Raw genomic sequence first — 54,718 nt, forward strand, 5'->3', positions numbered from 1 at the left:
GGTGGCGTCGGGCAGCGGCGTGGCCATCCGGGGAGCGGGGCGTGCGGTGAGAAAAAGAAAAAAGAACGGGCGCGCGGTCAGGCGACGACCACGGCCGCGCCGTCGCCGCGCTCGGCGATCACGCCGATCTCGTGCACCGACTCACCGGCAGCGCGCAGCGTGGCGGCGCAGGCGGCGGCTTCGGCCGCGTCGATCACCACGACCATGCCGATGCCGTTGTTGAAGGTGCGGTTCATCTCGATGTCGTCGATGCCGGCCACCTTCTGCAGCCAGGCGAACAGCTCGGTCTGCGGCCAGCTGCCCTTCGTGAGGTGGGCGGCGGTGCCTTCGGGCAGCACGCGCGGGATGTTCTCGAGCAGGCCGCCACCGGTGATGTGGGCCAGGGCCTTGATCGGGTGCTTGCCCAGCGCTTCGAGCACGGGCTTCACGTACAGGTGGGTGGGTTCCATCACGGCTTCGCGGAAGGGCTTGCCGTCGAGGGTGGCGGGCAAATCGGCGCCGGCGCGCTCGATCACCTTGCGCACCAGGCTGAAACCGTTGGAATGCACGCCGGCCGAGGCCAGGCCCAGCACCACGTCGCCGGGCTTGACGTTCTGGCCGGTGAGGATCTTCGACTTTTCGACCGCGCCGACCGCAAAACCGGCCAGGTCGTACTCGCCGGCCGGGTACATGCCGGGCATTTCGGCGGTTTCGCCGCCGATGAGGGCGCAGCCGGAGATTTCGCAGCCGCGGGCGATGCCGCCGACCACGGCCGCGGCCGTGTCCACGTCGAGCTTGCCGCAGGCGAAGTAATCCAGGAAGAAAAGGGGCTCGGCGCCCTGCACCAGCACGTCGTTGACGCTCATGGCCACGAGGTCGATGCCGACCGTGTCGTGCATGTTCCATTCGAAAGCCAGCTTGAGCTTGGTGCCCACGCCGTCGGTGCCGCTCACCAGCACCGGTTCCTTGTAGCGTTTGGGCACTTCGAACAGCGCGCCGAAGCCGCCGATGCCGGCCAGCACGCCTTCGCGCATGGTTTTCTTCGCCAGGGGCTTGATGCGGTCGACCAGGGCGTCGCCTGCGTCGATATCGACACCGGCGTCCTTGTAGCTGAGCGGGGTGGGCGTGGAGGAGGTCATGGGCGGGCGGTGTCGAGAAGAAGGAGCGAAAAGGTTCGCGAAGCGGCGAGGAAGGGCGGGCAGGGGAGGCGCCGGCGACCGAGGCGGCCGGGCCGATAGAATTCCTCACGATTTTAAGGGCCCTCCGGGCCCCCTCCATGAACCTTCCCGGGATGAAACAGCTCGCGCTCGATATCGGCATTGCGACGGGCCCCAGCTTCGACGCCTTTTTTGCCGGCCCCAACGAGGCGGCGCTGCGACACCTGCAAGTGTGGGTCGGCGGCGCCGATGGCAGCCCCGCGCTGCACTCGCCGGTGCCGACCTACCTCTGGGGCGACAGCGGCAGTGGCAAGACCCACCTGCTCGAATCCGTGCGTGTCGCACTGGCCGAGCAGGGCGCCAGCGTGGGCTGGCTGCACGCCGGCCTGCTGGAGCCGCCCGAGTTCGACGAGCGCTGGGGCGCCGTCTTGCTCGACGACGTCCACCTCTACACCGCGGTGCAGCAGCACGCGGCCTTCAACTGGTTCGTCAACGCCCAGACCCTGCAGCGCGGCGTGGTCGCCGCCGGCGCCTTGCCGCCGGCCGACCTGCCGCTGCGCGAAGACCTGCGCACCCGCCTCGGCTGGGGCCATGTGTTCCACCTGCAGGTGCTGAGCGAAAGCGAACGCCGCGCGGTGCTGCGCCAGGCGGCCGACGCGCGCGGCGTGATGCTGTCCGACGACGTGCTCGACTTCATGCTGCACCGCTTCAGCCGCGACCTGGGCAGCCTGATGGAGCTGCTGTCGCAGCTGGACGGCTACGCCCTGCAGACCCAACGCGCGATCACCATTCCGCTGATCCGCTCCATGCTCGAAAACGAATAGACAGATAAGAAGAAGCGCCTGCTCCTCCTCGAAAAACAACCAATGATCAAGAAATTCATCGACAAGCTGCTCGGCAAGTCCGCCGGCGGCACGCAGGGCAAGAGCCGCTTCGGCAAGCGCCAGGAGGTGCCGGCAGAGGTTCACAAGATCGATCCCGCCCTGGTCGACGAACGCGCGAAGAACGTGGTCACCACGCTGCAGCAGGCCGGCTACGAGGCCTACGTCGTGGGCGGCGCGGTGCGCGACCTGCTGCTGGGCCTGCGTCCGAAGGACTTCGACGTGGCCACCAACGCCACGCCCGAGCAGGTCAAGTCGCTGTTCCGCCGCGCCTTCATCATCGGCCGGCGCTTTCGCATCGTGCACGTGGTGTACGGCCGCGGCCGCGAACATGAAGTGATCGAGGTCTCGACCTTCCGCGCCTACATGGACAGCGCCGCCGCCGAGCAAGTGGCCGGCAACGAGCGCACCAGCAAGGGCGAACTCGCGAGCATGAAGCACGCCGTGGACGCCAGCGGCCGCGTGCTGCGCGACAACGTCTGGGGCCCGCAGGAAGAAGACGCGGCGCGCCGCGACTTCACCGTCAACGCCATGTACTACGACCCGGCCAACCAGGTCGTGGTCGACTATCACAACGGCATCAAGGACGCCCAGAAGCTCACGCTGCGCATGATCGGCGACCCGGTCACGCGCTACCGCGAAGACCCGGTGCGCATCATTCGCGCGATCCGCTTCTCGGCCAAGCTGGCCGCGCTCGGCTTCAAGATGGAAGCCAAGACCGCTGCGCCGCTGATCGAATCGAGCAAGCTCTTGGCCGATGTGCCGCAAAGCCGCATGTTCGACGAGATGCTCAAGCTGCTGCAGACCGGCCACGCCATCGCCACGGTCGAGCAGCTGCGCAAGCTGGGGCTCGCCACCGGCATCTATCCGCTGCTCGACGTGGTGGTGGAGCGCGCCGACCAGCCCTTCGTGAAGGCCGCCCTGCAGGACACCGACCGCCGCGTGGGCGAAGGCAAGCCCGTGGCGCCCAGCTTCCTGCTGGCCTGCGTGCTGTGGGCCGACGTGCGCGACGGCTGGGCTCAGCGCCAGGAAGGCCGCCACGGCCAGCGCCCGCAGCCGCCGTTCCCGGCGCTGCAGGACGCCATCGACGACGTGTTCAATTCGCGCATCGGCGACGTGTCGGGCCGCGGCAAGCTGGCCGCCGACATGCGCGAGATCTGGATGATGCAGCCGCGCTTCGACAAGCGCACCGGCTCCACGCCCTACAGCCTGGTCGAGCAGGCGCGCTTCCGCGCAGCCTTCGACTTCATGCGCCTGCGTGCCGACGTGGGCGAGGTCGGCGAAGCCATCGCCGAGTGGTGGCAGGAGTTCAGCACTGCCGACGACCTGCGCCGCCAGGACTTGCTCGAACAGGTCCGCGAAGAACAGAAGGTGCGCCAGCGCGTGCGCCTGCGCGACCCGGCCGCTGCGCCCAAGCCGCGCAGCGAGCAGCCGGCGCGCCAGAAGCAGGCCGCCGCCGGGTCGGAGGACGCAGACGGCCCCGACATCGAGGCCGATGCCGTGCCGCCGGACGGCGAAGCCGCCGCGCCGCGCAAGCGCAAGCGCCGGCGCAAGCCGCGCCCCGTGGGCGGCGGTAGCGGTGGTGGCGGCAGCGAGGGCGGCGGGAGCGCCGCAGGCGAATGAGCGCGCCCGACCGGCCGAAGGACGGCAAGAAGAGCGCCCCGGCTGCCAAGGCCGCCAAGGCCGTAAAGGGGGGCAAGCCCGCGCCGCGTGCCGGAGGCAAGCCGCCATCGGCCGGCAGCAAGAGTGGCCCGCCCGCGCGCCGCGCACCGACGAGTCGTCCACGCGGTCCGCGCGAGGACTACCCGACCGTGCAGGCCTTCGTCGCCATCGGCGCCAACCTGGGCGATGCCGAGGCGACCGTGAAGGAGGCCATGGCCGCCATCGGTGCGCTGCAGCGCACCCAGGTCACGGCCCGCTCGTCGCTCTACCGCAGTGCACCGGTCGATGCCGAAGGCCCCGACTTCATCAATGCCGTGGTGGCCGTGCGCACCGGGCTGGACGCGGAGCAGCTGCTCATCGCGCTGCAGCGCCTGGAGACGCTGGCCGGCCGCGAGCGGCCCTTTCCCAATGCGCCGCGCACGCTCGATCTCGATCTGCTGATGCACGGCAATTCGGTGATCGAGAGCCCCACGCTGACCCTGCCGCACCCGCGCATGCGCGAGCGCGCCTTCGTGCTCAAGCCGCTGGCCGAGATCGCCCCCGACAAGGTGCCGCGCGCCGCGCTGGCACGCGTGACCGGCCAAGTCATCCAGAAAATCCGCTGACTCTTGGGGCGGCCGGCATGCGGCTGTCCCTGTCCGATCTCGCCGGCGTTGCCGCGTGCGTGCGGTTGGTCGTGGCACTGCGGCTGTCGGCCTGAGCGAGCCTGTCGCGCCGGGGCCCGAAGGTCGGCCCGACCGGTCGTTCCGGTCGCGCCCGTTAAACTCGGGAAGTTTTCACGAAGGCGTCATGAAATTGTGATTGGCGCGTCCCAGGAGTTTTTTCCATGTTCGGCAAGCTGCTGCCCCGAGAGGGCAATTTTTTTGAAATGTTCAACCAGCATGCCGAGCGCATCGTGGAGGCGGCGCGTGCGTTCGAGCAGCTCGTCACCCACTATGCGGACGTGCACCTGCGCGAACAGTACAACCGCGACGTCGACAACGCCGAGCGCGCCGCGGACCGCGTGACGCACGACGTCAACCGCCTGATCCACAAGACCTTCATCACGCCCATCGACCGCGAGCAGATCCACAAGCTCATCAACACGATGGACGACGTGGCCGACCTGATCCAGGACTCGGCCGAGACCATGGCGCTGTACGACGTGCGCCACATGACCGACGAGATCGTGCGCCTCACGGCCCTGAGCGTGAAGTGCTGCGACCGCCTCAAGGACGCCGTCAAGTACCTCGGCAAGATCGCCGACCCGGCCGTGGCCGAGGCCACGCTCAAGACCTGCGAGGAAATCGACCGCCTCGAATCGGATGCCGACCGCGTGATGCGCAGCGCCATGAGCAAGCTGTTCCGCGAGGAGCCGGACGTGCGCGAGGTCATCAAGCTCAAGGCGATCTACGAGCTGCTCGAGACGATCACCGACAAGTGCGAGGACGTGGCCAACGTGATCGAGGGCATCGTCCTCGAGAATTCCTGAAAACGGGTAGCAGCCGATGACAACGGTGCAGGTCGCCCTCTGGGTGGTGGTGGTGCTGGTCGCGCTCGCGATCCTGTTCGACTTCATGAACGGCTTCCACGATGCCGCCAATTCGATCGCGACGGTGGTGTCCACCGGCGTGCTCAAGCCGGGGCAGGCCGTGGTGTTCGCGGCTTTCTTCAACCTGATCGCGATCTTCGTCTTCCACCTGAGCGTGGCGGCGACCGTGGGCAAGGGCATCGCCCAGCCCGGGGTGGTCGACGTGCACGTGGTGTTCGGGGCGCTCATCGGCGCCATCAGCTGGAACCTCGTCACCTGGTACTACGGCATCCCGAGCAGCTCGTCGCACGCGCTGATCGGCGGCATCGTGGGCGCCGTGATCGCCAAGACCGGCACCAGCGGCCTCGTGGCTTCCGGCATCTGGAAGACCGTGGCTTTCATCTTCGTGTCGCCGCTGCTGGGCTTCCTGCTGGGCTCGCTGATGATGATCGTGGTGGCCTGGGGCTTCCGGCGCGCCACGCCGTCGCGCGTGGACCGGTGGTTCCGGCGATTGCAGCTGGTCTCGGCCGGCGCCTACAGCCTGGGCCACGGCGGCAACGACGCGCAGAAGACCATCGGCATCATCTGGATGCTGCTGATCGCCACCGGCTACGCCTCGGCCAGCGACGCGGTGCCGCCGACCTGGGTCATCGTAAGCTGCTACGCGGCCATTGCGCTGGGCACCATGTTCGGCGGCTGGCGCATCGTGAAGACCATGGGCCAGAAGATCACCAAGCTCAAGCCCGTGGGCGGCTTCTGCGCCGAGACCGGCGGGGCGCTGACCCTGTTCCTGGCCACCGCGCTGGGCATTCCGGTGTCGACCACGCACACCATCACGGGCGCCATCGTCGGCGTCGGTGCCACGCAGCGCGCCAGCGCGGTGCGCTGGGGCGTGGCGGGGAACATCGTCTGGGCCTGGGTCCTGACCATTCCCGCCTCAGCCTTCGTCGCGGCGATGGCTTACTGGTTCAGTTGGCAGATTTTCTGAAGCACTGAAGCGTCGGCGCCTCGTTCGCAGAGGCGCCGCGCTTGGCCGAGCGACTATTGCGAGATTTTTCGGCCTTCTTCGATCTGGTGTTCGAAGTAGTGCTGGAAGCTGTACACGATGCTCGCCATCAGGATCGAGCTCCCGAAGAACAAAGACGCGACCACGGCGCCGATCGTGAGCCAGTTGGTCTGGCCCGGCGCGGCGTCGGGCGCTGCGCCGGCGTTGAAGCGGGCATTCCATTTTTCGGGCGTCATCAGGCCGTAGATGATCGCCATCAAGGCGCAGCCCGCGATCGTGAAACCTAGCAGCGGGATCAGCGCCCAGCTTACGCCGTCGTCCACGCCGTACATGCGCAAGCGCTCGATGCCGTAGATGCCCAGCGCCGTGGGAATGGGCAGCAGCCAGCCGAGCCAGTCGCCCATGCCGCGCAGGTAGAAGCGGTGCAGGCCCAGCGGGCCCCCGAGGAAGGAGAGCCAGGCGGCCACGGTCTTGCTTTTCATCTTTTTCATCATTCGGGTTTGGTGCGGCTGCCTTCGCCGAGTACTTTTTCCATCAGGACCACATCGCGCCAGGCGTCGAATTTCCAGCCGCAGTCTTTCAGCACGCCCACGTGCGTGAAGCCCTGGCTGCGGTGCACGCCGACCGAGCCGGTGTTGGCCGAATCGCCGATCACCGCGATCAGCTTACGCACGCCGACCGCCTCGGCCGCTTGTGAGAGCGCTGCCAGCAGCTGCGCGCCCACGCCCTTGCCGCGTGCGGCCTCGGACATGTAGATCGAGTCTTCGGCCGAAAACCGGTAGGCCGGGCGGGGCTTGAACCAGTTGCAGTAGGCAAAACCCAACACTTCGCCGTTTTCTTCGGCCACGAGGTAAGGCAGGTTCTTGCCCAGCACATCGGCGCGCCGGGCGGCCATGTCGGCCTCGGATGGGGGCTCGGTTTCGAAGGTGCCGGTGCCGTGCAGCACGTGGTGGGCATAGATGGCCGTGATGGCTGCGATGTCTTCGTCGCGGCTGGGGCGGAGGGTGAGGGTCATGCGGGTGAGGGCGGCGGCGCGGGGCCGGAATTCGGAGAAAAACCCGGGTCGGGCTATAATCGTGGGCTTTTCAGCGTGCGCTGGCCGGGTGGCCATGTCGCGTGTCTCGACGCTGGAAGAACATCGTGAGCGGGCCTCTTTCTATTTGAACTGGCTCGCTGACCACCCAAGGATAAATCATGGTCGTCATTCGACTCTCCCGCGGCGGCTCCAAAGGCCGTCCGTTCTTCAACATCGTCGTGTCGGACAAGCGCGTTCGCCGCGATGGCCGCTTCATCGAGCGCCTGGGCTTCTACAACCCGACCGCCAAGGAAAACGAAGAAAGCATCCGCATCGCCCAGGACCGCCTCGCGTACTGGAAGAGCGTCGGTGCCCAGGCTTCGCCCACGGTGCTGCGCCTGATCAAGCAAGCCGCTGCCGCGGCTCCCAAGGCGGCCGCCTAAGCCGCCCGCACGGCGATGCTGCCCACACTCGAAGCCGCCGAACTGCCGGCGGATGCGATCGAGGTCGGACGCATCGCCGATGCCTGGGGCATCAAGGGCTGGTTCAAGGTCCTGCCCCACAGCGCCCAGCCCGAGGCGCTTTTTTCTTCCAAGCGCTGGTTCCTGCAGGCTCCCGGAGCCTCCACGCCCGCCGCTTTCCGGCTCGCGGTCCGCGAAGCCAAAGAACATTCCGACTGCATCGTCGCCTCGTCCGAGGACGTGCCTGACCGCAATGCGGCCGAGGCGCTGCGCGGCGCGCGCGTGTTCGTGCCGCGCTCGAGCTTCCCGACCGCCGGCGACGACGAGTACTACTGGGTCGACCTGATCGGCCTGTCGGTCGTCAACCGCGAAGGCGTCGTGCTCGGCACGGTGCGCGAACTGCTCGCCACCGGTCCGCAGACCACGCTGGTGCTGACGGCCGAAGAAGACGGCAAGACCATCGAGCGCATGGTGCCGTTCGTCTCGGTCTTCGTCGACAAGGTCGACCTGCCCGGCCGCCTCATCACGGTCGACTGGCAACCCGAGTTCTGACCCGGGCCGCGCGCGCATGCGCTTCGACGTCCTCACGCTTTTTCCCGAACTGTTCGCGCCCTTCATGGCCAGCGGCGTGACGCGCCGCGCCTACGAATCGAAGCAGGTCGAGGTCGTGCTGTGGAATCCGCGCGATTTCGCCCAGGGCAACTACAAGCGCGTGGACGACCGCCCCTTCGGCGGCGGGCCCGGCATGGTGATGATGGCCGAGCCCCTGGCGGCTTGCCTCGATGCCGCGCTGGCGGCCCGCGGCGCACCGGCGCCGGTGGTGCTGTTCTCGCCCATCGGCGAGGCGCTGCGCCACGAGGCGGTCGAGCGCTGGTCGGCGAGCGAAGGTGCGGTGCTGGTCTGCGGACGCTACGAAGGCATCGACCAGCGCTTCATCGACGCGCGTGTCACGCACCAGGTCAGCCTCGGCGACTTCGTGCTGTCGGGTGGCGAGATCGCGGCCATGGCGCTGCTCGACGCCGTGGCGCGGCTGCAGCCCGGCGTGCTGGGTGACGAGGCCAGCCATGTGCAGGACAGCTTCAACCCGGCGCTCGACGGTCTGCTCGACTGCCCGCACTACACACGGCCAGAGCAGTGGAACGGGCAGGGCGTTCCGGCGTCGCTGCTCTCGGGCCACCATGCGCAGATCGAGCGCTGGCGGCGCGACCAGCGCCTGGCCATCACGGCCGCACGGCGCCCCGAACTGATCGATGCCGCCCGGGCGGCAGGCAAGCTGAACAAGGCCGATGAGGCCACGCTGAAAAAAAAGCTATAATCCGCGGTTCCCCGATCCTCTGTCCGGCCGCGCCCGGTTTCTTGGTGGTTCTTCCGCCAAAGCCCACGGCGCCTTTAGTGCAGCCCGAAACGATCGATATCCAGGAAATCATGAACCTCATCCAGACCCTCGAGCAGGAAGAAATTTCCCGTCTCGGCAAGACCATCCCCGATTTCATGCCCGGTGACACGGTCATCGTCAGCGTGAACGTCGTCGAAGGCAGCCGCAAGCGCGTGCAGGCCTACGAAGGCGTCGTGATCGCCAAGCGCAACCGTGGCCTCAACAGCGGCTTCACCGTGCGCAAGATCTCCAGCGGCGAAGGCGTGGAGCGTACGTTCCAGACCTACAGCCCGCTGATCGCCGGCATCGAAGTCAAGCGCCGCGGCGACGTGCGCCGTGCCAAGCTGTACTACCTGCGTGAGCGCAGCGGTCGTTCGGCACGTATCAAGGAAAAGCTGCCGGGCAAGTCGCAGAAGGCTGCGTCGGCCGCTTAATCAGCCGCCGTCCTTTCTGCTCAAAAAGCCGCCGCTCTGGCGGCTTTTTGCGTTGGCGCTGCGCTTCAAGACAGTTTTCCATTTTTACGCTCTACTCCTTTCATCCCGCCACAGGCCGCATCCTCTCTTGACCTCCTCCACTTCCGCCCCCACGCCCTCCGCCGTCGTCGAACCCGTCAATGCCGTGGTGCCGCCCGCGTTGCTGCAGATCGACCCGCGCCAGGCGCCCTTCGTGGACGGAAGCGACGGTCTGCCGGCGGTGGCCCCGGCGCAGCTGACAGCAGCGGCCTTGCGCGCGCGCTTCGCCTCGCCGCCCGTGTGGACGCCCGAGCTGCGCCGCGAGCCCCGCATGACCGACCGGGTGCCGGCCCAGGCCGCCGTGCTGGTGCCGATCGTGCAACGACCGCACGGCGCGACCGTGCTGCTCACCGAGCGCACCACGCACCTGTCGACCCATTCGGGGCAGGTGGCCTTTCCCGGCGGGCGCGTCGACCCTGAAGACGCCAACATCCAGGCCGCCGCGCTGCGCGAAGCCTGGGAAGAGGTGGGCCTGTCGGCGCAGTTCATCGAGGTGCTCGGCACCTTGCCGACCTACACGACTGTCACCTCGTTCGTCGTGACCCCGGTGGTCGCGCTGGTGCAGCCCGATTTCGTGCTGGACATCAATCCGTTCGAGGTGGCCGAGGCCTTCGAGGTGCCGCTGGCCTGGCTGATGGACCCGGCCAACCACCGCCGCCACGCGGTCAGCGCCACCGATGGGGTCCGTCGCGAGTGGTACTCGATGCCGTACGTCGACGGGCCGCACGAGCGCTTCGTCTGGGGCGCCACCGCGGGCATGCTGCGCAACCTCTACCGCTTCCTCGCCGCCTGAGCCTGATCGGGTGCCACCTGGGGCCAAAACCTTCAGGTGCTCTCGCTATCATCGAAGGATGAGCTTCTTTGCCATCCTGTGCGCGTTGCTGATCGAGCAGGTGCGGCCGCTGGGCCCGCACAACCCCGTGTACGGCGGCGTCCTGGCGTGGACGCGCTGGACCAGCCGCAACTTCGATGCGGGCAAGCCGCACCACGGATGGATCGCCTGGGGGCTCGCGGTGTTCGTGCCCACGCTGCTGTCGCTGGGCGTGCACTGGCTGCTGGTGCTCACACTGGGCCTGCCGTTCGCCGTGCTGTGGAGCGTCGCGGTGCTCTACATGACGCTGGGTTTTCGCCAGTTCAGCCACCACTTCACCGACATCCGCGATGCGCTCGACGAGGGCGACGAGCCGCTCGCGCGCTCGCTGCTGGCGCACTGGCAGGGCGTTGATGCCGCCGAGCTGCCGCGCAGTGAAATCGTGCGCCACGTGATCGAGCATTCGGTCATTGCGGCGCACCGCCATGTCTTCGGCGTGCTGGCCTGGTTCTCGGTGCTCGCCGCCCTGGGCCTGGGGCCGGCGGGCGCGGTGTTCTATCGCATGAGCGAGTTCGTCGCGCGCTACTGGGCCCACAAGAACGGCGCGCCCGTGCAGCCTTCGAGCGTGGCGGTGCAGGACGCCGCCGAGCGCGCCTGGCATGCCGTCGACTGGCTGCCCGCACGCATCACCGCGCTCGGCTTTGCCGTGGTCGGTAGCTTCGAGGAAGCGATCGACTGCTGGCGCAACGACGCACGGCGCTTCCCCAACGAGAACGACGGCGTGATCCTCGCGGCCACGTCCGGCGCCGTGAACGTGCGCCTGGGTGGCGGCTCGCTGAGCCCGATTCCGGTGGCCGATCCGCTGCCGCGCGCGCAGGCCGGCGAGTCGCCGAGCGTCGGGCGGCGCCTGGACAGCGGCAGCACGCCGGGTCGCGAGCCTGAGCCCGGCCACCTTCGCAGCGTGGTCGGCCTGGTCTGGCGATCGGTCGTGATGTGGATGGTGCTGCTGGCCTTGCTCACGCTCGCGCGTTTGCTCGGCTGACCCCATGACCACCCCGCCCGCACCGGCCTTCTGGAGCCCGCGCATCGGCGCGCTCGAGCCCTACGTGCCCGGCGAGCAGCCGCGCATCGCCAACCTCGTCAAGCTCAACACCAACGAGAACCCGTACCCGCCATCGCCGGACGCCATCGCGGCGATCCAGCGCGCGGCCGCCGACGGCCTCGAGCGCTACCCCGACCCCACGTCGATCGCGCTGCGCGAAGCCGTGGCGCGCCGCCACGACCTGCAGGTCGGGGAAGTGTTCGCGGGCAACGGCTCGGACGAGGTGCTCGCGCACGCGTTCTTCGCCTTCTTCCAGCAGGCGCAGCCGCTGCTGATGCCCGACGTGAGCTACAGCTTCTACAAGGTCTATGCCCAGCTCTACGGCATCGCCTGCGAGCAGTTGCCGGTCGATGAGGGCCTGTGCATCGACATCGATGCGTTCGCGGCGCGCGCACGGCAGGGCTGCGGCGGCATCGTCATCGCCAACCCGAACGCGCCGACCGGCATTGGCCAGCCGCTGGCGCGCATCGAGCAGCTGCTTGCGGCATGTCCCGATCGCGTCGTGCTGGTCGACGAGGCGTATGTCGATTTCGGCGGCGAGAGCGCGCTGTCGCTGGTCAGTCGGTATCCGAACCTGCTCGTGGTGCAGACGCTGTCCAAGTCGCGCTCGCTGGCCGGCCTGCGTGTCGGTTTCGCCTGCGGGCAGGCGCACCTCATCGACGCGCTGGTGCGGGTCAAGGACAGCTTCAATTCGTACCCGATCGACCGGCTGGCCTCGGCCGGTGCCGTGGCTTCGCTGGATGACGAGGCGTGGTTTCGCAAGACACGCGACCAGGTCGTCGACACGCGCGAAGGCCTGACTCTGCAGCTCGAGGACCTGGGCTTCGAGGTGCTGCCGTCGAAGGCTAACTTCGTGTTCGCGCGCCACCCGCAGCGCGATGCGGCCGAGCTGGCTGCACTGTTGCGCGAGCGCGCGGTGCTGGTGCGGCATTTCAAGCAGCCGCGCATCGCGCAGTACCTGCGCATCAGCATCGGCACGCGGGACCAGTGCAGCGCGCTCGTGCAGTGCCTGCAGGACATCCTGGCCTGACATCCCGAGGCAAGCCCATGTCGACCCTTCACGCCGATCCGCGCGCCGTTGCCTGCGCATCGTTCTGGCAAGCCTTGAGCGACAAGCTCGAGAGCCTGCATGCCTTGTCGGGCCACGCGCTGGTGGAGGCACTGAACGCGCTGCTGCAGCCCTTCTTTCCGAACCTGGCCGCCGAAGTGCTGGGCGACCCGCCGGCTTTCACGCTCGTGCTGACGGCGCACGGCGCCGAAGACGATTTCGAGGACCTCATGGCGCTGGTGCACAGCGCGCCCGCATTGCCGCAGGTCGAGGTGGAGGCCTTCCGGCAGCGCATGCGCGAAGGTTTCAGCATGCGCATGAACGACTTCGAACTGGCCAGCGCGGACGTTCTCGTGAAGCACGAGCCCTACAGGGGGCGGGTGGCGCTGGAGATCGGCTTTGCCAAGCCCATTCCGATGGACATGCAGGATCACGCGCGCCACATGAGCCTGATCATGCTCGACCACATCCTGGGCGAGTACGACTTCGCCGTGAAGGTCGGGCCGGTCGATCACGTCGAGGCCGATGCGCAAGCGGATTTCGATGGCGTGCCGCTCGATGACTTCGTGTCTCTGTTCGATGCGTGCTGGCGCGAGGATCTGGGCCACACCGGCGTGTTTCCCACAGGCGAGCACGGCTGGTCGGGCCTGACCGCTACGCGCACCGCCGAGGACGGCAGCGAGGTCGAGGCGGTCGTCATGCGAAACGATGCCGCGAATGCGCTGCTCGGTCGCGCCGACCTGGGGCATCGGCTCTCGGCCGCCGTTCCCGTCGAATCGGGCGAAGAACTGGACGAGGCCCGTGTCTACGAAGACCGGCTGACCGCGCTGCTGCAGACGCACGGCGAAGGCTGCTGCACGCACATCGTGCTGGAGGAGGGCGTTCGCACCGTGCACTTCCATGTGGCCGATGCGCAGGCGGCCATCGTGCATGCGCAATCGGTGCAGGAAGCGTTGGACTTGCCGGTGACGCTTGACCTGGCCTTCGACCCGACCTGGAAGTCGTACCGCACCTGGCTGGCCTGAGCGCGGCCGGGCCCTCGGTACGGCGTCAGTAGCGCGTCTGGCTCAGCTCGGCGAACAGCTCGCCGTAGATCTTGTAGCGTGAGGCGCTGATCGGTCCGGGTTGCGTCGCCGTTTCGACGTTCGAGATCACGCCGCAGCCGGGTTCGTGCAGGTGGGTGCAGTTGTAGAACTTGCAGTCGCCCGTGTGCTCGGCGATGTCGGGCATGAGGCCCGCGAGCTGCATCGGCTCGATGTGGTTCAGGCCGAATTCCTGGAAGCCCGGCGAGTCGATCAGGCCGGTGGTGCGGGCCTCGTCGATCCAGTACCAGGTGGTGCTGGTGGTCGTGTGCTTGCCCGAGTTGAGGGCCTGCGAAATCTCTTGTGTCAGCACGCTTGCGCCGGGCACCAGCAGGTTGGTGAGCGTGCTCTTGCCCGAGCCCGACGGACCGAGCACCAGCGTCGACTTGCCCGCCAGCAGCTTCATCAGCGAGGCGTAGTCGGTCTCGCCCGAGGCCTTGAGCGACAGCGGCAGCACGCCGTGGTGCATGCGGCGGTAGGGCGCCAGCTTGGCCCAGGCGCGCGCAAAGGGCTCGACGAGGTCGCTCTTGTTGAGCGCGATGATGGGCGTGATGCGTTGGGCCTCGGCCGCGATCAATGCGCGTGCCAACTGGTGTTCGGAGAACTCCGGCTCGGCCGCGATCAGGATCAGCACGTGGTCGAGGTTGGCCGCGAACGACTTGGTGCGGATCTCGTCCTGCCGGTAGAAGAGGTTGCGCCGCGGCAGCACCTCTTCGATGGTGCCTTCGTCTTCGGTGGCCTGCCAGCGCACGCGGTCGCCGACCACGGCCTGGCTCTTCTTGCCGCGCGGATGGCAGATCAGCCGCTCGCCCGTGGGCGTTTCGACGAGGCAGTGACGCCCGTGGCTGGCGACGACGAGGCCGTCGTGGTGCGCCTTCCCCGTGTTGTGCGCAGCGGGGGTGAAGGCGGCGCGGCCCGGCTTAGCCACAGGCGCGTGTCCTCATGCGGCGGGGCTCGCAACCAGCGCGTCGGCCTGCCGGGCGCAATCGAAGTCGGTGATCGACAGGCCGTTCACGTCGTGCGTGTTGAAGCGCACCACGCAGCGGTTGTAGTGCACCGACAGGTCGGGGTGGTGGTCCTGCGTGTGGGCCACCATGGCCAGCGCATTCACGAAGGCGATGGTCTCGAAGTAGTTCGCGAAGGTGAAGGTCTTCTCGATCGCGACATCGGCGCCGTCGCCGGTGAGCTTCCAGCCGTCGAGCTGGGCCAGGCCCGAGACGATCTCGGTGGCGCTCAGGGCCTTGCGGGCCGGAAGGTTCTTCCAGTCCTTGGGTTTGAACATGCTGCTCATGAGGGGCTTCGCTGAAATAGGGGGTCGAGGGTCACGCCGCGGCCATGCGCGCAAGGCGCTCGGAGGCGGGCGGGTGGGAGTAGTAGAACTTGACGAACACCGGGTCGGGCGTGAGCGTCGAAGCGTTGTCCTGGTAGAGCTTGAGCAGGGCGGCCGACAGGTCGGCGCCGCTGGTCTGCGCCACGGCGTAGGCGTCGGCCTCGAACTCGTGCTTGCGCGACAGGCGCGCCGGCAGCGGGGCGACGAAGAAGCTGAACACCGGCACGGCCAGCATGAACAGCAGCAGCGCCAGCGCGTTGTTGGGCGCGGCCGGCGACAGGTTGGGCTGCACGCCCAGGCCGGCGTAGAACCAGACCTGCGTCGACACCCAGCCCAGGAGCGCGAAGCCGGCCAGGCTCAGCGCGAACATCGCGATGAGGCGCTTCACGATGTGGCGGTGCTTGAAGTGGCCGAGTTCGTGCGCGAGCACGGCCTCGACTTCGCCGGCGTTGAGCTGGCGCAGCAGCGTGTCGTAGAACACCACGCGCTTGCTGGCGCCGAAGCCGGTGAAGTAGGCATTGGCGTGCGCGCTGCGCGTGCTGCCGTCCATCACGAACAGGCCCTTGGCCGCGAAGCCGCAGCGCTTCATGAGCGCCGTGACGCGCGCCTTGAGCGTGGGGTCGTCCAGCGGCTTGAACTTGTTGAACAGCGGCGCGATGAAGGTCGGGTAGATCAGCATCAGCAGCAGGTTGAAGCCCATCCACGCGCCCCAGGCCCAGAGCCACCAGAGCGTGCCGGCCGCACCCATGAGCCACAGGATGAGCGCCGCGATCGGCAGCCCGATCAGCGCGCCGAGCAGCGTCGACTTGACGGTGTCGGTGAGCCAGAGCTTCCAGGTCATCTTGTTGAAGCCGAAGCGCTCCTCGAGCCGGAAGGTCTGCCACAGCGTGAACGGCAGCTCCAGCAGCCCGCCGATGACGGCAAAGGCCGCCAGCAGCGCCAGTTGCTGCACCATGCCGCCGCCCAGCCACACCAGCAGCAGCTTGTTCAGCAGGTCGAGCCCGCCGAGCAGCGTCCAGCCCAGCAGCAGGGCGGCGCCCCAGGCCATTTCGACGAGCCCGAAGCGCGCCTTGGCGATGGTGTAGTCGGCGGCCTTCTGATGTGCGGCCAGCGTGATGGTCTGCGCGAAGGCGGCCGGCACGGCGCCGCGGTGGCGCGCCACGTGGCGCACCTGGCGGGTGGCCAGCCAGAACTTCACGAGCAGGCCCGCCACGAGCGCCGCCGCGAAGGCAAGGGTGAAGATGAGCGAATAAGACATCATGAAGCGGCGAGTTTAGTCCCCGGTATATCGGGGTGCAGGCCTTCGACGACAATCCTGCGATGCCCGAATCCCTTGACCCGACGCCCCCCGCAGCCGCCCCCACCCTGAAGAAAAGCGACCAGAACCTGGTCTGGCTGGACTGCGAAATGAGCGGCCTCGACCCCGAGAAAGAGCGCCTGCTCGAGATCGCCGTGGTCGTCACCGGCCCCGACCTCACACCCCGCATCGACGGCCCCGTGCTCGTCATCCACCAGAGCGACGCCGTGCTCGACGGCATGGACGCCTGGAACAAGGGCACCCATGGCCGCAGCGGCCTGATCGACAAGGTCAAGGCCTCCACGCTGGACGAAGCCGCGGCCGAGCAGCAGCTGCTCGAATTCATCGCCAAGTACATCCCCAGGAGCGGCTCGCCGATGTGCGGCAACACCATCGGGCAGGACCGGCGTTTCCTGGTCAAGTTCATGCCCAAGCTCGAGGCGTACTTCCACTACCGCAACCTCGACGTCAGCACCCTCAAGGAGCTGGCCAAGCGCTGGAAGCCGGCGGCCTACAGCGCCTTCAAGAAGCAGCAGGCGCACACCGCGCTGGCCGACGTGCACGAGTCCATCGAGGAGCTGGCGCACTACCGGGAAACCTTCCTGCGCTTGGTGGATTGACAACAATTAGGTAAAAACCCGAAGCCGTGCCATAATCGCAGGCTTCGCTGATTTGAACGCGTCTTTGGACACAGATCAGCGTCTCTCGCATCTCCCTATCTTGCACACCGCGCCCGATCGCATTCGCTGATCAAAAAGGGCCGCAGCCTCCGACGAAAGCCGGAAGTTGAATGTCGTTGGATGGTTGATGTTTTTAACCACCAACGGGGCGCCGCCTACGGCAGCGCTCGCGTTTGAGATTGATATTCATGACCGACGCTTTTGAAGCGCAGGGCGAACTCGCGCCTGTGCAATCCGCTACCCATAACGAATTCACCGCTGTCGCGGACACCGTGTCCGAGGCCCCGATCCTCGACGCACTGGACGCCGCAGCCCCCGAGGCCGCCGAAGCCGAAGCGCCCGCCGCGCCCAACGGTTTCATCAAGCTGGGCCTCGCCCCCGAACTGATCGCCGCCGTGGCCGACATGGGTTTCACCCAGCCGACCACCGTGCAGGAAAAGGTCGTGCCGATCGCCATGGGCGAAGCCGGTTCGGCCCGCTTCGTCGACCTGATGGTCTCGAGCCAGACCGGCTCGGGCAAGACCGCTGCCTTCCTGCTGCCCGTGCTGCACACGCTGATCAAGCGCCAGGCCGAAGCCGAAGCCGAAGCCAAGGCCGAGTTCCAGCGCCTGGCCGCTGAAGCTGCTGCCCGCGGCGAAGCCCCGCTCAAGAAGCCCAAGCGCAAGGACCCGACCAACGCCCGTCATTTCAAGGCCGCCACCCCCGGCGCCCTGATCCTGTGCCCGACGCGCGAACTCGCGCAGCAAGTCGCGCACGACGCCATCGAACTGGTTCGCCATTGCCGCGGTCTGCGCGTTGCCAACGTGGTGGGCGGCATGCCTTACCAGCTGCAGATCGCCAAGCTGCAGAACGCCGACCTCGTGGTTGCCACGCCGGGCCGCCTGCTCGACCTGCAGCGCTCGCAGCAGCTCAAGCTCGACCAGGTCAAGTTCCTGGTCGTCGACGAAGCCGACCGCATGCTCGACCTCGGCTTTGCCGACGACCTGGCTGAAGTCAACCAGCTCACCATCGAGCGTCAGCAGACCATGATGTTCAGCGCCACCTTCGCGCCGCGCATCCAGCAGCTGGCCCAGCGCGTCATGCGCGAGCCGCAGCGCATCACCATCGACAGCCCGCAAGAAAAGCACGCCAACATCAAGCAGTCGCTGTACTGGGCCGACAACAGCCAGCACAAGCGCAAGCTGCTCGACCACTGGCTGCGCGACACCAGCATCAACCAGGCGATCGTGTTCGCCAGCACGCAAGTCGAGTGCGACGGCCTGGCCAACGACCTGCAGCAAGAAGGCTTCAGCGCCGTCGCGCTGCACGGCGCCCTGAGCCAGGGCCTGCGCAACCGCCGCCTGATGGCACTGCGCCAGGGCCAGGTGCAGATCCTGGTGGCCACCGACGTTGCCGCCCGCGGCATCGACGTGCCGACCATCACCCACGTCTTCAACTTCGGCCTGCCGATGAAGGCCGAGGACTACACCCACCGCATCGGCCGCACCGGCCGTGCCGGCCGCGATGGCCTGGCCATCACGTTCGCCGAGTTCCGCGATCGCCGCAAGATCATGGACATCGAGCACTACAGCCGCCAGCAGTTCAAGGCGGAAGTGGTGGCCGGCCTCGAGCCGCAACAGCGCATGCCGCAATCGCGTCCCCCGATGGGCGAGTACCGCGGTGGCCGCGGCGACAACTTCTCGCGCGATCGCAAGTTCGGCAACGGCGGTGCGGGCGGCGGCGGTGGCTACCGCGGCAACAACAACGGCGGCGGCTATGCCGGCGCCAGCGGCTTCAACGACCGCAATTCGCGCGGTCCGGCCCAGGGCCAAGGCCCGCGCGGCTTCCAGGGCGGCCAGAACGCCGGCTTCGGCGGCGGCCGTGACGAAGGCGGCAATGGCGGCGGCTACGGTCGCAAGCCGGGCTGGGGCGACAGCGCCCCGCGCGGCGGCCACGGCCATGGCGGCGGTCGCGGCGACGGCGGTTTCGCACCCCGTGAAGGCTTTGCACCCCGCGAAGGTTTCGCACCGCGCGGCAACGGCGCCGGCCACGGTGGCCCGGGCAAGGTGTTCGTGCCCCGCGACGCGCAAAAGCGCGCGTTCAAGCCCAGCCGCTGATCGCCCCCGCAAGCGGCCCTGAAAAGGGCTGCTTCCCCCCAAAAAGCCCGCGCTTCTCACGAACGCGGGCTTTTTCGTTGTCGGGTTTCCGAGCAGTCCGGCGCCCATGAAGTTGGTTGACACCTGAATCGATGAAAAGTAATGTAATAGCGCATTGCTTCTCCCCGGTCCGTTCGCGGCTGCCGGTTCATCGACACCTGTTCTCGACTTTCGATCATGAAAATTGCGATTCTTGGGGGTGGCCACGGCGCCTATGCGGCCGCCGCGGACCTGTCTGAAACCGGCCATGAAGTGCGCCTGTGGCGCCGCGACGCCGCCGCGCTCGAGCCCGTCGTGCAGGCCGGCGCGATCACGCTGAAAGATGCCGCCGGTGCGCGCGAGGTGCCCATCGCGCTGGCCACCGCCGACATCGGCGCCGCGCTGAAGGGCGCCGAACTCATCGTCATTCCCACGCCCGCCATCGCCCAGCACGACATCGCGCTGGCCATGGCGCCGCACCTGGTCGACGGCCAGGTCGTGTTCCTGCCGCCGGGCACCTTCGGCAGCTACGTGATGGCGCAGGCGGTGAAGGCGGCTGGCAACCGCGCCGACGTGGCCTGGGCCGAGACCGGCACCTTGCCCTACCTTGCGCGCAAGCACGGCGAGCGCGAGGTCAACGTCACCATCCGCGCCATCCGCCTGCCCACCGGCGTCTACCCGGCGCGCAAGGAGGCGCAGGCGATCGAGGTGATCCGCCGCGCCTACCCGGCCGTGCACGGCTGCGGCGACGCGCTCTCGGGCGCGCTGATGAACGCCGGCCCCGTCATCCACCCGCCGCTGATGGTGATGAACGCCGCGCCGCTGCAGCACTTCGAGCGCTGGGACATCCACAACGAAGGCACGCAGCGCGCCGTGCGCGACGTGACCGACCGGCTCGACCGCGAACGCATGGCCGTGCGCGAGGCCTTCGGGCAAGGCGCGCCGCACTATCCGCTGGCCGACCACTACAACAACGACCAGTGGATGTACGGCGATGCGCACAAGCAACTCGTCAAGTCGGGCGACTGGCGCGAGAACATCGACCTGCACACGCACCGCTACATCACCGAAGACACCGAGCTTGGCCTGGCCTTCCTGGCCTCGGCCGCGCGCCATGCGGGCGTGGATGCGCCCATCGCGCACGGCCTGCTGGCCATCGTCGGCGGCTTCCTCGGGCGCGACCTGCGCCAGGGGCCGCGCACTTTCGAAAGCCTGGGCCTGGCCAGCCTGAGTGCGACCCAGCTCAAGCAGAGGCTGCACGATGGCGAATGAGCCCGCGCCGCCGCGCTTTGCCGCCGTGGGCGCCGGCCGCATGGGGCGCGGCATCGCCATCGCGTTCGCCTATGCGGGCCACCGCATCGCGCTGATCGACCTGCGCCCGCGCACGCCCGAGGCGTGGCAGCGCTTGCGCGACGAGGCGCAAGCGGAAATCACTGCGAGCCTCTCAGGCCTTGCGCAGCTCGGCGTGATCGACGCCTCGCAGGTCGAACGCATCGCCGCGCGCGTGGACTTCGTGAATGCAGCAGACGCACCGCACGCGCTGGCCGCCGCCGAGCTGGTGTTCGAAGGCGTGCCCGAAACCATGGACGCCAAGCGCGAGGCCTTCGAGCAGCTCAACCGCCATTGCCGCGACGACGCGATCCTCACCTCGACCACCAGCAGCATCCTCGTGACGCAGCTGGCCGCGCTGGTGCGCCGGCCCGAGCGCTTCCTGAACATGCACTGGCTCAACCCGGCCTACGTGATTCCCGTGGTCGAACTGAGCTGCCACCCCGGCACCGACGCCGGCGTGCTCGCACGCACGAAGGCACTGATGGAGGCCATCGGCAAACTGCCCGTGGTCTGCGGCGCCTCGCCCGGCTACATCGTGCCGCGCCTGCAGGCGCTCGTGATGAACGAGGCGGCCCGCATGATCGAAGAAGGCGCTGCCACAGCGGAAGAAATCGACAAGGCCACGCGCTACGGCCTGGGCCTGCGCTTCGCGGCGCTCGGCGTGGTCGAGTTCATCGACTTCGGCGGCTGCGACATCCTGCACCACGCGAGCCGCGAGATGTCGGCCTCGCTCGATGCGGGCCGCTACACCGCGCCGGCCATCGTGGGGCGCATGGTCGAGGAAGGGCGGCTGGGCCTGAAGACCGGCAGCGGCTTCTACGACTACGCGGGCCGCGACACCGCCGCCTACCGCCGCGACGTGCTCTCGCGCACGCTCGGCGAACTGAAGCACGCCGGCCTGTGGCGTGCGCCGGCCGACGAGACGCTGTCATGACGATCCGCCGCGCCTTCGCCGACCTGTCGGTGGGGCAGGTGCACCACGCCGTGTGCGGCGACGCGCAGGCGCCGGCCGTGCTGCTGCTGCACCAGTCGCCGCGCAGCTGGGCCGAATACCGCGAGGTGCTGCCGCTGATCGCCGGCGCGGGCTACCGCGTCATCGCCATGGACACGGCGGGCTTCGGCGATTCGGCCGACGGCGGCGTGCCGGCGAGCATTGCGCAGTGGGCGCGCGTCGCCTGCGAACTGCTCGATGCGCTCGGCATCGCGCAGGCCGACGTGGTGGGGCACCACACCGGCGGCGTGATCGCGATCGAACTGGCCGCGGCGTTTCCGCAGCGCGTGCGCAGCCTCGTGCTCTCGTCCACGCCGTACACCGACGAGGTGTTTCGCCGCGCCCGCGCGCAGCGTCCACCCATCGACGAAGTGGCGCCCAGCGACGATGGCAGCCACCTCGCCGCGCTGTGGCAGAAGCGGCAGGCCTTCTATCCGCCGGGGCGGCCCGACCTGCTCGAGGCCTTCGTGCGCGATGCGATGAAGGTCGGCCACCGTGTCGAAGAAGGGCATCGCGCCGTGGCCTCCTACCGCATGGAAGAGCGCATCGGCCGCGTGACGCAGCCGACGCTCATCGTGCGCGCCACGCTCGACCCTTTCGCGGCGCCGCATGCGGCGGAGCTGCAGCATCACCTGCCGCAGGCGCGCATCGTCGACATCGACGGCGGCATGGTGCCCTTGCCCGACCAGATGCCCGAGGCCTTCGCGCGCACGGTGCTCGACTTTCTGGCGACACGGCAATGAAGGCCATTCGCATCCATGGCTTCGATGCCGCGCCGGTGCTCGAAGACGTGGCCGAGCCCGTGGCGCGACCCGGCCGCACCCTCGTGCGCATGCAGGCCGCGACCGTCGGCCACATCGATCGCACTGTGTGGCAAGGCCGCTTCCTGCGGCATCCGCCGTTGCCGTACACGCCGGGCGTGGAAGCCGCGGGCGTGGTCGTCGCGAGCGAGCGCTATGCAGAAGGACAACGCGTGTGGTTGCGTGGCAGCGGATTGGGCACGCTGTTCGATGGCACCTGGTGCGAGCTGATCGATGCACCTGACGACGCACTCGGCGTGTTGCCCGATGCGGTGCCGATGGCGCTCGGCGCAGCGTTCTTCTCGCCCACCACGTCGGCCTGGGTCGCCTTGCATGAGGTCGCCCGATTGAAGCCTGGAGAGCAAGTGTTGGTGACGGGCGCAAGCGGCGCGGTGGGTTCGTTGGTGATGCAGTTGGCACGCGATGCAGGCTGCATCGCAACGCCTGTCGATCCGAAAGCTGCACCGCCTGAAGTCGCCAGCGCCGACCTGCTCATCGACACCGTCGGTGGCGACGTGCTCGCCTCCGCCTTGCCGGCCGTGCGCCCCGGCGGGCGCGCCGTGCTGATCGGCTACACCGCCGGCCCGACGCTGCAGCTGGACATCGCGCACTTCCTGCAGCGCGACGTGGCGCTGCTGCCGCTCAACATGTTCAGGCGCGAAGCCGCGGGCCGCGCAGCCGCTCCAGAGTTGCTTGCGAGGCTGGCCGACGGCCGCCTGCACCTCGACGTGCAGCCCTTCGCGCTCGCCGATGCCGCGCGGGCACTCGACTGGATCGCACAACGCGGCCATCGCGGCCGCGCGGTGCTCGTGCCCTAGTCAGGCCTCAGGCCACGCGCTTCAGTCTTCGTCCGGCACCTCGACCGGCACGTGCACATGCAGGTCGATCATCTGCCGCAGCGTCTGCTTGAGCTCTTCGGCGCGTCGCAGGCCGAAGGGCTCGAGCACGCGGCGCTCGTGCTCGCGCGCCAGCTCCATCAGGTGCTCGACCGCCTTCAGCCCCGCGGGCGTGATGCGCACCAGCGTGATGCGGCGATCACTTTCATGGGGCAGGCGCTCGACCTGGCCGCGCGCTTCCATGCGGTCGAGCAGCCGCGTCACCGTCGGCTGCTTGGTCACCGTCACCTGCGCGAGCTGGCCGATGCTGACCGCGTCGCTGCCGGCCAGCGACGCCATCACGCGCCACTCCGACACCGAAAAACCCTGCTGCCGCGCCACCTCGTGGAACTCCGAAGAGATCAACTGGCTGGCCTGCGCAAGCAGCGCGGGCAGGTAGTCATCGACGAAGCGATGTGTTTCCTTGAGCGGTTCAGACATGAAGGCGCCTCCTGTTTGCCGCAGGCATGCGGATTGCATGGCTAGGGTAATTCATGATTGTGGATACATTCATTTCTAAACATTATAGGAACCGTGATGTGACCCCGGGGCCGCATCCTCCCACGAGAAAGAAGAAGGACATCCATGGCTGAGCGTTCGTTCGTCGAAGAAGTCAAGAAGCTGAGACTTACTGGTGGAGAAGTGTTCCGTGGCGAAGGCATTCTGGCCGTCACCAAGGCCCTGCTGGAGTCGGGGGTGTCGTACGTGGCGGGCTACCAGGGCGCGCCCATCTCGCACCTGATGGACGTGCTGGCCGACGCGCAGGACATCCTGGCCGACCACGGCATCCGCTTCGAGAACAGCGCCAGCGAAGCCACTGCCGCTGCCACGCTGGCCGCCTCCGTCAACTACCCGCTGCGCGGCGCCGTCACCTTCAAGGCGACAGTCGGCACCAACGTGGCGTCCGATGCATTGGCCAACCTGGCCTCGGGCGGCGTCACTGGTGGCGCGCTCATCATCGTGGGCGAGGACTACGGCGAAGGCTCGTCGATCATGCAGGAGCGCAGCCATGCGTTCGCCATGAAGTCGCAGATCTGGCTGCTCGATCCGCGGCCCAACCTGCCGAGCATCGTCGATGCCGTGAAGACGGGCTTCGACCTCTCGGAGGCCAGCAACACGCCCGTGATGCTGCAGCTGCGCATCCGCGCCTGCCACGTGCACGGCCACTTCATCGCCGGCGACAACAAGCGCGCCAAGTTCACGCTGAAAGAGGCGCTGGAGAACCCGCAGCGCGACGTCAGCCGCATCGTGCTGCCGCCCGCGAGCTTCGTGCACGAGCAAGAGAAGGTGAAGGACCGCTGGCCCGCCGCCGTGCGCTTCATCGAGGAGCGCCAGCTCAACGAGTTCTTCTCCGAGGACGCCGACGACATCGGCATCATCGTGCAGGGCGGCAGCTACAACACGCTGCTGCGTGCGCTCGAGCGCCTGGGCCTGGCCGACGTGTACGGCGAGACCCGCGTGCCGCTGTACGTGATGAACGTGGCCTATCCCGTCATCGAGAGCGAAGTCATCCGCTTCTGCGAAGGCAAGCGCGCCGTGCTCATCGTGGAAGAAGGCCAGCCCAACTTCGTCGAGCAGAACCTCGCGACCATCCTGCGCCAGGCCGGCTCCACCACCGCGCTGCACGGCAAGGACATGCTGCCCGTGGCCGGCGAGTACACGACGCTCGAACTGCTCAAGGGCACGCGCACCTTCTGCGAGCGCTACGAACGCCTCGCGCCGCTGCCGGTGCCCGTACCGGTGCGCAAGGTGATCCCGCTGAAGGAAGTGGCGGCCATCGGTGTTGATGCCGCGCCTGAACCTGCGCAGCCGTCGAGCGCGCTCGGCGACGTGGTGCATGCGCGTCCGCCGGGCTTTTGCACCGGCTGCCCCGAACGCCCCATCTTCAGCGCCATGAAGCTGGTCGAGCGCGAACTCGGTGCGCACCACGTGAGCGCCGACATCGGCTGCCACCTGTTCTCGATCCTGCCGCCCTTCAACATCGGCAACACGACGATGGGCTACGGCCTCGGCGGTGCAGGCGCTTCGGCGCTCAACGCACCCGCAGGCAAGCGCGCGATCTCGATGATGGGCGACGGCGGCTTCTGGCACAACGGCCTGACGAGCGGCGTGGCGAACGCGGTATTCAACAAGAGCGACAACCTCACCATCATCGTCGACAACAACTACACCTCGGCCACGGGCGGGCAGGACATCCTCTCGTCCACGGCTGTCAACAAGACGCGCAGCACCGGCCACGAGATCGAACGCGCCGTGCGCGGCGTGGGCGTCGAATGGGTGAAGACCATGCGCCGCACCTACGACGTCGCCGGCATGCGCGACGCGCTGAAAGACGCACTCACCACCACGAAGAAGGGCCCCAAGGTCCTCATCGCGCAATCGGAGTGCATGCTCAACAAGCAGCGCCGCGAGAAGCCGCTGGTGCGCAAGGCCATCGCCGACGGCAAGCGCATGGTGCGCGACAAGTTCGGCGTCGATGCCGACACCTGCACCGGCGACCACTCGTGCATCCGCCTGTCGGGCTGCCCGTCGCTGTCGATCAAGCCCAACCCCGATCCGCTGCGCATCGACCCCGTCGCCACCGTGCTCGACAGCTGCGTGGGCTGCGGCAACTGCGGTGATGTGTCGCATGCCGCCGTGCTCTGTCCCTCGTTCTACAAGGCGCAGGTCGTGAGCAACCCGACCGCCTGGGACCGCTTCCGCCAGCGCGTGCGCACCACCGTCATCGGCTGGCTGCAGCGCGGCGACGCGCGCCGCCGTGACGCCTATGCCTTCTGACGCCATGACGAACAAGGTTCAACCCATCAAGATCGCCATCCTCGCCATGGGCGGGGAGGGCGGTGGCGTGCTCGCCGACTGGATCGTCGACATGGGCGAGGCCAACGGCTACGTCGCCCAGACCACCTCGGTGCCCGGCGTGGCCCAGCGCACCGGCGCGACCATCTACTACGTCGAGCTGTACCCCGATGCACAGGCCCACGCCGACGGCGGGCGCCCCGTGCTCGCGCTGATGCCGCTGCCGGGCGACGTCGACGTGGTGCTCGCCTCCGAGCTCATGGAAGCTGGCCGCGCGGTGCAGCGCGGGCTGGTCACGCGCGACCGCACCACGCTCATCGCATCGACGCACCGCGTTTTCTCCATTGCCGAAAAGAGCGCCATGGGCGACGGCCGCGTCGACAGCGACCAGCTGCTCGCCCACACCGCGCGCGCCGCCAAGCGCTTCATCCGTTTCGACATGGCGCAGGCCGCCGAAGCCTCGGGCAGCGTGATCAGCGCCGTGCTGTTCGGTACGCTCGCAGGCTCGGGCGTGCTGCCCTTCGGCCGCGCGCAGTTCGAGGCCACCATCGAGCGCGGCGGCGTGGGCGTGAAGCCCAGCCTCAAGGCCTTCGGCGCAGCATTCGATCGCGCGCAGGACGGCGACGACGGCGAACCCGCCAAGGTCGCACCGGCCGCCACGCCCGCACCGCAGCCGCGCCATCCGGCCGTGCGCGCGCTGGTCGAGCGCGTGCAGCGCGACTTTCCGCTGCCCGCGCACGACTTCCTGCTCGAAGGCGTGCGCCGCCTCATCGACTACCAGGACCTGGCCTACGCCGGCCTGTACCTCGACCGCATGGCCGCTGTTGCCAAGCTGCCCGACGACGCCCACCGCCTGCTGCGCGAAACCGCGCGCCACCTCGCGCTGTGGATGTCCTACGAAGACACGGCCCGCGTCGCCGCCCTGAAGACCCGCGCGACCCGCTTCGAGCGCGTGCACGGCGAGGCCGGCGTGCAGCCGGGCCAGCTGCTCGCCATCCACGAGTACATGCACCCGCGCCTGCAGGAAATCTGCGAGACGCTGCCCGGCGGCCTCGGCCGCTGGCTCATGCATTCCACGGTGCCGAAGAAGATCGTCGAGCGCTTCACGCAGCACGGCCGCGTGATCCGCACCAGCTCGCTGCGCGGCTACCTGATGCTGCGCATGGTCGCGGCCTGCAAGGGCTGGCGCCGCTCGACGATGCGCTACGCCGACGAAAACCGCCGCATCGAGGAATGGCTGCAGCGCATCGCCGCCACCGCGCCACGCAACCCCGCGCTGGCCGTCGAACTCGCCCAGTGCCAGCGCCTGGTCAAGGGCTACAGCGACACGCACGAGCGCGGCCTGCGCAACTACGACACCGTGATGCGCGCATTCGAGCGTGCAGGTGCCGCGCTGGCGCCCGCCACGCTGCGCGAACTGCGCGACGCGGCACTCGCCGACGAACACGGCCACAAGCTGCAGGCCGCGCTGGTGCAGCACGCCTTGGCCTGAAGGGACCCGAACCATGACCGCCCCCACGCTCCAGCTTCGCGTCGCCGAAGCGCGCGCCCTCAACCCGCTGATCCGCCTGCTGCGCCTGCGCGCCGAAGACGGCCGCGCGCTGCCCGGCTTCGCCGCCGGCGCGCACATCCGCGTGCAGGTGACGCTGGCCGACGGCACCACCGACTGGCGCCACTACTCGCTCATCAACTTCGCCACCGAGCGCAACGCCACCAACGCCCCGACCGACTACGTGATCGCCGTGCGCAAGGAGGCCGACGGCCGCGGCGGCTCGCGCTTCATGCATGAAGGGCTGGCCGAGGGCAGCGTGCTCACCATCGAGCCGCCGAAGAACGACTTTCCGCTGCACACCGGCCCGGGCGGCACGGTGCTGGTGGCCGGCGGCATCGGTGTGACGCCGCTGGCGTCGATGGCCGCGCGCCGCCGCGCCGAAGGCGCCGCCGTGCGCATGCACTACGCCGGCCGCAGCCGCGACCTGATGGCTTTCCTGCCCGAGCTGCAGGCGCTGCTGGGCGACGACCTGCGCGTGCATGCCGACGCCGAGGCCGGCGCGCCGCTGGACATCGACGCGCTGCTCGACGCCGTGCCCGCCGGCGACCGCCTCTACGTGTGCGGCCCCAAGGTCATGCTCGACGCCGTGCTCGCGTGCACCCAGTCCCGCGGTTGGGAACACGATCGCGTGCACTTCGAGCTCTTCACCGAACCCGTCGTGGAGGAGGGCGACCAGCCCTTCGAGGTGGAACTCGCCCAGTCGGGCCAGCGCTTCACCGTGCCGGTCGGCCAGAGCATCCTCGACTGCCTCATCGAACACGGCTGCGACCCGATGTTCGATTGCAAGCGCGGCGAATGCGGCGTGTGCGCCGTGCCCGTGATCGAGGGCGAGATCGACCACCGCGACTACGTGCTCACCGCCCGCGAGAAGGCGGAAGGCACCGTCATGCAGATCTGCATCTCGCGCGCCAAGGGAGCGCGCCTGGTGCTCGACCTCTGAGAAAAGCCAGCCAGGAAGGAGCCAGGAGAACCATGCCTTCGTACCGAGACAACCCCGATGCCGTTCGCGCGCTCGTGCAGAGCGACCGCGTGCACCGCGACCTGTACACCAGCCAGGAGCTTTTCGAGCTGGAGCAGGAGCACTTCTTCGCCAACACCTGGAACTACGTCGGCCACGAGAGCCAGCTGCCGAAGTCGGGCGACTGGATCACCAACGAGATCGCGGGCCGCCCGCTGATCGTCGTGCGCCACAGCGACGGCAGCGTGCGCGTCATGATGAACCGCTGCGCCCACAAGGGCTCGCGCCTGGTCAACGGGCCCTGCGGCAACACCGGCAAGTTCTTTCGCTGCCCGTACCACGCCTGGACCTTCAAGACCGACGGCGCGCCGCTGGCCATTCCGCTGAAGACCGGCTACGAGCACACGCAGCTGCACGAGTGCGAGTCGGGCAAGGGCCTCACCCCGGTGAAGCATGTGCGCAGCCACCGCGGCTTCATCTTCGTGAAGATCAACGACGCGGGCCCCGACTTCGAGGAGTACTTCGGCGATTCGCTCAGCTCCATCGACAACATGGCCGACCGCTCGCCCGAGGGCGAACTGGAGATCGCCGGCGGCTGCCTGCGCTTCATGCACCAGTGCAACTGGAAGATGTTCGTCGAGAACCTCAACGACACCATGCACCCCATGGTGGCGCACGAGTCGTCGGCCGGCACCGCCAAGCGCATGTGGGCCGACAAGCCCGAGGACGAGCCCAAGCCCATGGCCGTGGAGCAGTTCGTGCCCTTCATGTCCGACTACAAGTTCTTCGAGGACATGGGCATCCGCACGTATGACCATGGCCACAGCTTCACGGGCGTGCACTTCAGCATCCACAGCAAGTACAAGGCGATCCCCGAGTACGACGACGCCATGAAGGCGCGCTACGGCGAAGAGAAGACGGCGCAGATCCTGGGCATGGCGCGGCACAACACCGTGTACTACCCGAACCTCACGATCAAGGGCGCGATCCAGGCGATCCGCGTGGTCAAGCCGATCTCGGCCGACAAGACCCTCATCGAGAGCTGGACCTTCCGCCTCAAGGGCGCGCCGCCCGAGCTGCTGCAGCGCACCACCATGTACAACCGCCTCATCAACTCGCCGTTCTCGGTGGTGGGCCACGACGACCTGCAGGCCTACCGCGGCATGCAGGCCGGCCTGCACGCCAGCGGCAACGAGTGGGTGAGCCTGCACCGCGACTACGACGAATCGGAGTTGAAGGGCGGCGAGATCACCACGGGCGGCACCAACGAGCTGCCCATGCGCAACCAATATCGAAGCTGGGTGCAGCGCATGACGGAGACGATGTAATGGCCACCACCAACGTCATCGACATCACCCGCCAGGACCTCATCGACTTCGTCGTCAACGAAGCGCGCCTGCTCGACACCCGCCGCTACGAAGAGTGGAACGCCCTCTTCACCGACGACGCGTTCTACTGGATTCCGCTCGTGCCCGACCAGGAAGACGGCCTGAACCACACCTCGCACCTGTACGAGGACAAGCTGCTGCGCGAGCTGCGCATCGAGCGCCTGAAGAGCCCGCGCGCGTTCTCGCAGCAGCCTCAAAGCCGCTGCCACCACCTGCTGCAGGTGCCCGTGGTCGAGACCTTCGACACCGAGGCCCGCCGCTTCGTGGTGCGCACCGAGTTCCACTACACCGAGTCGCAGGGCGACGAGCTGCAGTTCTACGTCGGCACCTTCTTCCATCACCTCACGGTGCAGGACGGCGCGCTGCGCATGACGCTCAAGCGCGTCGACCTGCTCAACTGCGACGCGGCGCTTCCGGCCGTGCAGCTTTTCATCTGAGGACGCGATGACCCACGCCACCGTCCACCAGGTGTTCGCCGCCACGGCTGCGCGCACCCCGCAGGCCGAATTCCTCTTCACCGAATCGGTGACCGCCGCCGCCTACGGCATCGCTGCCGGCGCCATCCGCTGGGGCGAAGCCGCCGCAGAAATCGAACGGCTGCGCACCGCCTACGCACAGGCCGGCTACGGCCACGGCCACCGCGTCGGCCTGCTGCTGGAGAACCGGCCCGCCTTCATCTTCCACTGGCTCGCGCTGAACGCGTTGGGCGCGAGCGTGGTGCCGATCAACGCCGAGATGCGCTCGGCCGAGCTGGTCTACCTCATCGGCCACAGCGAGATCGGCCTGGCCGTCACGCTGCCCGAGCGCGCCGCCGACCTGCAGGCTGCCGCCGCGCAGGCTGGCGTGGCCTTCGAGACCATGGGCCCCGACGACGCCGTGCCACCCGCGAAGACAGCCGCGCCGCGCGCCGGCGAGCCCGTGGGCACCGACACCGAATGCGGCCTGCTTTACACCTCGGGCACCACGGGCCGGCCCAAGGGCTGCATCCTGAGCAACGCGTACTTCCTGCGCGCCGGCGAGTGGTATGCCGCGCTGGACGGCGTGTGCAGCATCCGCCCCGACGCCGAGCGCGTGATCACGCCGCTGCCGCTCAACCACATGAACGCGATGGCGTTCTCGACCATGGTCGTGCTCATTGCCGGCGGCTGCCTCGTGCAGCTCGACCGCTTCCATCCGAAGAGCTGGCTGGCCAGCGCGAAGGAAAGCGGCGCGACCATCGTCCACTACCTGGGCGTGATGCCCGCGATGCTGCTGTCGGCTCCCGCGTCGGCGGCCGACCGCGACCACGCGATCCGCTGGGGCTTCGGCGCCGGTGTCGACCGCAAGAACCACGCGCCCTTCGAGGAACGCTTCGGCTTCCCGCTGGTCGAGGCCTGGGCCATGACCGAGACCGGCGCGGCCGCCTGCATCATGGCCAACCGCGAGCCGCGCCTCGTGGGCACCAGCTGCTTCGGGCGGCAGGAAGACTTCGTCGAGATCCGCCTCATGGGCGAGGACGGCAGCGACGTGGGCACCGACATGCCCGGCGAACTGCTGGTGCGCTCGGCCGGCGCCGACCCGCGCCGCTACTTCTTCTCCGGCTACCTGAAGGACGAAGAAGCCACGCGCGAAGCCTGGGCCGACGGCTGGTTCCACACCGGCGACCTCGTGCGCCGCGACGCCGACGGCAACTTCTTCTTCGTCGATCGCAAGAAGAACGTGATCCGCCGCAGCGGCGAGAACATCTCGGCCGTCGAGGTCGAGAGCGTGCTCAACCAGCACCCGGCCGTGAAGACCTCGGCCGTGGCCGCCACGCCCGATGCGGTGCGCGGCGACGAGGTGCTCGCCTGCATCGTGCTGCGCGAAGACACCGAGACGTCGCAGCGGGAAGCGGTCGCGGCCAGCATCGTCCAGCACGCACTCGCGCAGCTGGCGTACTACAAGGCGCCGGGCTACGTGGCCTTTGTCGACGCGCTGCCGCTCACGCCCTCGCAGAAGATCCAGCGCGGCCAGCTGCGCGAGATGGCGCAGTCGCTGCCGGGCCAGGGCCATTGCATCGACACGCGCTCCATGAAAAAGAGGCAGGCATGACGAAACGCAACCGGCTTTCCTACGAAGGCGTCGCGGTCGCGGTGCCCGTCACCGTGCCCTACGTGCGCTACTCCACGCGCACCGCGCACTGGTTCGTCGGCCAGGCCATCGACGCGCTGGTGCAGGCCAGCGGCGTGGCCAAGGAACAGATCGACGGCCTGTGCCTGAGCAGCTTCTCGCTGGCGCCCGACACGGCCGTGGGCGTCACGCAGCACCTGGGCCTGTCGCCGCGCTGGCTCGACCACATGCCCACCGGTGGCGCCTCGGGCGTGATGTGCCTGCGCCGCGCGGCGCGTGCGGTGCAGGCGGGCGATGCCGACATCGTCGCCTGCGTGGGCGCCGACACCAACCACGTCGACTCCTTCCGCCAGACGCTGGGCAGCTTCAGCAACTTCGCGCGCGATGCGAGCTACCCCTACGGCTCGGGCGGCCCGAACTCGATCTTCGCGTTCATCACCGCCAACTACATGCGCACCTACGGCGCCACGCGCGAAGACTTCGGCCGCATCTGCGTGGACCAGCGCACCAACGCGCTGGGCAACCCGAACGCCATGTTCAAGAAGGGCCTCACGCTCGACGAGTACATGGCCGCGCGGCCCATCTCCGACCCGATCCACCTGTTCGACTGCGTGATGCCCTGCGCCGGCGCCGACGCCTTCCTCGTGATGAGCGAGGAGCGTGCGCGCGACCTGGGCCTGGCGCACGTCGTGATCCGCGGCGCCATCGAGCGCCACAACGCCTACGCCGAAGACCCGGTGATGGTGCAGGGCGGCTGGCGCAAGGACCGCGACGACCTCTATGCACAGGCCGGCGTGCAGCCCGCCGCGCTCGACTTCGTGCAGACCTACGACGACTACCCCGTCATCGTGATGATGCAGTTCGAGGACCTGGGCTTCTGCGAGAAGGGCGAGGGCTCGGCCTTCGTGCAGGCCAACACCATGACCTTCGACGGCAGCTTTCCGAACAACACCAGCGGCGGCCAGCTCTCGGCCGGGCAGGCCGGTGCGGCGGGTGGCTTCCTCGGCATGGTCGAAGCGATCCGCCAATTGACCGACCAGGCCGGCGCCCGCGCCGTGCCCAACGCCCAGCTGGGCCTCGTCGCCGGCTTCGGCATGGTGACCTACGACCGCTGCCTGTGTACAGGCGCCGTCATCCTCGGGAGACCGGAATGATGTACCCCCACGTTTGCCGCTGCGCGGCTGCACTGCCCCCCGAGGGGGCCGCGCGCCTGCCTTGGGGCGGCCCGGCGGAGGCGCTATGACGATGCCGATGATGCGCCCCCCGCGCAAGAACCCGGTGCTGCGCACCCGGCAGATGAACCTGCCGCCCGGCGCGCGCGGCCGCGTCGCGCTCGGTCTCACGGCCGCCGCCGCCGAAGGCCGCTTCGAGCTGCAGACCTGCGAGGACTGCGGCACGGTGCAGTACCCGCCGCGCGAGGTCTGCCACAAGTGCCTGTCGTCGGCGTTGCGCTGGCGCCCGCAGAGCGGCGAGGGCGCGCTGCTCGGCAGCACCACGCTGCACCACAGCAACGACCTGTTCTTTCGCGAGCGGCTGCCCTGGCGGCTGGGCCTGGTGCACCTGGATGCCGGCCCCACGCTCATGGTCCACCTGCACGGCGAGGTCGGCGATGCGCCCACGCGCGTGCGTGTCGGCGCCCGGCTCGACCGCGCCGGCCAGGCCGTCCTCATTGCTTTTCCGACTGAAGGGAGTCCCCACATGGCCGACGACAAGATGCTGCGCGAAATGACCAGCGACCCCAAGTTCCGCAAGGTGCTGGTGACCGACGGCAAGACCGAGACGGGCCAGGCCCTCGTGCGTGCGCTGGTGAAGGCCGGCGCCGACATCGTCTGGGTCGGCCATGCCGAACCCTGGAAGAAGATGGGCGACGGGCTCGACGACATCTCGGCGCTGCCGCAGGTCACGCTCGTGCCGCTGGACCTCACCAACGGCCGCCAGGTGACCGAGCTGGCCGGCTCCATCGGCGGCAAGGTCGACATCGTCATCAACAACGCCGAGGTGCACCGCACCTTCGGCATCGGTGCGCGGCGTGGCACCGACGTGGCCAAGGCCGAGATGGACATCAACTACTTCGGCCTGCTGCGCCTGGCGCAGGAGTTCGGCCCCGCGCTCAAGGGCCGCTCGGCCGACGGCGCGACGGGTGCGACGGCGTGGGTCAACCTGCTGTCGATCTATGCGCTGAGCAACTTCCCGCCGCACGGCACCTTCAGCGCCTCGAAGGCGGCGGCGCATTCGCTCGCGCAGTGCCTGCGCGCCGAGATGCGGCCCGCCGGCATCCGCGTGATCAACGTGTTCCCCGGCCCCATCGACGACGAATGGAACCAGCACACGCCGCCGCCCAAGCTGGCACCCGCCACGCTGGCCAACGCCATCGTGAAGGCGCTGCGCGACGGCGTGGAAGACGTGTACCCGGGCGACGTGGCGCAGGAGTGGCTGGAGCGCTGGCGCGACAACCCCAAGGTGCTCGAACGCGAACTCGCGGCGGGCGGCTGAGCAGAGGAATCACACGATGACCACGACCACCAACGAACTGATGTCCGCCGCCGAAGTCCTCGGCAGCCTCGTGACCGCCATGGCCAGCGGCCGCATCCGCGTGATCGACCTCACGCAGACGCTCACGCCCGAGTTCCCGCAGATCGCGCTGCCGCCCGAGATGGGCCAGTGCTGGCCCTTCCGCATCGAGGAAGTGTCCAAGTACGACGAGCGCGGCCCGGGCTGGTACTGGAACAACTTCTCCTGCGGCGAGCACACCGGCACGCACTTCGACGCGCCGATCCACTGGATCTCGGGCCGCGACCTGCCGAACAACTCGGTCGACACCATTCCCGTTCAGCACTTCGTGGCGCCGGCCTGCGTGATCGACTGCTCGCCGCAGGTGAAGGACGACCCCGACTACCTGCTGACCCTCGAGGACATCGAGGCCTACGAGGCCGCGCACGGCCGCATCCCGAAGGGCGCGTGGGTGCTCATGCGCACCGACTGGTCCAAGCGCACCGACCCCGAGGCCTACCAGAACTTCGACGAGACTGGCCAGCACACGCCGGGCCCGAGCACCGAGGCCGTGCGCTTCCTGGTCGAGCAGCGCGACGTGCTGGGCTTCGGCTCCGAAGCCATCGGCACCGACGCGGGGCAGGGCTACCACCTGCGTCCGCCGTACCCCTGCCACTACTACATGCACGGCGCGGGCCGCTACGGCCTGCAGTGCCTGAGCAACCTCGACTTGCTGCCGGCATCGGGCGCGGTGCTGATCTGCCCGCCGCTGAAGATCGAGAAGGGCAGCGGCAGCCCGCTGCGCGTGCTGGCCCTGGTGGGAGCCACGGCATGAGCACCGCCGCACCCAAGGTCGCGGCCGTCACCGGCGGCAGCGCCGGCATCGGCAAGGCCATCTGCGAAGACCTGCTCGCGCAAGGCTACGAGGTGGTCTCGCTCGCGCGCCGCAAGGCCGAGATCGACCACCCGAAGATGCACAGCCTCGAGGTTGACCTGGCCGACCGCGCCGCCACCGGCCAGGCCGTGCGCGAACTGGTCGAGCGCTTCGCACCCACCACCATCGTCCACAACGCCGGCGTGATCCGCGCCGCGCTGCTGCCCGACGTGAAGCTCGACGACCTCGATGCGCTGGTCGACCTGCACCTGGGCTGCGCCATCCAGCTGGTGCAGTGCGCGCTGCCCGCGATGCGTGCGCAGCGCTTCGGCCGCGTGGTGCTGCTGTCGTCGCGCGCCGCGCTGGGCCTGGCCACGCGCACCAGCTACTCGGCCACCAAGGCCGGCATGCTGGGCATGGCGCGCACCTGGGCGCTGGAGCTCGCGGCCGACGGCATCACGGTGAACGTGGTGGCGCCGGGCCCGATCCGCACCGACATGTTCTACGACGTGGTCGAGGCCGGCAGCGAGAAGGAGCGCGCGCTCGCGGCCTCGGTGCCCGTCAAGCGCCTGGGTGAATCGGCCGACGTGGCACGCGCCGTGCGTTTCTTCGCCGCGCCCGAGAACAGCTTCGTCACCGGCCAGGTGCTTTATGTCTGCGGCGGCACCAGCGTCGGCAGCCTGGCCCTCTAGCTTCATTTCAGCGTCCGTTTCGTTCCGTTCCGTTCAAAAACATCACCTCTGGAGCATCGCCATGAAAGTCCTGAACCGAATTCGCACCCTCGCGGCCGTTGTCGCGGGCCTCGGCGCGCTGAGCGCCGCCAGCGCGTGGGCCGCCGATCTGAAGGTCGGCTTCATCACCTCGCTGTCGGGGCCGGTGTCGTCGCTGGGCATTCCGTACGAAAAGGGCATGAAGGCCGCGCTCGCCTACAAGGCCGACGTAGGCGGTCGCAAGATCCAACTGGTGCAGCTCGATGACGCGTCCGACCCCACCACGGCCGCGCGCAACGCACGCAAGATGATCGACGAGGACAAGGTCGACGTCATCATCGGCACGGCCGGTTCGCCCGGCGCGCTGGCCATCGCCGGCGTGGCACGCGAAACCAAGACGCCGCTGATCTCCATCGCCAATGCCAACCTGCCGGGCGAGGAGGGCGCGTGGATGGTCACGCTGCCGCAGCCCGCACCGCTCATGGTGAGCGCGGTGGTCGAGCGCATGAAGAAGTCGGGCGTGAAGACGGTGGGCTACATCGGCTTCTCCGACGCCTGGGGCGACCTGGTGTACGGCGCGCTGCAAAAGAGCGCCGAGCCGGCCGGCATCAAGATCGTGTCGAACGAGCGCTATGCGCGCGGCGACGCCTCGGTGACCGGGCAGGTGCTGAAGATCGTGGCGCTGCGCCCCGACGCGGTGATCACCGGCACCTCGGGCACGCCGGGCGCGCTGCCGTACCTGGCCCTCTCGGAGCGCGGCTACAAGGGCCAGATCTACGGCATGCACGCGCTCATCAACCCCGACTTCGTGCGCGTGGGCGGTGCGTCGGTCGAAGGCCTGCTGGCCCCTACGGGCCCGGTGATCGTGGCCGAGCAGCTGCCCAGCGACAACCCGATCCGCAAGGTGTCGATGGACTTCCGCGCGGCCTACCAGAAGGCCAACGGCGCACCGCCGACCGACGCCTTCTCCGCCTACACCTTCGATGCATGGCTGGTGTACCTGGACGCGGCCCAGCGCGCGCTGGCCACCAAGGCCGAGCCCGGCACGCCGCAGTTCCGCCTGGCGCTGCGCGACGCCATCGTGAGCACCAAGGAGCTGGTGGGCACGCACAGCGTCTACAACTTCAAGCCCACCGAGCGCTACGGCTCGGACGACCGTTCGCGCGTCGTCGTGAAGCTCGAGAAGGGCCAGTGGAAGCTGGTGCCCTGAACGCCCTCGCGTCGATCCGATGAACGCCGCCCACCCCATGCACCCGCTTCTTCGTTCCCTGCGTCGCCGGCGCGCGACCGGCACCGTGCTGTTCGCCGCCGCGCTGTTGGCCGGCTGCGCCGCGACCGCACCCGGCAATGGCACGGGCAGTGGCGAAGTCACCATCAAGCGCGACCGCTACGGCGTGCCGCACGTCTACGCCAGCGACACGCGCGGCCTGTTCCACGGCTTCGGCTATGCCGTCGCCGAAGACCGGCTCTACCAGCTGGAGATGGCGTGGCGCTCGGGCAACGGCAGCGTGGCCGAGGTGCTGGGGGCCGAGTTCGTCGCGACCGACAAGGCCACGCGCGCCAACATCGATCCGGTGTCGATCCGTCGCCAGATCGATGCGCTGAACGCCGACGACCGCGCCATGTTCGAAGGCTACGCCGCGGGCGTCAACGCGCGCATCCGCGACGTGCTGGCCGACCGCGCGAAGTTGATGCCGCGCGAGTTCATCGACAACGGCTTCGAGCCCGCGCCCTGGACCGCCGACGACGTGGCCATGGTCTGGATCGGCCTGATCCTCAACCGCTTCTTCGCGGGCACGGCGGAGGTGGCCAACCTCTCGCTGCTCAACCAGCTCAAGGCCGCGCGCGGCGACGTGGCCGGCCTGCAGCTGTACGAGCAGCTGCGCTGGCTCGAAGACCCGACCGCGCCGACCATCGTGCCGCGCGGCAACGCGAACCGGCTGGCAAGCGCCGAGCCCGGCGACGCCGCGCTCGCGCCGGTCTCCACGCAGGCCGCCGCCGACTTCCGCGCCACGCAGGTCGCCCGCATGGGCCTGGCCGCCACCGAAGGCATGCCGACCGCCAGCAACGCCTGGGTGCTCGGCCCCTCGCGCACCAAGGAGGGCGTGGCCGTCCTGTACAACGGCCCGCAGCAGGGCTTCAACAACCCGTCGTTCGTGCACGGCATCGGCCTGCACGGCGCGGGCTACGACCTCACGGGCCTCACGCCCATCGGCCTGCTGCCGGTGCTGTTCGGCACCAACGGCACCATCGCCTGGGGATCGACGGTGGGCTCGCTCGACACCAACGACATCTACCAGGAAGAACTGAACCCGGCCAACCGCTACGAGTACCGGTACGACGGCGCCTACCGCCCGATGACCCGGCGCACCGACGTCATCCGCGTGAAGGGCGCCGCGCCGCAGAGCGTGGACATCTACGCCACGGTGCACGGCTTCGTGCAGAGCTGGGACGTGGACAACGCCCGCGCCTACACCGCGCGCAGCACCTGGCAGGGCCGCGAGGTCGAGACCATGCTGGGCTGGGCGCGTGCCGCACGGGCGCGCGACTGGTCGGGCTTTCTCGCGCAGGGCGAGCGCGTGGCCGCGTCCATCACCTGGTTCTATGCCGACGTGGCGGGCAACATCGGCGCCGTGGGCCTGGGCCGCATGCCGCGCCGCCCGGCCACGCAGGACATCCGCTTTCCCGCGCGCGGCGACGGCAGCATGGAGTGGCAGGGCAGCCTGCCGTTCAGCGCCAATCCGCGCGCCTACAACCCCGCGCAGGGCTACCTCGCGAGCTGGAACAACCAGATCGCCGAAGGCCTGCGCGCGGACGGCGCGAACTTCTCGCACGTCGACCGCGTCGCTGAAATCCATGCGCAGCTGCAGGGCACGGCGAAGCTGGGCGCCGACGAGGTCTGGCGCGTGAGCCAGGGCGCGGCGCTGGCCGACCTGAACGCGCGCTACTTCGTGCCTCTCATCGTCGACGCGGCCAAGGGCCTGCCGGCCGGCGATCCCGCGCGCCGCGCGGCCGACCTGCTCGCCAACTGGGACCTGAAGAACCGCGTCGCCCCGGGCGGCGAGGTGTACGACAACCGCGCCACCACCGTGCTGCGCGCGTGGCTGGGTGCGATGTCGCGGCGCCTGCTGGCCGACGACCTGCCGCCGGCCGTGTTCGCCACCTACGCCAACCTGGGCTACCCCACGCTCACGCCGCGCGGCTCGCCCGGCAGCGCCCAGCCCGCGGCCGTGGCCAAGCTGCTGTGGAACGCACTGAGCGGCCCGGCCTCGGGCGTGCCGCAGCGCCACGACTTCTTCAACGGGCAGGACCCGCGCACGATGGTGCGCGCGGCGCTGACCGATGCGGTGGGCGAACTGCGCACCCGTCTCGGGCCCGACATGGCCGCGTGGACCACGCCCGTGGTGCGTCACCGCTTCTCGCGCATCAACGCCATCGGCGTGCCGTGGGCCGGCGCGGGCGACGAGCCCGAGGTCAGCCCCTACATGAACCGCGGCACGCTCAACTACCGCGTCGTGCTGCGTCCGGGCGCGCTCGACATGTGCTCGGTCGCGGCGCCGGGGCAGAGCGGCTTCGTGAGCCCGGCCGGTGTGCGCGACCGCCATTACGCCGACCAGCTGGCGCTGTTCGAGCGCTTCGAATGCAAGCCGGAGCGGCTCACGCCCGCGCAGGTCGACGCCGACCTCGAATCGCGCCGCACCTTGCGCTACTGACCGTCCCTCGTCCCCATTCCAACCCCCGAAGAGGAAGCTCCCATGAAGACAATCTCCCGCCTTGGCCTCGCGCTGCTGGCCGCCTTCACCGCCGTCGGTGCGGCGGCGGCAGACCTCAAGATCGGCTTCATCAGCTCGCTCTCGGGGCCGGTCGCGGCGCTGGGCGTGCCCTACGAGAAGGGCATCCGCGCGGCCATCGCCGAGCGGCCCGAGATCGGCGGGCGCAAGGTGCAGCTCATCGTGCTCGACGACGCCTCCGACCCGACCACCGCCGGGCGCAACGCGCGCAAGCTGGTGACGGAAGACAAGGTCGACGTGCTCATCGGCACCTCGGGCGTGCCGGGCGCGATGGCCATCGCCTCGGTGGCGCGCGAGCTCAACACGCCGCTCATCTCGCCCACGCCCGTGACCATTCCGGGCGCGGACGGCGCATGGACCGTCACCGTGTCGCAGCCGTTCCCGCTCATGGTGGCGGGCGTGGTCGAGCGCATGCAGAAGTCGGGCGTGAAGACGGTCGCCTTCATCGGTTTCTCCGACGCGCTGGGTGACCTGGCCTACGACTCGCTCGTGAAGAGCGCCGCCACCGCCGGCATCAAGGTGGTGGCCAACGAGCGCTATGCGCGCAGCGATTCCTCGGTGGCCGGGCAGATCCTGAAGATCGTCGCGGCGCGGCCCGACGCGGTGTTTGCAGGCAACTCCGGCACGCCGGGCGCGCTGCCCTACCTGGCACTGGCCGAACGCGGCTACAAGGGCAAGATCTACGGCACGCACGGCCTCATCAATGCCGACTTCGTACGCGTGGGCGGCACGGCCATCGACGGGCTGCAGGTGCCCAGCGGCCCGGTGCTGGTGGCCGACCAGCTGCCCGAGAGCAACCCCATCAAGAAGGTCGCGATGGGCTTTCGCGCTGCGTACCAGAAGGCGAACGGCGCGGTGCCCACCGATGCCTTCTCGTCGTACACCTACGACGCCTACCTGCTGCTGGCCGACGCGGCCTCGCGCACCAAGGGCGAGCCCGGCACGCCGCAGTACCGCACGGCGCTGCGCGATGCCATCGTGGGCACGAAAGAGCTGGTGGGCACGCACGGCATCTACACCTTCAAGCCCGACGACCGCTACGGCTCGGACCAGCGCGGCGTCGTGATCGTGCAGATGAACAAGGGCCAGTGGAAGCTGGTCCCCTGACCCCGGTCTAGCCAAAGCCCACCGCCATGACCGCCTACCGCAACCGCCCCGATCTCGTCGCGGCGCTGGTCCGCGACGACCGGGTGCACCGCGACCTGTACCTCAGCGACGAGCTGTTCGCGCTGGAGCAGGAGCGCCTGTTCGCCCGCACCTGGGTCTTCCTGGGCCATGCCAGCCAGGTGCCGGCGGCGGGCGACTTCGTCACGCAGGAGATCGCGGGCCGCCCGCTGCTCATGGTGCGCCAGCCCGACGGCGCGGTGCACGTCATGTACAACCGCTGCGCCCACAAGGGCACGCAGCTCGTGACGGACGAGAGCGGCAACACCGGCCGCTTCTTTCGTTGCCCGTACCACGCCTGGACCTACAAGCTCGACGGCGCGCCGCTGGGCCTGCCGTTGAAGAACGGCTACGAGGGCACGCAGCTCAAGGCCTGCGAGTCGGGGCAGGGGCTGTCGGTGGTGAAGCACGTGAAGGTGTACCGCGACTTCGTGTTCGTGCGCTTGTCCGACACCGGTCCCTCGTTTGAGGACTACTTCGGCGACGTGCTGGGCGCGCTCGACAACATGGTCGACCGCTCGCCCGAGGGCAGGCTCACGGTGGGTGGCGGCGTGCTGCGCAACATCGTCCATTGCAACTGGAAGATGTACCTGGAGAACATCAACGACACGGTGCACCCGATGTCGACGCACGAGTCGGCCACCAAGGCGGCCGAGGCGCTGTGGGAAGGGCATGCGCCCACCGACCCCAAGCCGATGGCGATGGAGCAGATCCTGCCCTTCGGCTCGGGCTACGAGTTCTTCGACCAGATGGGCGGGCGCGTGTTCGCCAACGGCCACAGCGTGCTGGGCGTGAACTTCAGCATCCACTCCAACTACGCGCAGTTGCCCGAGTACGAGGCCGCGATGCAGGCCGCGCACGGCGTGGCGCGCGCCGCCGACATCCTGCAGCGCTCGCCGCAGAACTCGGTGCTGTACCCGAGCCTGTCGGTCAAGGGCTCGCCGCAGGCCATCCGCGTGATCCGCCCGCTGGCGGCCGACTGCACGCTCATCGAGGCCTGGAGCTTCCGCGCGGCCGGTGCGCCCGCGCTCTTGTTCGAGCGCGCCATGAGCTACAACCGGCTCGTGTTCTCGCCCGTGTCGGTGGTGGCGCACGACGACGTGCACCTGTTCGAGAGCATCCAGAAGGGCCTGCGCGCGGGCGGCAACGAGTGGATCAGCCTGCACCGCAACCACGACCCGGCCGAGACGCAGCAGGCCACGGTGACCACCAACGGCACCAACGAGTTGCTCATGCGCAACCAGTTCCGCGCCTGGGCCCGGGCCATGACGCCGGAGGTGGCGGCATGAACGACCCGCGCGACTTCATCGCCCACGAGGCGGCCCTGCTCGACGCGCGCCGCTTCGACGACTGGCTGGCCCTGTTCGCCGACGACGGCCACTACTGGGTGCCGCTGCTCGGCGCGGCGCAGGCCGATCCGTTCTCGCACAACTCGCTGGCCTACGAAGACCGGCTGCTGCTGCAGCTTCGCGTGGAGCGTCTGAAGAACCCGCGCGCGCATTCGCAGCACCCGGCCAGCCACAGCCAGCATGTGCTGCAGCCCTCGCGCATCGAGGAAGAGGGCACCGACGACGTGCGCCTGCGCACGCCCTTTCTCTACATCGAGGCGCGCGGCGACGACCAGCTGCTGCTGAGCGGCACCGCCCGCCACCACCTCATTCGCACCCCCACGGGCTGGTCCATCCGCGAGAAGCGCGTCGACCTGCTCAATGCCGCGCGCCCTCTGCCGGCCATCCAGTTGTTCATCTGAGTTTCTGTTCCTTCCATCCTTCCTCACTGGAGCTACGACATGAAGAACCTGATGCAGACCTTGACGCGCGGTGCCCTCGCCGCGGCGCTGACCGCCTGTGGTGTGGCGAGCGCACTGGCGGCCGACCTCAAGGTCGGACTCAGCGTGTCGCTGTCGGGGCCCAACTCCTCGCTGGGCGTGCCGTACGCCAAGGGCATGCAGGCCGCGCTGGCCTACAAGGGCGAGGTCAACGGCCGCAAGATCCAGCTCGTGGTGCTGGACGACGGCTCCGACCCGACCACGGCCGGGCGCAACGCGCGCAAGCTCATCGAGGACGAGAAGGTCGACGTGCTCATGGGCACCTCGGGCGTGCCGTCGGCCATCGCGATGGCGCAGGTCGGCAAGGAGGCCAAGACGCCGATGATCGGCCTCACGCCCATCCTGCTCGACCCCAACGAGAACCCGTGGGTCATGACGGTGGCGCAGCCCACGCAGCTCATGATCGACGCCGTGGTCGAGCGCATGAAGCGCAACAACGTCAAGACCGTGGGCTACATCGGCTTTTCCGACGCCTGGGGCGACCTGGTCTACGAGGCCCTCATGAAGGCCGCGCCGGGCGCCGGCATCAAGGTGGTGAGCAACGAGCGCTACGCGCGCGCCGACGCCTCGGTGACCGGCCAGGTGCTGAAGATCGTGGCGCTGCGTCCCGACGCGGTGATGACCGGCGGCGCCGGCACGCCGGGCGCGCTGCCGTTCCTGGCCCTGCAGGAGCGCGGCTTCAAGGGCGGCGTGTACGGCCAGCACGGCCTGATCAACCCCGACTTCGTGCGCGTGGTCGGCGCGGCCGGCCAGAGCGCGCTGATGCCCACGGGCCCGGTGATCGTCGCCGAGCAGCTGCCGGCCGACTACCCGACCAAGAAGATCGCGACCGACTTCCGCGCCGTGTTCCAGAAGGTCAACAACGCACCCACCAGCGACGCCTTCTCGGCCTACTCCTTCGACGGCTGGCTGGTGTTCGTCGATGCGGCCTCGCGCGCCATGAAGAAGGCCGAGCCGGGCACGCCCGAGTTCCGCGTGGCGCTGCGCGACGCCATCTTCAGCACCAAGGAAGTGGTCGGCACCCACGGCGTCTACACCTTCAAGCCCGGCAGCCTGTACGGCGTGGACGAGCGCGCCCGCGTGATCGTCAAGCTCGACAACGGCCAATGGAAGCTCGCCCCTTGAATCTCCTGTTTCCCTTCACGACAACGACAACGATGACTCCGACTGAGGTTTTTCTATGAACTGGGACGTGGCATTGATCCTCGTCACCGACGGCCTGGCCAACGGTGCCGTCTATCTGCTGGCCGGGCTCGGGCTGGTGCTGATCTTCTCGGTCACGCGGGTGGTGTTCGTGCCGTTCGGCGACATCGCGGCCTTTGCCGCCCTGTCGCTGGCGGCCTTCGAAACCGGCCGCGTGCCGCCGACCATCGGCATGGTGGCGGTGCTGGCTGCACTGGCGCTGGCCACCGAAATCGGCAGCCTGTTGCGGCGCGGCGAGGCGGCGCGCATCCCGAAGGCGGTGCTGACCTGGGGCGTGCTGCCGGCCATTCCGTGCGTGCTCGCCTGGCTGGCGGCGCGGCCCGGCGTGCCGGTGGCGGTGCACATCGCGGTGGCCGTGCTGCTGGTGGTGCCCATCGCGCCGCTGCTGGCGCGCGTGGTGTTCCAGCCGATCGCCGACGCCTCGGTGCTGGTGCTGCTGATCGTGTCGCTGGCGCTGCACTTCCTGCTCTCGGGCCTGGGCCTGCTGTTCTTCGGGCCCGAGGGCTCGCGCACCACGCCGCTCACGAGCGCGGTGTTTACGCTGGGCGACGGCTTCACGGTCAGCGGCCAGGTGGTGCTGATGGTGGGGGCGGCCGTGGTGCTGAGCGGGCTGTTCTTCCTGGTGTTCGAGCGCACGGTGGCCGGCAAGGCGCTGCGCGCCACGGCCGTGAACCGCGTGGGCGCGCGGCTGGTCGGCATCCGGCCGGTGCGCACGGCGCTGCTGGCCTACGGCTGCGCCTCGCTGCTGGCGGGGCTCATCGGCGTGCTGATCGCGCCGGTGACCACCATGTACTACGACTCGGGTTTCATCATTGGCCTGAAGGCCTTCGTGGCCGCGATCATCGGCGGGCTCGTGAGCTACCCGATGACGGCCATCGGCGCGCTGGCGGTCGGCGTGGTCGAGAGCTTCGCGTCGTTCTGGAGCGGCGCGCTGAAAGACGTGATCGTGTTCAGCCTGCTGATCCCGGTGCTCATGCTGCGCTCCTTCATGGCGGCCCATTCGGAAGAGGAAGAAGACGAGGTGGACCAATGAACGGCAACACCAAACGCATGGCGTGGATCGCGGGCGTGATCGTCGTGCTGGCCCTGGTGCCGGCCGTGGCGGGCAGCTTCACGGTCTCGCTGCTGAACGACATCGGCATCGGCGCGCTGGTGGCGCTGGGCCTCGTGCTGCTCACCGGCGTGGGCGGCGCCACCTCGTTCGGCCAGGCGGCCTTCGTGGGCATCGCGGCCTACGCCACGGCGTGGCTCACGACCGCGCAGGGCCTGTCGCCGTGGCTGGGGCTCTTGTTCGCGCTGCTGCTCACCGGCCTGTCGGCGCTGGCCATCGGCATGCTCACGCTGCGCCTGGGCGGGCACTTCCTGCCGCTGAGCACCATCGCCTGGGGGCTGTCGATCGCGATGCTGTTCGGCAACGTCGATGCGCTCGGGCGCCACACGGGCCTGTCGAACATCCCGCCGCTGCAGATCGGCGGCTGGTCGCTGGCCGATCCGCGCGCGATGTACTACCTGATCTGGGTGGTGGTCGGGCTGGCCTGCCTGTTCAGCCACAACCTGCTGCAGTCGCGGCCCGGGCGCGCCATCCGCGGGCTGCGCGGCGGCGCCACGCTGCTGGCCAGCGTGGGGGCCGACGCCTACCGCGTGCGGCTGTCGCTGTTCGTCACAGCGGCGCTGTTCGCGGGGCTGGCGGGCTGGCTCTATGCGCACATGAACCGCTTCGTGAGCCCGTCGCCCTTCGACGTGCGCGCCAGCATCGAGTACCTGCTGATGGCCGTCGCCGGCGGGCTCGGGCAGCTGGCGGGCGCGCTGGTGGGCGCGGCGCTGGTGCTGGTGCTGAAGAACGGCCTGCAGGACGTGCTGCCGATGCTCACGCAGCGCGCGGGCCAGCTGGAGGCCGTGGCCTTCGCGGCGCTGTTCATCCTGCTGCTGCACTTTGCGCGCGGTGGCGTGATGGGCCTGCTGCGGCGCTGGACGCGCCGGCGCGCCGCGCCGCAGGGCGCCTCGCGCTACACCGGAGCGCCGGTCGAGCCGCTGCCGCACCGGCAGCTGCCGGCGCGCGGCACGCAGGTGCTGTCGGTCAACGGCGCCGTGAAGCGTTTCGGCGGTCTGGTGGCGGTGAACGACGTGAGCTTCGACGTCAAGGCGGGCGAGATCATCGGCCTCATCGGGCCCAACGGCGCGGGCAAGTCGACCATGTTCAACCTGCTGACCTGCACGCTGCCGATGAGCGCGGGCCAGGTGCGCTTTCTCGAGCACGACATCGCCGGCATGCCGCAGCGCGCGGTGGCGCGGCTCGGGCTGGCGCGCACCTTCCAGCACGTGAAGCTGCGCCCGCACATGAGCCTGCTGGACAACGTGGCGCTGGGCGCGCACTCGCGCACGCGCTCGGGCATCCTGAAGGCGGGCCTGCGGCTCGATCGCACGGAAGAAAGCCAGATCCTGCAGGAGGCGCAGCGCCAGCTCGACCGCATCGGCCTGGGCGACCGCGCGCACGAGCTCGCGGGCAGCCTGCCGCTGGGCACGCAGCGCATTTTGGAAATCGCACGCGCGCTGGCTGCCGACCCCGTGCTGCTGGTGCTCGACGAGCCCGCGGCCGGCCTGCGCCGCAAGGAAAAGATGGCCTTGGGCGACCTGCTGCGCAAGCTGCGCGAGGAGGGCGTGACCATCCTGATCGTCGAACACGACATGGACTTCGTGATGAAACTGGTGGACCGTTTGGTGGTGATGAACTTCGGCTCCAAGCTCGTGGAGGGCGTGCCGTCGGCGGTGCGCGCCGACGAGCGTGTGCAGGCGGCTTACCTGGGGAGCGTCGTATGACCGCGATGCTGGAGATTGGCGATCTGCACGTGTCGTACGGGCAGGTCGAGGCGGTGCGCGGCGTGTCGCTCGACGTGCAGCGGGGCCAGATCATCTCGGTGATCGGCCCCAACGGCGCGGGCAAGACCACGCTGCTGGCCGCGGCCATGGGCCTGCTGCCGTGCAAGGGCACGCTGCGTTTCGAAGGCGAAGACCTGCAGGGGCTCGATGTGGAGTCGCGCGTGGAGCGCGGGCTGTGCCTCGTGCCGGAGCGGCGTGAACTGTTCGGCGAACTCACCGTGCTCGACAACCTGCAGCTCGGCGCCTACGCCAAGCGGCTGCGCGGCGACGCGATGAAGCGGCAGCTGCAGTCGGTGTACGACCGCTTCCCGCGCCTGGCCGAGCGCCGCGCGCAACGCGCCGACACGCTCTCGGGCGGCGAGCGGCAGATGCTGGCGGTGGGCCGCGCGCTCATGTCGGCGCCGCGCTTGTTGATGCTCGACGAGCCCAGCCTGGGCCTGGCGCCGCTGATCGTGCGCGACATCCTCACCATCGTGCGCAAGCTGCGCGACGACGGCGTGTCGATCCTGCTGGTGGAGCAGAACGCGCGCGCCGCGCTCGAAAGCTCGGACGAAGGCTACGTGCTGGAGACCGGCGAGATCGCGCTCTCGGGCGCCTCGGCCGAACTGGCCAGCGACCCGCGTGTGCAGGCCACCTACCTCGGCGGAGGCACGCACGATGACGAGTGACCCGCGCGCGGTGCCGCCGGCGCAGCGCACGCTGCCCGCCATGCTGCAGCGGCAGGCGGCGCTGTTCGGCGCTCGCCCGCTGCTGCGCATCGCGGGCCGGCAATGGACGCATGCCGATGCGGCCGACGCGGCGGCCACGCGCGCCGGTGCGCTCGCGCAACACGGCGTGGCGCGCGGCGACCGCATCGCCGTGATGTGCGGCAACCGCATCGAGTTCCTCGACACCTTCCTCGGCGCGGGCTGGCTCGGCGCGTCGGTCGTGCCGGTCAACACCGCGTCGATGGGGCCGCAGATCGAATACTTCCTCGCGAACAGCGAGGCGAAGCTGCTGGTGATCGAGGCGGACTTTCTCGATCGGCTGGCCACGGCCGACCTGGCCCGCACGGCGCTGCGCGAGGTGTGGGTGGTGGGCGAGGCCGAAGCGCCGTGGACGCCGCCCGCCGGCGTGCGCGTGTCGGCCTACCCGCCGGGTGGGCAGGCCCTGCCGCCCGCCACCGTGCAGCCGGGCGACCCGCTCGCCATCCTCTACACCTCGGGCACCACGGGCCCGGCCAAGGGCGTGATCTGCCCGCAGGCGCAGTACTTCTGGTGGGGCGTGAACAGCGCCGAGGTGCTCGGCGTGGGCCGCGACGATGTGCTGTGCACGACGCTGCCGCTCTTTCACATCAACGCACTCAACACCTTCGCGCAGGCCGCGCTCACCGGGGCCGAGGTGGTGTTCGAGTCGCGCTTCTCCGCCTCGGGCTTCTGGCCGGCGATGCGCGCCAACGGCGCGACCGTGGTCTACCTGCTGGGCGCGATGGTGCCGATCCTGCTGGCCCAGCCCGAAGGCGAGGGCGAGCGCGACCACTGCGTGCGCACCGGCCTCGGCCCCGGCGTGCCTGCGGCGGCGGGGCAAGCCTTCCAGGCGCGCACGGGCGTGTCGCTGCTCGAAGGCTACGGCTCGACCGAGACCAACTTCGCCATTGCCACCGCGCCCGATTCGCCGCGCGGCGGCGTCATGGGCTGGCTGCGCCCCGGCTTCCAGGCCTGCGTCGCCGATGAAGACGACGTGCCGCTGCCGCCCGGCGAGGCCGGCGAACTGCTGCTGCGCGCCGACGAGCCCTATGCCTTTGCCAGCGGCTACTTCCACATGCCCGAGAAGACCGTCGAGGCCTGGCGCAACCTGTGGTTCCACACGGGCGACCGCGTGGTGCGCGATGCCGACGGCGCGTTCCGCTTTGTCGACCGCATCAAGGACGCGATCCGCCGGCGCGGCGAGAACATCTCGTCCTTCGAGGTCGAGCAGGTGCTGCTGAGCCACCCGGGCGTGGCCTCGTGCGCCGTGTACCCCGTGCGCTCCGAGCTGGCCGAAGACGAGGTGATGGCCGCGCTGGTGGCGCGCGAAGGCATCGTCATCGACCCGGCCGAGCTGGCGCGTTTCTGCGAAGGCCGCCTGCCGTACTTCGCGGTGCCGCGCTACATCGACCTCTTGCCCGATCTGCCGCGCACCGAGAACGGCAAGGTGCAGAAGTTCAAGCTGCGCGAGCGCGGCGTGGGGCCGCAGACCTGGGAAGGTCGGCCCGCCAAAGCCGGATGACGCACGCCACCACGCTTCCGCTGGCAGGTCGTGTGGCCTTCGTGACCGGCGCGGGGCAAGGGCTGGGCGCGGCCATCGCGCGTGGGCTGGCACAGGCCGGTGCACGCGTGGCGGTGGCCGACATCGACGAGGCCAATGCACAGGCCGTGGCCGCCGAGGTGAACGGCCTCGCGCTGTCGCTCGATGTGCGCGACGAGCAGGCCTTCAACGACCGCTTCGCGCAGGCCGTGGCGCACTTCGGCGCGGTCGACATCCTGGTCAACAACGCAGCGCGAACGCCGACCACCTCGCTGTGGGACATCACGCCCACCGAGTGGGACGACGTGCTCGCCATCAACCTGCGCGGCAGCTTCTTCGGCTGCCGCATCGCGGGAAGGCACATGCGCGAGCGCGGCGCGGGTCGCATCGTCAACCTGGCCTCGCTGGCGGGGCAACAGGTCAGCAGTGCCACCGGTGTGCACTACGCGGCCAGCAAGGCCGGCCTGCTGGCGCTGACACGTGCCTTTGCGCGGGAGCTGGCGCCGCGCGGCGTGACCGTGAACGCGCTGGCCCCCGCCGCCATCGACAGCCCCGCGCTCGCTGCGCTGGCGCCCGAGCGGCAGCAAGCGCTGAAAGCCGGCATCCCGCTGGGCCGCTTCGGGCTGGCCGACGAGGTGGCCGCCGCCGTCGTCTACCTGGCCTCGCCGGCCGCGGCCTTCATGACCGGGGCGACGCTGGACCTCAACGGCGGCCGTTTCATGCGGTAGCACCCTGCTGGTGCGCAAATGGCTAAAATGATTCAGAACTAAACCATTCAGGTATGCACACAAATTCGCTCACTGGCCGTCATGCCCTCGTCACCGGCGCCGCTCGCGGCATCGGCGCAGAGATCGCCCGCACCCTCGCTGCCCAAGGGGCAGTGCTGACCTTGCTGGGCCGCGACGCGCAGGCCCTGCAGCGCGTGGCCGAGACCCTGGCCGGCAGCGGCCACGGCGTGGTGGCGGCCGACGTGGCCGACCCGCAGGCCGTGCAGTCGGCCTTTGCGCAGGCGCGGGCCGAGCGCGGGGCGGTGACCGTGCTGGTCAACAACGCGGGCGCCGCCGAGAGCGCGCCGTTCCTGAAGACCTCGGTCGAGCTGTGGCAGCGCATGCTGTCGGTCAACCTCACCGGCAGCTTCCTGTGCGCGCAGGCCGCGCTGCCCGACATGCTTGATGCCGGCTGGGGCCGCATCGTCAACATCGCCAGCACGGCGGGGCAGAAGGGCTACGCCTACGTGTCGGCCTACACCGCGGCCAAGCACGGCGTGATCGGCCTCACGCGCGCGCTGGCACTCGAGGTGGCGCGCAAGGGCATCACCGTGAACGCCGTGTGCCCGGGCTACACCGACACCGACATCCTGCGCAACAGCGTCGCCAACGTGGTCGGCAAGACCGGCCGCAGCGAAGCCGATGCGCTGGCCGAGTTCTCCAGCGTGAACCCGCAAAAGCGCATCGTGCAGCCCGCCGAAGTGGCCGACGCCGTGCGCTGGCTGTGCGGCGAAGGCGCCGCGTCGGTCACGGGCCAGTCGATCTCCGTTTCCGGAGGAGAAGTCACATGAGTCGAAACGATGCTTCCCACGCCGTGCTGAGCGACGCCGAAGAACTCGGCCACGAAGCCCGCGCCGGCCATGAAGACCACGCCATGCTCAAGCTGTGGCTGCGCATGCTCGCGAGCACCACGCAGATCGAGGCCGAGATCCGGCGTCGTCTGCGCGAGCGCTTCGGCATCTCGCTGGCGCGCTTCGACTACATGGCGCAGCTGTACCGCTATGAAGACGGCCTGAAGATGCGCGTGCTCTCGCGCTACCTGATGGTCACCGGCGGCAACGTCACCGGCCTGACCGACGAGCTCGAGCGCGAAGGCATGGTGGCGCGCGCGCCCAGCCCCGACGACCGCCGCGCCTGGATCGTGAGCCTCACGCCCGAAGGCCGCAACGCCTTCGAAGCCATGGCCACCGAGCACGAGCAGTGGATCCTCGAGATGTTCTCGGGCCTGGACATGAAGACCGTCAAGCAGATGCACAACCAGCTCGGGCTGCTGCGCGTGCACGTGATGCGCGGCGACGGTGCGGTCGAGGACCGCGCATGAGCGGCGAGGGCGGTGGTGTGGAGTTCCAGCGCCCGCGCCTGATCCGCTTTTCCGACTGCGACCCCGCAGGCATCGTCTTCTATCCGCAGTACTTCGTGATGCTCAACGGCCTGGTCGAAGACTGGGTGAGCGAGGGGCTCGGCGTGGGCTACCACGCACTGATCGGCGAACGCCGCGTCGGCCTGCCGACCGTGAAGCTCGACGCCGACTTTCGCGCCGTGAGCCGCATGGGCGACCGCGTGATGCTCGGCCTCTCGGTGGCGCAGTTGGGCTCGCGCTCGATCACGCTCGCGTTGCGCTGCTTCGAGCCCACCATGGGCGAAGTGCGCATGCAGGTGCGGCAGGTGCTGGTGACGACCTCACTCGACACGCACCGCGCCATCGCCGTGCCGGACGACATGCGCGCGGCCATCCTGCGCGATGCGCCGGCCCTGGCTGCTGCCGAGCCCGCTGGCAAGGCCTGAAGGCCTGAGCAAGGCTAGGGCGCCGGCGCAGCGCCGTCGGCAGGCTCGAGCGCCTTCTTCTCCTGCGCGTGCTTCTTCAGCCAGCCGCTGAGCTCCCGCTTTCCCTTCGCATTGGCCTGGCGCCACGCCTCACGCGCGGCGGCCACGAAGCGCTCTTCCGCCGCATCGGGCGGTGCTTCTGAAGGCGCAGTGTTGTCTTCGTCGAGCCAGCCGGCGGCCACGTCGCAGTGCCGTTCGATCTGCCGTGCGAGCTTGTCGCCGATGGGCCGCGCACTCTTGATCTGGCTCCACATGCTCGGAGAGATTTCGAGCTTGCGCGCGAAGGCCTGGTCGAGGCCCTTGGCGGGCAGGCCCGCCGCGACGGCGTCCTCGAGAAAGCGGCGATGCAGCACAAGCGCATTGCGGCGGCGCGCGACGGTGGTATGGGGCACTGTTCAAAAACAACAACAAGACAAGAAAAGATTGTCCCGGTTGTTGACGTCGCCGTAAACACTCTTTACAGTTGCCTCCAATTCGCGGCACAAGCCGTCCCTTTTTTCCAACCCCTTACAGCCGACAGCGGCAATTTTTGACCAGGAACCATCGTGAACACCGCACTGACCCTCACCAGCATTCGACCCGCCTCGGGCCGACCGCTCGTGCGCGTCGGGTTCTGCCATGGTTTCGACATGCCGTCGCCCCTGTCGTTGTCTTCGCACCTGAACACCGCGTACGCCGCCAAAGCCGCAGCCCGTCTGCGTGTGGGTGGTCAGTTCGAGGCTCATCAGGTGCCCCCGGGTGGAGGTCGCGCGTAGGCGCGCATCTCTCAAGCTCTCTCGCAAAGAGGCCCGGACACCGCAAGGTTCCGGGCCTTTTTGTTTTTACCGCTTTCCATTTCGGGTGTGCCTTCACCCCACCGCCAGAAATTGCCGCGTCGACGGTCTGGCGGGATGTGCATGAGTTGATCACTCCTGTGCAGCGACGTTCGACGGGGCCGCGCCCAGCGCGCGGCCCGTCGCGTGAGGACACAACCGAAATGGAAGCGCGGGCAGGCTTTTCTTAGTTTTTCTTCCGTGTGTGGCGCAGCCTGGTAGCGCATCTGGTTTGGGACCAGAGGGTCGCAGGTTCAACTCCTGCCACACGGACCACACCCGAGCGGGACCGGGCCATGCCAACGCGTGGCGCGCCCGCGGAAACCGGCCGCAAAGATAGGGCGGCGCCGGAACCCGTCACCGGACATTTTTCAAGTCATTACTTTCTTTTTTCCGTTACCCACCCAGGAGGCCCTCATGCGCAAGCGCAACTCACCGATCCGGATGATCGCCGTGCACCCGGCACCGCTGCCGCGCAGGCACATGGTGTGGTCGCTGGCCCAGCGCTTCGGCGTGGGGCTCGGGCCGCGCGACGTGGCCGATCGCGCGTCGGCATTGCCGGACGGCAGCGAGGCGCCACTCGACAGCCTCGACCTCGATCAGCGCGTGCGCGCGTCGGGCGAGTGGTAGCCGCTCAGCACGGCTCGTCTTCTGTTTCTTCAATGGTGCGTGTAGCTCAATGGCAGAGCCGCGGGTTGTGGTCCCGCTGACAACGGTTCGATTCCGTTCGTGCACCCCATCCGTTCACCACAAGCCATCGCCGCGAAGGGAGGCGATTCGTCATGCATTCACACGTCCTGCAACTCGATATTCAGGGCACGCCGCAAGCCTGGATCTCGCTGGAGCAGGCGGTGTTGCACTACGCCACCGGCAACGTGGCCTGGGAAGACGGCGCGCTGCCGCTGGCCACGCTGCGCGGCGGCTTCAACGTGGCGCGCGGTGTGCAGTCGCGCATCGACGTCGCGCCCATCATCGCGCTGCGCGGTGCGTCGAAGATCAACCTCTTCGACGTCGTGCCCGGCGTGACCAAGGCCAAGCTGCTGCGCCGCGACCGCCACACCTGCGCCTACTGCGCACAGGTGTTCGCCGACCGCGACCTGCAGTGCGAACACGTCATGCCCGAGTCGCGCGGCGGCCCGTGGAGCTGGACCAACCTCGTGAGCGCTTGCGCCGTCTGCAACAACCGCAAGGCCGCGCGCACGCCCGAAGAAGCGGGCATGCCGCTGGTCTACCTGCCGTACGTGCCGAGCCGCTTCGAGAACTTCCTGCTCGAAGGCCGCAACATCCGCGCGGACGTGCACGAGTGGCTGGCCAAGCGCCTGCCGCGCGGCTCGCGGCTGCAGTAGCGCCACGCGCACAAAGAGAAAAGCCCGCTGCCCGTTGGATCAACGGACAGCGGGCTTTGCCTTGTGCGGCTCGCGGTGAGCGAGTGAGTGAATCAGTGGAGGCGTGGGCGGCTTGCTTGTTTGCTTGTGTTCAGCGCCCCGCGCCGAAGAAGCTGTAAGCCACCGCGGTGGCTGCTGCGAGCCCACCGAGCAAGATGAAGAGCACCTTCGTCGTACGGCGAGGGCCGCGCCGTGAACGGACCCAATGCTCCGGCCCGATCAGATCGATCGGAACCGTGGGTTTGCCTATGTCGGATGCCTTTTCCATGCCAAGAAATATAGCGCAGGCGCCAAGGCAAGAAGTTACAACGGCTTTTTGGCCCCATCGCACCGTGGCCGCTTGCCGACACCAGACAGAAACGTGTGAAATATTCCTCATGAACCAACAAATCATTCTCGAGAGCCTGGTCCGCGCCCTGGAGAGCTGGGTCCGCAACGCCTCCGCGGCCGAGCTGTGGCGCGTGCACCGCGAGGGCGGCCTGGGCGCATCGATCCGCACCGAAGGCGAGAGCGTCGTGCATGTGCGCATCGCGCTCGACGGCCCGCCCGATGCGCTGTCGAGCATCGGCAAGACCGATGGCCGCCTGCCCATGACCGAAGCGTTCAGAGGCGCCAACGGCGAAGCAGGGTGGGGCACCCCGCCACCGCAAGGCAGCGCCGAGCGCGAGCAGTGGTTTCTGTCGAGCGACGTGGCGCAGGAGCAGGCGCGGCAGTACCTGTTGGCGGAGGTGGCGGCGCGGCGGGATGCGTTGGTGCGGCGGGTGGAGGCGTGGGCCGCGGGTGCTGGTTGAGGCAGGCGGGCGGCTCGCAGCGCGATTGCCTTCGCGTGCGTCACTACAAGTCGACGCGAGTCCTCATTTGTTCACCGTGAGAGGCTTCCGCTGACGCGCTTCTCTCCCTACATTTGACCGACCGCCGCGCCTCAC

56 protein-coding genes and 2 tRNA genes are annotated in these 54,718 nt (G+C 68.9%); 48 read left to right on the plus strand and 10 right to left on the minus strand.

The window, feature by feature from the left end:
* Positions 1-77: 77 nt before the first annotated feature.
* Positions 78-1,118 carry a phosphoribosylformylglycinamidine cyclo-ligase gene (gene purM, locus AC3WQR_RS19070; protein WP_159275687.1) on the minus strand — a complete coding sequence of 347 codons (1,041 nt, stop codon included), beginning with the start codon at positions 1,116-1,118 and terminating at the stop codon, positions 78-80.
* A gap of 152 nt (positions 1,119-1,270) precedes the next feature.
* Here purM and hda point away from each other — a divergent pair, with 152 nt between their 5' ends.
* The 5 genes from hda to AC3WQR_RS19095 all read left to right on the plus strand — a co-directional run bounded on the left by hda (position 1,271) and on the right by AC3WQR_RS19095 (position 6,177).
* The gene (gene hda / locus AC3WQR_RS19075; RefSeq protein ID WP_056571899.1) at positions 1,271-1,960 is read left to right on the plus strand and encodes a DnaA regulatory inactivator Hda; all 690 of its coding nucleotides are present in this window, start codon (positions 1,271-1,273) and stop codon (positions 1,958-1,960) included.
* 42 nt (positions 1,961-2,002) lie between these two features.
* Positions 2,003-3,640 (plus strand): polynucleotide adenylyltransferase PcnB, encoded by a 1,638-nt coding sequence (gene pcnB / locus AC3WQR_RS19080; RefSeq protein WP_492743155.1) that lies wholly within the window; start codon positions 2,003-2,005, stop codon positions 3,638-3,640.
* The gene (gene folK / locus AC3WQR_RS19085) at positions 3,637-4,284 is read left to right on the plus strand and encodes a 2-amino-4-hydroxy-6-hydroxymethyldihydropteridine diphosphokinase (RefSeq protein ID WP_492743156.1); all 648 of its coding nucleotides are present in this window, start codon (positions 3,637-3,639) and stop codon (positions 4,282-4,284) included. The genes pcnB and folK overlap by 4 nt, the downstream gene beginning before the upstream one ends.
* Positions 4,285-4,505: 221 nt before the next feature.
* The gene (locus AC3WQR_RS19090; protein ID WP_056571891.1) at positions 4,506-5,150 is read left to right on the plus strand and encodes a DUF47 domain-containing protein; all 645 of its coding nucleotides are present in this window, start codon (positions 4,506-4,508) and stop codon (positions 5,148-5,150) included.
* Positions 5,151-5,166: 16 nt separating this feature from the next.
* Complete coding sequence (locus tag AC3WQR_RS19095) at positions 5,167-6,177, plus strand: inorganic phosphate transporter (protein ID WP_062475084.1); 1,011 nt, start codon at positions 5,167-5,169, stop codon at positions 6,175-6,177.
* Positions 6,178-6,230: 53 nt separating this feature from the next.
* On the opposite strand, the gene AC3WQR_RS19100 is transcribed toward AC3WQR_RS19095, so the two are convergent.
* Both AC3WQR_RS19100 and AC3WQR_RS19105 read right to left on the minus strand, forming a co-directional pair.
* Entirely contained in the window at positions 6,231-6,677 is a 447-nt protein-coding gene (locus AC3WQR_RS19100) for a TM2 domain-containing protein (RefSeq protein ID WP_070062592.1), read from the minus strand.
* Positions 6,678-6,685: 8 nt separating this feature from the next.
* On the minus strand, positions 6,686-7,210 hold the full coding sequence (locus tag AC3WQR_RS19105; protein ID WP_492743157.1) for a GNAT family N-acetyltransferase: 525 nt from the start codon (positions 7,208-7,210) through the stop codon (positions 6,686-6,688).
* 179 nt (positions 7,211-7,389) lie between these two features.
* Here AC3WQR_RS19105 and rpsP point away from each other — a divergent pair, with 179 nt between their 5' ends.
* From rpsP to AC3WQR_RS19145, 8 genes are all read left to right on the plus strand, one after another.
* Positions 7,390-7,653, plus strand: a complete 264-nt coding sequence (gene rpsP / locus AC3WQR_RS19110; protein WP_007831311.1) for a 30S ribosomal protein S16 — start codon at positions 7,390-7,392, stop codon at positions 7,651-7,653.
* 15 nt (positions 7,654-7,668) lie between these two features.
* Positions 7,669-8,223 carry a ribosome maturation factor RimM gene (gene rimM / locus AC3WQR_RS19115; protein ID WP_492743158.1) on the plus strand — a complete coding sequence of 185 codons (555 nt, stop codon included), beginning with the start codon at positions 7,669-7,671 and terminating at the stop codon, positions 8,221-8,223.
* Between the two features lie 16 nt (positions 8,224-8,239).
* On the plus strand, positions 8,240-8,986 hold the full coding sequence (gene trmD, locus AC3WQR_RS19120; protein ID WP_492743159.1) for a tRNA (guanosine(37)-N1)-methyltransferase TrmD: 747 nt from the start codon (positions 8,240-8,242) through the stop codon (positions 8,984-8,986).
* A gap of 110 nt (positions 8,987-9,096) precedes the next feature.
* A complete protein-coding gene (gene rplS / locus AC3WQR_RS19125; protein WP_056572437.1) occupies positions 9,097-9,480 on the plus strand; it encodes a 50S ribosomal protein L19 in 384 nt (127 codons plus the stop codon).
* A gap of 127 nt (positions 9,481-9,607) precedes the next feature.
* The gene (locus AC3WQR_RS19130) at positions 9,608-10,351 is read left to right on the plus strand and encodes a CoA pyrophosphatase (RefSeq protein ID WP_492743160.1); all 744 of its coding nucleotides are present in this window, start codon (positions 9,608-9,610) and stop codon (positions 10,349-10,351) included.
* Positions 10,352-10,409: 58 nt separating this feature from the next.
* Positions 10,410-11,411 carry a CobD/CbiB family protein gene (locus AC3WQR_RS19135; RefSeq protein ID WP_062475069.1) on the plus strand — a complete coding sequence of 334 codons (1,002 nt, stop codon included), beginning with the start codon at positions 10,410-10,412 and terminating at the stop codon, positions 11,409-11,411.
* 4 nt (positions 11,412-11,415) lie between these two features.
* Complete coding sequence (gene hisC, locus AC3WQR_RS19140) at positions 11,416-12,501, plus strand: histidinol-phosphate transaminase (protein ID WP_492743161.1); 1,086 nt, start codon at positions 11,416-11,418, stop codon at positions 12,499-12,501.
* Between the two features lie 17 nt (positions 12,502-12,518).
* Complete coding sequence (locus tag AC3WQR_RS19145; protein WP_492743162.1) at positions 12,519-13,544, plus strand: hypothetical protein; 1,026 nt, start codon at positions 12,519-12,521, stop codon at positions 13,542-13,544.
* Positions 13,545-13,569: 25 nt separating this feature from the next.
* Here the strand turns inward: AC3WQR_RS19145 and rsgA are convergent, their stop codons facing one another.
* The 3 genes from rsgA to AC3WQR_RS19160 are packed head-to-tail and all read right to left on the minus strand — an operon-like array spanning position 13,570 to position 16,189.
* The gene (rsgA, locus tag AC3WQR_RS19150) at positions 13,570-14,529 is read right to left on the minus strand and encodes a ribosome small subunit-dependent GTPase A (RefSeq protein ID WP_492743163.1); all 960 of its coding nucleotides are present in this window, start codon (positions 14,527-14,529) and stop codon (positions 13,570-13,572) included.
* Positions 14,530-14,541: 12 nt separating this feature from the next.
* The gene (locus tag AC3WQR_RS19155; RefSeq protein ID WP_062475054.1) at positions 14,542-14,892 is read right to left on the minus strand and encodes a 4a-hydroxytetrahydrobiopterin dehydratase; all 351 of its coding nucleotides are present in this window, start codon (positions 14,890-14,892) and stop codon (positions 14,542-14,544) included.
* Between the two features lie 31 nt (positions 14,893-14,923).
* Entirely contained in the window at positions 14,924-16,189 is a 1,266-nt protein-coding gene (locus AC3WQR_RS19160) for a M48 family metallopeptidase (protein ID WP_492743198.1), read from the minus strand.
* A 62-nt stretch (positions 16,190-16,251) separates the two neighbouring features.
* On the opposite strand from AC3WQR_RS19160, the gene orn reads away from it, so the two are divergent.
* From orn to AC3WQR_RS19190, 6 genes are all read left to right on the plus strand, one after another.
* Positions 16,252-16,848 (plus strand): oligoribonuclease, encoded by a 597-nt coding sequence (orn, locus tag AC3WQR_RS19165; RefSeq protein ID WP_492743164.1) that lies wholly within the window; start codon positions 16,252-16,254, stop codon positions 16,846-16,848.
* 248 nt (positions 16,849-17,096) lie between these two features.
* Positions 17,097-19,004 carry a DEAD/DEAH box helicase gene (locus AC3WQR_RS19170; protein WP_062475051.1) on the plus strand — a complete coding sequence of 636 codons (1,908 nt, stop codon included), beginning with the start codon at positions 17,097-17,099 and terminating at the stop codon, positions 19,002-19,004.
* A gap of 216 nt (positions 19,005-19,220) precedes the next feature.
* Positions 19,221-20,294, plus strand: a complete 1,074-nt coding sequence (locus AC3WQR_RS19175) for an NAD/NADP octopine/nopaline dehydrogenase family protein (protein WP_487848936.1) — start codon at positions 19,221-19,223, stop codon at positions 20,292-20,294.
* The gene (locus tag AC3WQR_RS19180) at positions 20,284-21,288 is read left to right on the plus strand and encodes a 3-hydroxybutyryl-CoA dehydrogenase (protein ID WP_492743165.1); all 1,005 of its coding nucleotides are present in this window, start codon (positions 20,284-20,286) and stop codon (positions 21,286-21,288) included. The genes AC3WQR_RS19175 and AC3WQR_RS19180 overlap by 11 nt, the downstream gene beginning before the upstream one ends.
* Entirely contained in the window at positions 21,285-22,088 is an 804-nt protein-coding gene (locus AC3WQR_RS19185; RefSeq protein WP_492743166.1) for an alpha/beta fold hydrolase, read from the plus strand. The genes AC3WQR_RS19180 and AC3WQR_RS19185 overlap by 4 nt, the downstream gene beginning before the upstream one ends.
* Positions 22,085-22,963, plus strand: coding sequence for a quinone oxidoreductase family protein (locus AC3WQR_RS19190; protein ID WP_492743167.1), 879 nt, complete (start codon positions 22,085-22,087; stop codon positions 22,961-22,963). Before AC3WQR_RS19185 ends, AC3WQR_RS19190 begins: the two co-directional genes overlap by 4 nt.
* 21 nt (positions 22,964-22,984) lie before the next feature.
* Here the strand turns inward: AC3WQR_RS19190 and AC3WQR_RS19195 are convergent, their stop codons facing one another.
* Positions 22,985-23,461: a MarR family winged helix-turn-helix transcriptional regulator gene (locus tag AC3WQR_RS19195; protein WP_099791754.1), complete on the minus strand. Its 477-nt coding sequence runs from the start codon at positions 23,459-23,461 to the stop codon at positions 22,985-22,987.
* A gap of 144 nt (positions 23,462-23,605) precedes the next feature.
* On the opposite strand from AC3WQR_RS19195, the gene AC3WQR_RS19200 reads away from it, so the two are divergent.
* From AC3WQR_RS19200 to AC3WQR_RS19315, 24 genes are all read left to right on the plus strand, one after another.
* Positions 23,606-25,798: a thiamine pyrophosphate-dependent enzyme gene (locus tag AC3WQR_RS19200; RefSeq protein WP_492743168.1), complete on the plus strand. Its 2,193-nt coding sequence runs from the start codon at positions 23,606-23,608 to the stop codon at positions 25,796-25,798.
* Positions 25,799-25,802: 4 nt separating this feature from the next.
* A complete protein-coding gene (locus AC3WQR_RS19205; RefSeq protein WP_369646144.1) occupies positions 25,803-27,308 on the plus strand; it encodes an indolepyruvate oxidoreductase subunit beta family protein in 1,506 nt (501 codons plus the stop codon).
* A 13-nt stretch (positions 27,309-27,321) separates the two neighbouring features.
* Positions 27,322-28,308 carry a PDR/VanB family oxidoreductase gene (locus AC3WQR_RS19210; protein ID WP_159273260.1) on the plus strand — a complete coding sequence of 329 codons (987 nt, stop codon included), beginning with the start codon at positions 27,322-27,324 and terminating at the stop codon, positions 28,306-28,308.
* 32 nt (positions 28,309-28,340) lie between these two features.
* Positions 28,341-29,654, plus strand: coding sequence for an aromatic ring-hydroxylating dioxygenase subunit alpha (locus AC3WQR_RS19215; protein WP_492743169.1), 1,314 nt, complete (start codon positions 28,341-28,343; stop codon positions 29,652-29,654).
* Positions 29,654-30,151: an aromatic-ring-hydroxylating dioxygenase subunit beta gene (locus AC3WQR_RS19220; protein ID WP_492743170.1), complete on the plus strand. Its 498-nt coding sequence runs from the start codon at positions 29,654-29,656 to the stop codon at positions 30,149-30,151. The genes AC3WQR_RS19215 and AC3WQR_RS19220 overlap by 1 nt, the downstream gene beginning before the upstream one ends.
* 7 nt (positions 30,152-30,158) lie before the next feature.
* Entirely contained in the window at positions 30,159-31,784 is a 1,626-nt protein-coding gene (locus AC3WQR_RS19225) for an AMP-binding protein (RefSeq protein ID WP_492743171.1), read from the plus strand.
* Complete coding sequence (locus tag AC3WQR_RS19230) at positions 31,781-32,956, plus strand: thiolase family protein (RefSeq protein ID WP_492743172.1); 1,176 nt, start codon at positions 31,781-31,783, stop codon at positions 32,954-32,956. Before AC3WQR_RS19225 ends, AC3WQR_RS19230 begins: the two co-directional genes overlap by 4 nt.
* Before the next feature lie 85 nt (positions 32,957-33,041).
* Positions 33,042-34,295: an SDR family NAD(P)-dependent oxidoreductase gene (locus tag AC3WQR_RS19235; protein ID WP_492743173.1), complete on the plus strand. Its 1,254-nt coding sequence runs from the start codon at positions 33,042-33,044 to the stop codon at positions 34,293-34,295.
* A gap of 16 nt (positions 34,296-34,311) precedes the next feature.
* Positions 34,312-35,127 carry a cyclase family protein gene (locus AC3WQR_RS19240; protein ID WP_062475012.1) on the plus strand — a complete coding sequence of 272 codons (816 nt, stop codon included), beginning with the start codon at positions 34,312-34,314 and terminating at the stop codon, positions 35,125-35,127.
* Positions 35,124-35,858 (plus strand): SDR family NAD(P)-dependent oxidoreductase, encoded by a 735-nt coding sequence (locus tag AC3WQR_RS19245; RefSeq protein ID WP_492743174.1) that lies wholly within the window; start codon positions 35,124-35,126, stop codon positions 35,856-35,858. The genes AC3WQR_RS19240 and AC3WQR_RS19245 overlap by 4 nt, the downstream gene beginning before the upstream one ends.
* 61 nt (positions 35,859-35,919) lie before the next feature.
* Entirely contained in the window at positions 35,920-37,086 is a 1,167-nt protein-coding gene (locus tag AC3WQR_RS19250; RefSeq protein WP_492743175.1) for an ABC transporter substrate-binding protein, read from the plus strand.
* A gap of 37 nt (positions 37,087-37,123) precedes the next feature.
* A complete protein-coding gene (locus AC3WQR_RS19255; protein ID WP_492743176.1) occupies positions 37,124-39,589 on the plus strand; it encodes a penicillin acylase family protein in 2,466 nt (821 codons plus the stop codon).
* A 42-nt stretch (positions 39,590-39,631) separates the two neighbouring features.
* Positions 39,632-40,774, plus strand: coding sequence for an ABC transporter substrate-binding protein (locus tag AC3WQR_RS19260; protein ID WP_492743177.1), 1,143 nt, complete (start codon positions 39,632-39,634; stop codon positions 40,772-40,774).
* Between the two features lie 26 nt (positions 40,775-40,800).
* On the plus strand, positions 40,801-42,120 hold the full coding sequence (locus AC3WQR_RS19265; protein ID WP_492743178.1) for an aromatic ring-hydroxylating dioxygenase subunit alpha: 1,320 nt from the start codon (positions 40,801-40,803) through the stop codon (positions 42,118-42,120).
* Complete coding sequence (locus AC3WQR_RS19270; protein WP_492743179.1) at positions 42,117-42,581, plus strand: aromatic-ring-hydroxylating dioxygenase subunit beta; 465 nt, start codon at positions 42,117-42,119, stop codon at positions 42,579-42,581. Before AC3WQR_RS19265 ends, AC3WQR_RS19270 begins: the two co-directional genes overlap by 4 nt.
* A gap of 39 nt (positions 42,582-42,620) precedes the next feature.
* Positions 42,621-43,784 (plus strand): ABC transporter substrate-binding protein, encoded by a 1,164-nt coding sequence (locus AC3WQR_RS19275; RefSeq protein ID WP_492743180.1) that lies wholly within the window; start codon positions 42,621-42,623, stop codon positions 43,782-43,784.
* A gap of 55 nt (positions 43,785-43,839) precedes the next feature.
* Positions 43,840-44,895 carry a branched-chain amino acid ABC transporter permease gene (locus tag AC3WQR_RS19280; RefSeq protein WP_492743181.1) on the plus strand — a complete coding sequence of 352 codons (1,056 nt, stop codon included), beginning with the start codon at positions 43,840-43,842 and terminating at the stop codon, positions 44,893-44,895.
* Positions 44,892-46,679: a branched-chain amino acid ABC transporter ATP-binding protein/permease gene (locus AC3WQR_RS19285; protein WP_062474982.1), complete on the plus strand. Its 1,788-nt coding sequence runs from the start codon at positions 44,892-44,894 to the stop codon at positions 46,677-46,679. The genes AC3WQR_RS19280 and AC3WQR_RS19285 overlap by 4 nt, the downstream gene beginning before the upstream one ends.
* Positions 46,676-47,407, plus strand: coding sequence for an ABC transporter ATP-binding protein (locus AC3WQR_RS19290; protein WP_062474979.1), 732 nt, complete (start codon positions 46,676-46,678; stop codon positions 47,405-47,407). Before AC3WQR_RS19285 ends, AC3WQR_RS19290 begins: the two co-directional genes overlap by 4 nt.
* Positions 47,397-48,986, plus strand: a complete 1,590-nt coding sequence (locus AC3WQR_RS19295; protein WP_492743182.1) for an ATP-dependent acyl-CoA ligase — start codon at positions 47,397-47,399, stop codon at positions 48,984-48,986. Before AC3WQR_RS19290 ends, AC3WQR_RS19295 begins: the two co-directional genes overlap by 11 nt.
* On the plus strand, positions 48,983-49,732 hold the full coding sequence (locus tag AC3WQR_RS19300; RefSeq protein ID WP_492743183.1) for an SDR family NAD(P)-dependent oxidoreductase: 750 nt from the start codon (positions 48,983-48,985) through the stop codon (positions 49,730-49,732). Before AC3WQR_RS19295 ends, AC3WQR_RS19300 begins: the two co-directional genes overlap by 4 nt.
* Positions 49,733-49,785: 53 nt before the next feature.
* Complete coding sequence (locus tag AC3WQR_RS19305) at positions 49,786-50,562, plus strand: SDR family NAD(P)-dependent oxidoreductase (RefSeq protein ID WP_070062353.1); 777 nt, start codon at positions 49,786-49,788, stop codon at positions 50,560-50,562.
* Positions 50,559-51,092, plus strand: coding sequence for a MarR family winged helix-turn-helix transcriptional regulator (locus AC3WQR_RS19310; protein ID WP_062473285.1), 534 nt, complete (start codon positions 50,559-50,561; stop codon positions 51,090-51,092). Before AC3WQR_RS19305 ends, AC3WQR_RS19310 begins: the two co-directional genes overlap by 4 nt.
* A complete protein-coding gene (locus tag AC3WQR_RS19315; protein ID WP_492743184.1) occupies positions 51,089-51,556 on the plus strand; it encodes an acyl-CoA thioesterase in 468 nt (155 codons plus the stop codon). Before AC3WQR_RS19310 ends, AC3WQR_RS19315 begins: the two co-directional genes overlap by 4 nt.
* Before the next feature lie 14 nt (positions 51,557-51,570).
* Here the strand turns inward: AC3WQR_RS19315 and AC3WQR_RS19320 are convergent, their stop codons facing one another.
* The gene (locus AC3WQR_RS19320; RefSeq protein WP_095746368.1) at positions 51,571-51,987 is read right to left on the minus strand and encodes a hypothetical protein; all 417 of its coding nucleotides are present in this window, start codon (positions 51,985-51,987) and stop codon (positions 51,571-51,573) included.
* A gap of 3 nt (positions 51,988-51,990) precedes the next feature.
* Entirely contained in the window at positions 51,991-52,320 is a 330-nt protein-coding gene (locus AC3WQR_RS19325; RefSeq protein WP_143599208.1) for a hypothetical protein, read from the minus strand.
* A gap of 286 nt (positions 52,321-52,606) precedes the next feature.
* On the opposite strand from AC3WQR_RS19325, the gene AC3WQR_RS19330 reads away from it, so the two are divergent.
* From AC3WQR_RS19330 to AC3WQR_RS19345, 4 genes are all read left to right on the plus strand, one after another.
* Positions 52,607-52,683 (plus strand) — tRNA-Pro (locus AC3WQR_RS19330).
* Positions 52,684-52,824: 141 nt separating this feature from the next.
* On the plus strand, positions 52,825-53,037 hold the full coding sequence (locus AC3WQR_RS19335; protein ID WP_492743185.1) for a short-chain dehydrogenase: 213 nt from the start codon (positions 52,825-52,827) through the stop codon (positions 53,035-53,037).
* A gap of 35 nt (positions 53,038-53,072) precedes the next feature.
* Positions 53,073-53,146, plus strand: a tRNA-His gene (locus AC3WQR_RS19340).
* 43 nt (positions 53,147-53,189) lie between these two features.
* Positions 53,190-53,753: an HNH endonuclease gene (locus AC3WQR_RS19345; protein ID WP_062473294.1), complete on the plus strand. Its 564-nt coding sequence runs from the start codon at positions 53,190-53,192 to the stop codon at positions 53,751-53,753.
* A 130-nt stretch (positions 53,754-53,883) separates the two neighbouring features.
* On the opposite strand, the gene AC3WQR_RS19350 is transcribed toward AC3WQR_RS19345, so the two are convergent.
* A complete protein-coding gene (locus tag AC3WQR_RS19350) occupies positions 53,884-54,060 on the minus strand; it encodes a hypothetical protein (protein ID WP_157627325.1) in 177 nt (58 codons plus the stop codon).
* 109 nt (positions 54,061-54,169) lie between these two features.
* On the opposite strand from AC3WQR_RS19350, the gene AC3WQR_RS19355 reads away from it, so the two are divergent.
* On the plus strand, positions 54,170-54,583 hold the full coding sequence (locus tag AC3WQR_RS19355; RefSeq protein WP_139702010.1) for a hypothetical protein: 414 nt from the start codon (positions 54,170-54,172) through the stop codon (positions 54,581-54,583).
* The last annotated feature ends 135 nt before the right edge of the window (positions 54,584-54,718 follow it).

This window comes from Variovorax sp. FW305-3-2-15-B-LB1, from assembly GCF_058787635.1.

Excerpts from the sequence above, each read along its gene's own strand:
- AC3WQR_RS19170 (WP_062475051.1), top strand. The coding sequence starts at position 17,097 with ATGACCGACGCTTTTGAAGCGCAGGGCGAACTCGCGCCTGTGCAATCC.
- AC3WQR_RS19220 (WP_492743170.1), top strand. The coding sequence starts at position 29,654 with ATGGCCACCACCAACGTCATCGACATCACCCGCCAGGACCTCATCGAC.
- AC3WQR_RS19310 (WP_062473285.1), top strand. The coding sequence starts at position 50,559 with ATGAGTCGAAACGATGCTTCCCACGCCGTGCTGAGCGACGCCGAAGAA.
- AC3WQR_RS19205 (WP_369646144.1), top strand. The coding sequence starts at position 25,803 with ATGACGAACAAGGTTCAACCCATCAAGATCGCCATCCTCGCCATGGGC.
- AC3WQR_RS19160 (WP_492743198.1), bottom strand. The coding sequence starts at position 16,189 with ATGTCTTATTCGCTCATCTTCACCCTTGCCTTCGCGGCGGCGCTCGTG.
- AC3WQR_RS19300 (WP_492743183.1), top strand. The coding sequence starts at position 48,983 with ATGACGCACGCCACCACGCTTCCGCTGGCAGGTCGTGTGGCCTTCGTG.
- AC3WQR_RS19255 (WP_492743176.1), top strand. The coding sequence starts at position 37,124 with ATGCACCCGCTTCTTCGTTCCCTGCGTCGCCGGCGCGCGACCGGCACC.
- AC3WQR_RS19100 (WP_070062592.1), bottom strand. The coding sequence starts at position 6,677 with ATGAAAAGCAAGACCGTGGCCGCCTGGCTCTCCTTCCTCGGGGGCCCG.
- AC3WQR_RS19260 (WP_492743177.1), top strand. The coding sequence starts at position 39,632 with ATGAAGACAATCTCCCGCCTTGGCCTCGCGCTGCTGGCCGCCTTCACC.
- hda (WP_056571899.1), top strand. The coding sequence starts at position 1,271 with ATGAAACAGCTCGCGCTCGATATCGGCATTGCGACGGGCCCCAGCTTC.
- AC3WQR_RS19135 (WP_062475069.1), top strand. The coding sequence starts at position 10,410 with ATGAGCTTCTTTGCCATCCTGTGCGCGTTGCTGATCGAGCAGGTGCGG.
- AC3WQR_RS19345 (WP_062473294.1), top strand. The coding sequence starts at position 53,190 with ATGCATTCACACGTCCTGCAACTCGATATTCAGGGCACGCCGCAAGCC.
- AC3WQR_RS19185 (WP_492743166.1), top strand. The coding sequence starts at position 21,285 with ATGACGATCCGCCGCGCCTTCGCCGACCTGTCGGTGGGGCAGGTGCAC.
- AC3WQR_RS19290 (WP_062474979.1), top strand. The coding sequence starts at position 46,676 with ATGACCGCGATGCTGGAGATTGGCGATCTGCACGTGTCGTACGGGCAG.
- AC3WQR_RS19350 (WP_157627325.1), bottom strand. The coding sequence starts at position 54,060 with ATGGAAAAGGCATCCGACATAGGCAAACCCACGGTTCCGATCGATCTG.
- hisC (WP_492743161.1), top strand. The coding sequence starts at position 11,416 with ATGACCACCCCGCCCGCACCGGCCTTCTGGAGCCCGCGCATCGGCGCG.
- orn (WP_492743164.1), top strand. The coding sequence starts at position 16,252 with ATGCCCGAATCCCTTGACCCGACGCCCCCCGCAGCCGCCCCCACCCTG.
- AC3WQR_RS19200 (WP_492743168.1), top strand. The coding sequence starts at position 23,606 with ATGGCTGAGCGTTCGTTCGTCGAAGAAGTCAAGAAGCTGAGACTTACT.
- AC3WQR_RS19175 (WP_487848936.1), top strand. The coding sequence starts at position 19,221 with ATGAAAATTGCGATTCTTGGGGGTGGCCACGGCGCCTATGCGGCCGCC.
- AC3WQR_RS19180 (WP_492743165.1), top strand. The coding sequence starts at position 20,284 with ATGGCGAATGAGCCCGCGCCGCCGCGCTTTGCCGCCGTGGGCGCCGGC.
- rimM (WP_492743158.1), top strand. The coding sequence starts at position 7,669 with ATGCTGCCCACACTCGAAGCCGCCGAACTGCCGGCGGATGCGATCGAG.
- AC3WQR_RS19215 (WP_492743169.1), top strand. The coding sequence starts at position 28,341 with ATGCCTTCGTACCGAGACAACCCCGATGCCGTTCGCGCGCTCGTGCAG.
- AC3WQR_RS19295 (WP_492743182.1), top strand. The coding sequence starts at position 47,397 with ATGACGAGTGACCCGCGCGCGGTGCCGCCGGCGCAGCGCACGCTGCCC.
- AC3WQR_RS19335 (WP_492743185.1), top strand. The coding sequence starts at position 52,825 with ATGCGCAAGCGCAACTCACCGATCCGGATGATCGCCGTGCACCCGGCA.
- AC3WQR_RS19190 (WP_492743167.1), top strand. The coding sequence starts at position 22,085 with ATGAAGGCCATTCGCATCCATGGCTTCGATGCCGCGCCGGTGCTCGAA.
- purM (WP_159275687.1), bottom strand. The coding sequence starts at position 1,118 with ATGACCTCCTCCACGCCCACCCCGCTCAGCTACAAGGACGCCGGTGTC.
- AC3WQR_RS19285 (WP_062474982.1), top strand. The coding sequence starts at position 44,892 with ATGAACGGCAACACCAAACGCATGGCGTGGATCGCGGGCGTGATCGTC.
- AC3WQR_RS19195 (WP_099791754.1), bottom strand. The coding sequence starts at position 23,461 with ATGTCTGAACCGCTCAAGGAAACACATCGCTTCGTCGATGACTACCTG.
- AC3WQR_RS19270 (WP_492743179.1), top strand. The coding sequence starts at position 42,117 with ATGAACGACCCGCGCGACTTCATCGCCCACGAGGCGGCCCTGCTCGAC.
- AC3WQR_RS19145 (WP_492743162.1), top strand. The coding sequence starts at position 12,519 with ATGTCGACCCTTCACGCCGATCCGCGCGCCGTTGCCTGCGCATCGTTC.
- AC3WQR_RS19155 (WP_062475054.1), bottom strand. The coding sequence starts at position 14,892 with ATGAGCAGCATGTTCAAACCCAAGGACTGGAAGAACCTTCCGGCCCGC.
- AC3WQR_RS19105 (WP_492743157.1), bottom strand. The coding sequence starts at position 7,210 with ATGACCCTCACCCTCCGCCCCAGCCGCGACGAAGACATCGCAGCCATC.
- AC3WQR_RS19275 (WP_492743180.1), top strand. The coding sequence starts at position 42,621 with ATGAAGAACCTGATGCAGACCTTGACGCGCGGTGCCCTCGCCGCGGCG.
- pcnB (WP_492743155.1), top strand. The coding sequence starts at position 2,003 with ATGATCAAGAAATTCATCGACAAGCTGCTCGGCAAGTCCGCCGGCGGC.
- AC3WQR_RS19325 (WP_143599208.1), bottom strand. The coding sequence starts at position 52,320 with ATGAGCCTCGAACTGACCACCCACACGCAGACGGGCTGCGGCTTTGGC.
- AC3WQR_RS19250 (WP_492743175.1), top strand. The coding sequence starts at position 35,920 with ATGAAAGTCCTGAACCGAATTCGCACCCTCGCGGCCGTTGTCGCGGGC.
- AC3WQR_RS19265 (WP_492743178.1), top strand. The coding sequence starts at position 40,801 with ATGACCGCCTACCGCAACCGCCCCGATCTCGTCGCGGCGCTGGTCCGC.
- rplS (WP_056572437.1), top strand. The coding sequence starts at position 9,097 with ATGAACCTCATCCAGACCCTCGAGCAGGAAGAAATTTCCCGTCTCGGC.
- AC3WQR_RS19305 (WP_070062353.1), top strand. The coding sequence starts at position 49,786 with ATGCACACAAATTCGCTCACTGGCCGTCATGCCCTCGTCACCGGCGCC.
- AC3WQR_RS19245 (WP_492743174.1), top strand. The coding sequence starts at position 35,124 with ATGAGCACCGCCGCACCCAAGGTCGCGGCCGTCACCGGCGGCAGCGCC.
- AC3WQR_RS19095 (WP_062475084.1), top strand. The coding sequence starts at position 5,167 with ATGACAACGGTGCAGGTCGCCCTCTGGGTGGTGGTGGTGCTGGTCGCG.
- folK (WP_492743156.1), top strand. The coding sequence starts at position 3,637 with ATGAGCGCGCCCGACCGGCCGAAGGACGGCAAGAAGAGCGCCCCGGCT.
- AC3WQR_RS19235 (WP_492743173.1), top strand. The coding sequence starts at position 33,042 with ATGACGATGCCGATGATGCGCCCCCCGCGCAAGAACCCGGTGCTGCGC.
- AC3WQR_RS19090 (WP_056571891.1), top strand. The coding sequence starts at position 4,506 with ATGTTCGGCAAGCTGCTGCCCCGAGAGGGCAATTTTTTTGAAATGTTC.
- AC3WQR_RS19230 (WP_492743172.1), top strand. The coding sequence starts at position 31,781 with ATGACGAAACGCAACCGGCTTTCCTACGAAGGCGTCGCGGTCGCGGTG.
- AC3WQR_RS19280 (WP_492743181.1), top strand. The coding sequence starts at position 43,840 with ATGAACTGGGACGTGGCATTGATCCTCGTCACCGACGGCCTGGCCAAC.
- trmD (WP_492743159.1), top strand. The coding sequence starts at position 8,240 with ATGCGCTTCGACGTCCTCACGCTTTTTCCCGAACTGTTCGCGCCCTTC.
- AC3WQR_RS19225 (WP_492743171.1), top strand. The coding sequence starts at position 30,159 with ATGACCCACGCCACCGTCCACCAGGTGTTCGCCGCCACGGCTGCGCGC.
- AC3WQR_RS19315 (WP_492743184.1), top strand. The coding sequence starts at position 51,089 with ATGAGCGGCGAGGGCGGTGGTGTGGAGTTCCAGCGCCCGCGCCTGATC.
- AC3WQR_RS19355 (WP_139702010.1), top strand. The coding sequence starts at position 54,170 with ATGAACCAACAAATCATTCTCGAGAGCCTGGTCCGCGCCCTGGAGAGC.
- AC3WQR_RS19240 (WP_062475012.1), top strand. The coding sequence starts at position 34,312 with ATGACCACGACCACCAACGAACTGATGTCCGCCGCCGAAGTCCTCGGC.
- AC3WQR_RS19210 (WP_159273260.1), top strand. The coding sequence starts at position 27,322 with ATGACCGCCCCCACGCTCCAGCTTCGCGTCGCCGAAGCGCGCGCCCTC.
- rpsP (WP_007831311.1), top strand. The coding sequence starts at position 7,390 with ATGGTCGTCATTCGACTCTCCCGCGGCGGCTCCAAAGGCCGTCCGTTC.